This window comes from Marinobacter sp. UBA3607, assembly GCF_002375525.1.
GTDB lineage: Bacteria > Pseudomonadota > Gammaproteobacteria > Pseudomonadales > Oleiphilaceae > Marinobacter > Marinobacter vinifirmus.
The window spans coordinates 1-57,671 of the sequence record NZ_DFLY01000032.1 but is presented as its reverse complement, the minus strand read 5'-3'; the positions used below and the strand labels follow the sequence as shown (position 1 = coordinate 57,671).

45 protein-coding genes, 1 other RNA gene and 1 riboswitch (1 of these 47 running past the window's edge) are annotated in these 57,671 nt (G+C 55.4%); of the genes, 20 read left to right on the top strand and 26 right to left on the bottom strand.

Annotated features, from left to right (window positions below; genetic code table 11):
- The 8 genes from B2589_RS11900 to B2589_RS11865 all read right to left on the bottom strand — a co-directional run.
- Nucleotides 1-452, bottom strand: the start of a protein-coding gene (locus B2589_RS11900) for a ribonuclease D (protein WP_286816714.1). Its footprint begins 700 nt before the window's first position; 452 of the gene's 1,152 nt are visible here — the first part of the coding sequence; its start codon is at nt 450-452; its stop codon lies off the left edge, out of view.
- A 14-nt stretch (nt 453-466) separates the two neighbouring features.
- Nucleotides 467-1,069 carry a recombination mediator RecR gene (gene recR / locus B2589_RS11895; protein ID WP_022989043.1) on the bottom strand — a complete coding sequence of 201 codons (603 nt, stop codon included), beginning with the start codon at nt 1,067-1,069 and terminating at the stop codon, nt 467-469.
- Between the two features lie 32 nt (nt 1,070-1,101).
- Nucleotides 1,102-1,425: a YbaB/EbfC family nucleoid-associated protein gene (locus tag B2589_RS11890; RefSeq protein ID WP_022989044.1), complete on the bottom strand. Its 324-nt coding sequence runs from the start codon at nt 1,423-1,425 to the stop codon at nt 1,102-1,104.
- Nucleotides 1,426-1,429: 4 nt separating this feature from the next.
- Nucleotides 1,430-3,304: a DNA polymerase III subunit gamma/tau gene (dnaX, locus tag B2589_RS11885; protein ID WP_286816713.1), complete on the bottom strand. Its 1,875-nt coding sequence runs from the start codon at nt 3,302-3,304 to the stop codon at nt 1,430-1,432.
- A 71-nt stretch (nt 3,305-3,375) separates the two neighbouring features.
- Nucleotides 3,376-4,227, bottom strand: coding sequence for a lipase secretion chaperone (locus B2589_RS11880; RefSeq protein WP_286816712.1), 852 nt, complete (start codon nt 4,225-4,227; stop codon nt 3,376-3,378).
- Nucleotides 4,228-4,461: 234 nt separating this feature from the next.
- Nucleotides 4,462-5,391, bottom strand: coding sequence for an esterase/lipase family protein (locus tag B2589_RS11875; RefSeq protein WP_414673956.1), 930 nt, complete (start codon nt 5,389-5,391; stop codon nt 4,462-4,464).
- 195 nt (nt 5,392-5,586) lie between these two features.
- Nucleotides 5,587-5,683: signal recognition particle sRNA small type (gene ffs / locus B2589_RS11870), an RNA gene on the bottom strand.
- Nucleotides 5,684-5,763: 80 nt separating this feature from the next.
- Nucleotides 5,764-6,525, bottom strand: coding sequence for a 2OG-Fe(II) oxygenase (locus B2589_RS11865; RefSeq protein WP_414673955.1), 762 nt, complete (start codon nt 6,523-6,525; stop codon nt 5,764-5,766).
- A 109-nt stretch (nt 6,526-6,634) separates the two neighbouring features.
- Between B2589_RS11865 and B2589_RS11860 the strand changes: the two genes are divergently transcribed.
- The 14 genes from B2589_RS11860 to asnB (B2589_RS11795) all read left to right on the top strand — a co-directional run bounded on the left by B2589_RS11860 (nt 6,635) and on the right by asnB (B2589_RS11795) (nt 26,579).
- On the top strand, nt 6,635-7,555 hold the full coding sequence (locus B2589_RS11860) for a D-hexose-6-phosphate mutarotase (RefSeq protein WP_286816710.1): 921 nt from the start codon (nt 6,635-6,637) through the stop codon (nt 7,553-7,555).
- A 34-nt stretch (nt 7,556-7,589) separates the two neighbouring features.
- Nucleotides 7,590-8,405, top strand: coding sequence for a lysophospholipid acyltransferase family protein (locus B2589_RS11855; protein WP_286816709.1), 816 nt, complete (start codon nt 7,590-7,592; stop codon nt 8,403-8,405).
- The gene (locus B2589_RS11850) at nt 8,405-9,352 is read left to right on the top strand and encodes an SDR family oxidoreductase (RefSeq protein ID WP_286816708.1); all 948 of its coding nucleotides are present in this window, start codon (nt 8,405-8,407) and stop codon (nt 9,350-9,352) included. The genes B2589_RS11855 and B2589_RS11850 overlap by 1 nt, the downstream gene beginning before the upstream one ends.
- Nucleotides 9,353-9,461: 109 nt before the next feature.
- Entirely contained in the window at nt 9,462-11,591 is a 2,130-nt protein-coding gene (prsK, locus tag B2589_RS11845) for an XrtA/PEP-CTERM system histidine kinase PrsK (protein ID WP_286816707.1), read from the top strand.
- 97 nt (nt 11,592-11,688) lie between these two features.
- Nucleotides 11,689-13,059, top strand: coding sequence for a PEP-CTERM-box response regulator transcription factor (gene prsR / locus B2589_RS11840; protein ID WP_286816706.1), 1,371 nt, complete (start codon nt 11,689-11,691; stop codon nt 13,057-13,059).
- Between the two features lie 46 nt (nt 13,060-13,105).
- On the top strand, nt 13,106-15,562 hold the full coding sequence (locus tag B2589_RS11835; protein ID WP_286816705.1) for a tetratricopeptide repeat protein: 2,457 nt from the start codon (nt 13,106-13,108) through the stop codon (nt 15,560-15,562).
- Nucleotides 15,563-15,753: 191 nt separating this feature from the next.
- A riboswitch (cyclic di-GMP riboswitch) is annotated at nt 15,754-15,840 on the top strand.
- A 41-nt stretch (nt 15,841-15,881) separates the two neighbouring features.
- A complete protein-coding gene (locus B2589_RS11830) occupies nt 15,882-16,649 on the top strand; it encodes a PEP-CTERM sorting domain-containing protein (protein WP_286816704.1) in 768 nt (255 codons plus the stop codon).
- Between the two features lie 114 nt (nt 16,650-16,763).
- On the top strand, nt 16,764-18,215 hold the full coding sequence (locus tag B2589_RS11825) for an exosortase/archaeosortase family protein (protein WP_286816703.1): 1,452 nt from the start codon (nt 16,764-16,766) through the stop codon (nt 18,213-18,215).
- Nucleotides 18,212-19,141, top strand: coding sequence for a phosphotransferase (locus tag B2589_RS11820; protein WP_286816702.1), 930 nt, complete (start codon nt 18,212-18,214; stop codon nt 19,139-19,141). Before B2589_RS11825 ends, B2589_RS11820 begins: the two co-directional genes overlap by 4 nt.
- A 29-nt stretch (nt 19,142-19,170) precedes the next feature.
- On the top strand, nt 19,171-21,756 hold the full coding sequence (locus B2589_RS11815; RefSeq protein WP_286816701.1) for a hypothetical protein: 2,586 nt from the start codon (nt 19,171-19,173) through the stop codon (nt 21,754-21,756).
- A complete protein-coding gene (locus tag B2589_RS11810; RefSeq protein ID WP_286816700.1) occupies nt 21,753-22,385 on the top strand; it encodes an acyltransferase in 633 nt (210 codons plus the stop codon). Before B2589_RS11815 ends, B2589_RS11810 begins: the two co-directional genes overlap by 4 nt.
- Nucleotides 22,375-23,754 (top strand): hypothetical protein, encoded by a 1,380-nt coding sequence (locus B2589_RS11805; protein WP_286816699.1) that lies wholly within the window; start codon nt 22,375-22,377, stop codon nt 23,752-23,754. Before B2589_RS11810 ends, B2589_RS11805 begins: the two co-directional genes overlap by 11 nt.
- The gene (locus B2589_RS11800; RefSeq protein WP_286816698.1) at nt 23,747-24,703 is read left to right on the top strand and encodes a glycosyltransferase; all 957 of its coding nucleotides are present in this window, start codon (nt 23,747-23,749) and stop codon (nt 24,701-24,703) included. Before B2589_RS11805 ends, B2589_RS11800 begins: the two co-directional genes overlap by 8 nt.
- A 1-nt stretch (nt 24,704) precedes the next feature.
- On the top strand, nt 24,705-26,579 hold the full coding sequence (gene asnB / locus B2589_RS11795) for an asparagine synthase (glutamine-hydrolyzing) (protein ID WP_286816697.1): 1,875 nt from the start codon (nt 24,705-24,707) through the stop codon (nt 26,577-26,579).
- 14 nt (nt 26,580-26,593) lie between these two features.
- On the opposite strand, the gene B2589_RS11790 is transcribed toward asnB (B2589_RS11795), so the two are convergent.
- Nucleotides 26,594-27,733, bottom strand: a complete 1,140-nt coding sequence (locus B2589_RS11790) for a hypothetical protein (protein WP_286816696.1) — start codon at nt 27,731-27,733, stop codon at nt 26,594-26,596.
- 269 nt (nt 27,734-28,002) lie between these two features.
- On the opposite strand from B2589_RS11790, the gene wecB reads away from it, so the two are divergent.
- From wecB to B2589_RS11775, 3 genes are read left to right on the top strand one after another with little or no spacing between them, the layout of a single operon-like run.
- Nucleotides 28,003-29,175 carry a non-hydrolyzing UDP-N-acetylglucosamine 2-epimerase gene (wecB, locus tag B2589_RS11785; RefSeq protein ID WP_286816877.1) on the top strand — a complete coding sequence of 391 codons (1,173 nt, stop codon included), beginning with the start codon at nt 28,003-28,005 and terminating at the stop codon, nt 29,173-29,175.
- Complete coding sequence (gene wecC, locus B2589_RS11780; protein ID WP_286816695.1) at nt 29,172-30,440, top strand: UDP-N-acetyl-D-mannosamine dehydrogenase; 1,269 nt, start codon at nt 29,172-29,174, stop codon at nt 30,438-30,440. Before wecB ends, wecC begins: the two co-directional genes overlap by 4 nt.
- A 31-nt stretch (nt 30,441-30,471) precedes the next feature.
- Nucleotides 30,472-31,905 (top strand): glycosyltransferase, encoded by a 1,434-nt coding sequence (locus B2589_RS11775; RefSeq protein ID WP_286816694.1) that lies wholly within the window; start codon nt 30,472-30,474, stop codon nt 31,903-31,905.
- A gap of 22 nt (nt 31,906-31,927) precedes the next feature.
- Here B2589_RS11775 and B2589_RS11770 read toward each other — a convergent pair whose 3' ends face one another.
- From B2589_RS11770 to B2589_RS11695, 16 genes are all read right to left on the bottom strand, one after another.
- A complete protein-coding gene (locus B2589_RS11770) occupies nt 31,928-33,925 on the bottom strand; it encodes a PA14 domain-containing protein (protein ID WP_286816693.1) in 1,998 nt (665 codons plus the stop codon).
- A 102-nt stretch (nt 33,926-34,027) separates the two neighbouring features.
- Entirely contained in the window at nt 34,028-35,467 is a 1,440-nt protein-coding gene (locus B2589_RS11765) for an oligosaccharide flippase family protein (protein WP_286816692.1), read from the bottom strand.
- A 12-nt stretch (nt 35,468-35,479) separates the two neighbouring features.
- Complete coding sequence (locus B2589_RS11760) at nt 35,480-36,556, bottom strand: glycosyltransferase (protein WP_286816876.1); 1,077 nt, start codon at nt 36,554-36,556, stop codon at nt 35,480-35,482.
- A gap of 56 nt (nt 36,557-36,612) precedes the next feature.
- Entirely contained in the window at nt 36,613-38,526 is a 1,914-nt protein-coding gene (asnB, locus tag B2589_RS11755) for an asparagine synthase (glutamine-hydrolyzing) (RefSeq protein WP_286816691.1), read from the bottom strand.
- Between the two features lie 2 nt (nt 38,527-38,528).
- The gene (locus B2589_RS11750) at nt 38,529-39,692 is read right to left on the bottom strand and encodes a glycosyltransferase family 4 protein (protein WP_286816875.1); all 1,164 of its coding nucleotides are present in this window, start codon (nt 39,690-39,692) and stop codon (nt 38,529-38,531) included.
- Nucleotides 39,689-41,032 (bottom strand): O-antigen ligase family protein, encoded by a 1,344-nt coding sequence (locus B2589_RS11745; protein WP_286816690.1) that lies wholly within the window; start codon nt 41,030-41,032, stop codon nt 39,689-39,691. Before B2589_RS11745 ends, B2589_RS11750 begins: the two co-directional genes overlap by 4 nt.
- The gene (locus B2589_RS11740) at nt 41,032-42,210 is read right to left on the bottom strand and encodes a glycosyltransferase family 2 protein (RefSeq protein ID WP_286816689.1); all 1,179 of its coding nucleotides are present in this window, start codon (nt 42,208-42,210) and stop codon (nt 41,032-41,034) included. The genes B2589_RS11745 and B2589_RS11740 overlap by 1 nt, the downstream gene beginning before the upstream one ends.
- Entirely contained in the window at nt 42,207-43,316 is a 1,110-nt protein-coding gene (locus B2589_RS11735; RefSeq protein ID WP_286816688.1) for a FemAB family XrtA/PEP-CTERM system-associated protein, read from the bottom strand. The genes B2589_RS11740 and B2589_RS11735 overlap by 4 nt, the downstream gene beginning before the upstream one ends.
- An 11-nt stretch (nt 43,317-43,327) precedes the next feature.
- Entirely contained in the window at nt 43,328-44,452 is a 1,125-nt protein-coding gene (locus B2589_RS11730; protein WP_286816687.1) for a GNAT family N-acetyltransferase, read from the bottom strand.
- 26 nt (nt 44,453-44,478) lie between these two features.
- Nucleotides 44,479-46,305, bottom strand: coding sequence for a carbamoyltransferase family protein (locus B2589_RS11725; protein WP_286816686.1), 1,827 nt, complete (start codon nt 46,303-46,305; stop codon nt 44,479-44,481).
- Entirely contained in the window at nt 46,302-47,297 is a 996-nt protein-coding gene (locus B2589_RS11720) for a polysaccharide deacetylase family protein (protein WP_094624116.1), read from the bottom strand. The genes B2589_RS11725 and B2589_RS11720 overlap by 4 nt, the downstream gene beginning before the upstream one ends.
- Before the next feature lie 23 nt (nt 47,298-47,320).
- Nucleotides 47,321-48,667 (bottom strand): hypothetical protein, encoded by a 1,347-nt coding sequence (locus B2589_RS11715; protein ID WP_286816685.1) that lies wholly within the window; start codon nt 48,665-48,667, stop codon nt 47,321-47,323.
- A gap of 4 nt (nt 48,668-48,671) precedes the next feature.
- The gene (locus B2589_RS11710) at nt 48,672-49,547 is read right to left on the bottom strand and encodes a polysaccharide biosynthesis protein (RefSeq protein ID WP_286816684.1); all 876 of its coding nucleotides are present in this window, start codon (nt 49,545-49,547) and stop codon (nt 48,672-48,674) included.
- The gene (locus tag B2589_RS11705) at nt 49,547-51,118 is read right to left on the bottom strand and encodes an XrtA system polysaccharide chain length determinant (RefSeq protein WP_058340771.1); all 1,572 of its coding nucleotides are present in this window, start codon (nt 51,116-51,118) and stop codon (nt 49,547-49,549) included. The genes B2589_RS11710 and B2589_RS11705 overlap by 1 nt, the downstream gene beginning before the upstream one ends.
- The gene (locus tag B2589_RS11700) at nt 51,118-51,756 is read right to left on the bottom strand and encodes an XrtA/PEP-CTERM system exopolysaccharide export protein (protein WP_244177298.1); all 639 of its coding nucleotides are present in this window, start codon (nt 51,754-51,756) and stop codon (nt 51,118-51,120) included. Before B2589_RS11700 ends, B2589_RS11705 begins: the two co-directional genes overlap by 1 nt.
- 36 nt (nt 51,757-51,792) lie before the next feature.
- Nucleotides 51,793-53,193, bottom strand: a complete 1,401-nt coding sequence (locus B2589_RS11695; RefSeq protein ID WP_286816683.1) for a TIGR03013 family XrtA/PEP-CTERM system glycosyltransferase — start codon at nt 53,191-53,193, stop codon at nt 51,793-51,795.
- A 257-nt stretch (nt 53,194-53,450) separates the two neighbouring features.
- Here B2589_RS11695 and B2589_RS11690 point away from each other — a divergent pair, with 257 nt between their 5' ends.
- The 3 genes from B2589_RS11690 (at nt 53,451) to B2589_RS11680 (ending at nt 56,389) form a co-directional block, all read left to right on the top strand.
- The gene (locus B2589_RS11690) at nt 53,451-54,362 is read left to right on the top strand and encodes an XrtA system polysaccharide deacetylase (protein WP_286816682.1); all 912 of its coding nucleotides are present in this window, start codon (nt 53,451-53,453) and stop codon (nt 54,360-54,362) included.
- Between the two features lie 20 nt (nt 54,363-54,382).
- Nucleotides 54,383-55,426 carry an ExeA family protein gene (locus B2589_RS11685; protein WP_286816681.1) on the top strand — a complete coding sequence of 348 codons (1,044 nt, stop codon included), beginning with the start codon at nt 54,383-54,385 and terminating at the stop codon, nt 55,424-55,426.
- Nucleotides 55,427-55,651: 225 nt separating this feature from the next.
- A complete protein-coding gene (locus tag B2589_RS11680; RefSeq protein WP_286816680.1) occupies nt 55,652-56,389 on the top strand; it encodes a THxN family PEP-CTERM protein in 738 nt (245 codons plus the stop codon).
- 59 nt (nt 56,390-56,448) lie between these two features.
- Here the strand turns inward: B2589_RS11680 and prpF are convergent, their stop codons facing one another.
- The gene (gene prpF, locus B2589_RS11675; protein WP_286816679.1) at nt 56,449-57,627 is read right to left on the bottom strand and encodes a 2-methylaconitate cis-trans isomerase PrpF; all 1,179 of its coding nucleotides are present in this window, start codon (nt 57,625-57,627) and stop codon (nt 56,449-56,451) included.
- Between the last annotated feature and the right edge of the window lie 44 nt (nt 57,628-57,671).

Here is a 57,671-nt window from a genome sequence, read left to right as displayed (position 1 = left end):
GAGCGGGTAACGGATTTGTCGAGGACTTCTCCGAACAGGGTTTCCACCAGTTTGGCATAACCGAGCGAGAACCCGGCACCGGCCATGGCGGCGCCAATCTGCAGGTCCAGCAGCCCGGCCGGTGCCACGTTCAGCCAGTGGCGAAACAGTTCCAGGTCTTCGCTCATGGCGTACAACAGCTTCGGGCGAGCCGGATCTGCCAGCATAGTGCGGAACCCTGCCGAGCCTTCGGCTACGTCGGGGTCTATCAGCCAGTACTCCCCTTGCCCGCCCAGTTGCACCAGGCCGGGGATGGGGTAAAAGGTGGAGACCCGTTCAAATTCAGTATCCAGCGCCACCGGCGCGCCGGGCGCCAGCTGCTCCAGCCACTGATCAAGCTCCGCCGGGTTGCTGAGCCAGCGGACAGTCTCGGGGGCCGGGGGAACCGGTGCGGCCAATGGGCTATCTGTCATAGGAAAACCTGGAGTTATTCGGAAAGGGGTTTACGGCCCCGGAAGGCGTGTGTGAGGGTAAAACCGTCAACGTAACCCAGCTCGCCACCCACCGGAATACCGTGGGCCAGCCGGGTAATGAGGATATTCTGGCCATCCAGTCGGTCGGCAATATAGTGGGCTGTGGCTTCACCTTCCACCGTGGGGTTGGTGGCCAGGATCAGCTCGGTAACGCCTTCTTCGCGCACCCGCCGGAGCAAACGTTCAATGCCGATTTCTTCCGGGCCGACGCCGTCGATGGGCGACAAGTGCCCCATCAACACAAAGTAGCTGCCCCGGTAGTCACCGGCCTGCTCGATAGCCAGCAGATCTGACGGGCTCTCGACCACACACAGGGTACCGGTGCGGCGTTCGGGCTTTTCGCAGATCTGGCAGATGTCGGTATCGGAAAAGTTCTGGCAGCTGTCGCAGCGGCGCACACCGTCCATAGCCTGGCTCAGAGCGCCGGCCAGCCGGGTGCCGCCGGAACGACCCCGTTCCAGCAGGTGAAAGGCCATACGCTGGGCGGTTTTCTGGCCTACTCCGGGTAAACACCGGAGTGATTCCACCAATTCATCAACCAGGGGGCTGAATGCCATGAATACTCCTCAATTCCGATGGCACGCTGGCGTCAGAACGGCATCTTGAAGCCGGGCGGCATGCCCATGCCAGACATCATGCCGGACATTTTGTCCTTCTGGTTGGCCTCTACCCGGCGAACGGCATCGTTCACCGCGGCGGCCAGCAGGTCTTCCAGGATTTCCTTGTCTTCGGACAGCAAGGAAGGATCGATCTCTACCTTTTTGACGTCGTGTCGACCGTTCATGGTGACCTTCACCAGCCCGGCGCCGGATTCTCCAGTCACTTCCGCCTTGGCGATTTCTTCCTGGGCCTTCTGCATCTGCTCTTGCATCTGCTGGGCCTTTTTCATCAGGTCGCCCATATTGTTCATCATCTGCTTATCTCCTGCCTGTCTCTGCGGGGCGGATGGATTCTTCTACCACCCGTCCTTCAAATCGTTCAACGATGCTCTGCACCACCGGATCTTGCCGGATGGCAGCTTCTGCGGCTTTCTGCCGGGCGACCCGCTGGCGCTCTTCAAACGCCGCCGGAGTATGGGGCCCGGGAATGCCCTGCTCTATCTTTAACTGTGTGGCGTCGCCAAAGTAGGATCTCAAGGCCGCCACAATTTTTTCTTCGTGTCGGGCGTTCAGCAGCCGGGCATGGCCTTCATCCAGGGTAAGCACCACGGTTTGCCCGTCCATGGCCATGGCGCTGTAGCTGGCCAGGTTGCCGGGCATGCCGGTGATTTCCAGCTGCCGGTAGTCACGTTCCCAGACAAAGCCGTCCGGGTTAACCGGTTCGGCAGGCGCTACGGATTCGGGCTCCGGATCCGGCTCGATTACAGCCTCCGGTGTCTCGACCGGCTGCGGGCTACGGGGTTCCGGTTCGCTGACTGGCTCCTGCGCTACCATTGGATCCGGCGCCACCTCATCATAATACGGGGGTTCCGGCTCATCCTCCCAGGGCGGGGTATCCATAACCGGTGGTTCCGGCATGGATTCTGCCGCTGGCTCCGGTGCGGGCGCAGGCGCCGGTTCAGGCTCCGGAGATGGCGCTACGGGCTGCGGCTCAGGTTGCGGATGTTCCGCTACCGGGGGCGATACCGGGCCAGGGTCAGGCTCCGGTTCGGCGCGGCCGGTGTTTTCCGTGTTACCGGAAGTCACTGCTGGCGGCTCACGACGGTCAGCCCCTGGCCGGAACGCGAGCATACGCAGCATGGTCATTTCAAAACCCATGCGGGCGTCTGGCGTTACCGCGAGGTCTTTGCGGCCGATCAGGGCGGTCTGGTAGAACAGTTGGGCATCTTCGGCACTCAGCTGCCTGGCCAGCGCCTGCACCTGGGCGGCATCACCCAGCGCATTATCGGCACTGCCCGGCACTACCTGCTCCATGGTCACGCGATGGAACAGGGAAAGCAGGTCGGCCAGGATGACCCCGTAATCCGGCGCAAATTCGGAAATCCGACTGATTTCCGCCAGCAACCCGGGGCCGTCCCGCTCTACCAGGGTACTGACTATCCGTTCAATGTCCCGCTGGTCGATGGTACCCAGCATATTACTGACATCGCTGGCACTGAGGTTCTCGTTGCCGAAGGCGATGGCCTGGTCGGTCAGGCTCAGGGCATCCCGCATACTGCCATCGGCTGCCCGGGCCAGCAGCCACAGGGCCGGCTCTTCAAACGGAATGGTTTCTTCTGTCAGCACGTGTTTCAGGTGGCCGACAATGTGTTCCGGCGTCATCCGTTTGAGGTTGAACTGCAAACAGCGGGACAGCACGGTAACCGGCAGTTTCTGGGGATCGGTGGTGGCCAGCAGGAACTTCACGTGCTCCGGCGGCTCTTCCAGGGTTTTCAGAAACGCATTGAAGGACTGGTTGGTGAGCATGTGCACCTCGTCGATGAGGTACACCTTGAACCTGCCACGACTGGGTGCGTACTGAACGTTATCGGTCAGTTCGCGCATGTCATCCACGCCGGTGCGGGATGCGGCGTCGATTTCGATAAGATCGACAAACCGGCCTTCCAGGATCTCCTTGCAGCTGTCACATTCGCCGCAGGGGTTCGGAGTAATGCCGGTTTCACAGTTAAGGCACCGGGCCAGCAGGCGGCCAATGGTGGTTTTACCCACACCCCGGGTACCGGTGAACAGATACGCATGGTGCAGGCGCTGGTGTTCCAGTGCGTGAACAAGTGCCTGCAGCACGTGTTCCTGCCCAACCATGTCTTCAAACGTACGGGGGCGCCATTTCCGGGCTAAAACCTGATAGCTCATGTTCCGTCAACTGCTGTGAAAAATGCGCTTAACTCTAGCATGGACCCGGTTTCAGAAGAAGGATGACGTGGCTATGAATCCAAGCCGGCCGTGCGCTCCAGGGCGCGAATTCGCCGGCGTTCATGCTCTTCGGTGAAGATCCGTTCCCGCAGGGCTTCCACCGCAGCCTGCCGGTCGGCCGGAGCCAGGCCTTCGTTATTGTCGATCAGGGCCTTTTGCTGCCGGTATTCACCCAGCCGGTTCTGCCACTGATTCCGCTGTTGGTCGAGCCGTGCCAGGCGTTCGGTAGCTTCCGCACCATAGGCCTGTAAACGCAACTCCCGCACTTCGGCTTCCGAAGCTCCCTGCTCCCGCAGTTGCTGCACCTGCATGGCCGTTTCGACCACGGTTCGGGACCGGCGACGGAGTTCACGGGAATACTCTGGCAACAGCTGGTCCAGCTGCGCCAGGGCGCGGTCACGCTCGGAAGCTGTCAGGCTTTCGTCGCTGAGAATCTTCTGGCGGTCGAGCATCACCTGCAACCGGCGCTCTTCTTCACCAAAAAAGCCTTCCGCCACATCCGGGCCGAGATGCTCCCGGCGCAGGTCATGAATCTGGCCCAGGGCCTGGCGAACGTCGTCAACGCTGTGGTGTTCGTTACTGGCCATCGCTTCCGCTGCTTTCCGGTACGACAGGTAGTCATCAAGAATGGCGAGCACCTGTCGCTGAATCTCCGGAGGTAAATCCTGTGCCTTGAGCTCAGACGCCAGGCGGGCCTTCAGGGTTTCGTAATGGGAGGCGCCCCCCGTCAGCCCGATAAAGAAATCCAGGTAACGGCGCAGCTGGCGGTCCAGCACCAGGTTGCCATTCATATCAAGGCGCACCTGTCCGTCCACTTCAATGTCAGAAACGCGGTCATCACGGGGTAAGGCAGGATGATTCACATTACCGGGCACCAGCGCGGAACCCGTTGAACCAGCAGTAGCTGCCGGTTTCTGATGCTCCTGCTCTACTACCGATGAGACTGGCTCCGGGGCCGTCTTGACGGGACCCGGCATAAGCCACCAGCCGACTGCTCCGAATATAAGCGGCAGGCCAGCCAATACAGCAAATCGTTTATGGTTCATAAAATCGATCCGTGGCGGGCCGCAGGGGCCCGCCTTCGGTTATCGGCAGTGTCAGAGGCCAAGATTCTTGAGACGGTTTGCCTGTTGCCGGTACAGCTGAACCGGATCTGTCACAAACGGCCCTACCAGCCCCAACACCTGGTTCACTTCGTCCAGGTGGTTGTGGCGGTAATCCACACCCAGCACCTTGCCAAGCTTCATGCTGCAGGACGGCACCATGCCGTCGGAGGGTTCGTCAAAGACGGGAGTCAGGGCACCCAGCAGCAGGTCGCTCGGGTCCAGAACATTGGTGACCGCTTTGTTGCCGCCCCAGGAGTAATAACGGATACCGTTGGCCTCCTGTGCACCATCGTTGCCGCAGTACGAAGAAGGAAGGCCTGCCGGGAATTCGGTGTTGAAGGCCAGGCTGCCCTCGGTGCTCAGTGACTGGATGGCCGCTGCGGTGTCTTGCGGCAGGCCGCCACCGCCTGAGAAGGTATCGATCAAGCCGAAAAACCAGTCTCCCAGTCCGTCCAGGCTGCCGTTATTCAGGGTATCTGCCAGCGGGGTGCCCCAGTTAACGCCACCGACACTGGATACCGAAGCCACCAGGTCTGGCCGCACGCCCGCCACATAGCGAATGGTTGGGCCGCCATGGCTGTGGCCAATCAGGTGCACCTTCTCGGCCCCGGTTACTGCTATATATTCTTCAATCTGGGCCAGCAACTGCTCACCACGGATCTCGGTAGAGTTGGCAGCAGACACCTGGGGAACAAAGACTTCCGCCCCGCTTTCCGCCAGTTCATCCGGCACTCCGTTGAAATAGGAGACCAGGCCAAACAGCTTATTGAAGCCTGACAACCCGTGCACCAGGACAATCGGATGCTCGGTCTGGGTATAGGTATCCTGCTTACTGAACCACCATGCGGAAGCCGGCTGGGCAGTCATTGCTGCCGCCAGTACACCCGCCGTTACAACTGCTTTTGTTTTGGCACTTTTCATGTGTTTCCCTTTTTGTCTTTGTTGTGTTCGGGCAACGGCACAATACCCAATGGGCAGCATGCCAAAAACACTATAGACAGGGATAAGTGCCAACAGGGCCACATAACGCTCAATTGTGAAACGGTTCACAAAGCGATACAGGAAAATAGAGAAAAATCGGAAAGAAAGAACAACGAGGGAAAAATCTGGGGGTGACCCCACCAGCAATCCCCCGGCACACACATCCACCGCTTCGGCTGCTCCCTTCCGGGCCTGACCGGGTTCACGGTTTCATGTTGCGGAGGCACCAATGGGGCCACCATAACGGCGTTTCGGGACATTTCCCCGAAAGCGGCGCGAATAGTATCAGAAGGGTTTCAGGACTACAACGGCCTATAGCGGTAATGGCACTTCATCCTGCCGGAACCAGCAGGCAATGCTGTAACGGGTGCGCCTTGCCGGCAGAACCTCATGGGGCACCTGCTCGCTCAGGAACAGCACCGCCCTGCCTGCTTCCGGACGCACCTGCCCGACCATCTGCCCGGAATCAGCTGCAGAGAACACCCGCAGTTCTCCGCCATCTTCCAGCCCCCAATCCTCGTTCAGGTACAACACCAGGCTGACCACCCGGGAGGCACGGCCACGAAAGCTGTCCAGGTGGCGCTTGTAGAAATCGCCGGGGTGATAGGTGGCGTAATGGGCCTCAAACCGCTTGAGCCCCAGATACAGACGCCGGCTCAGACCTTCCCTTATCTGTTCCAGGCACTCGAACAACAAACGCTGAGGCTCACTGTAACCATCCAGCCAGGCAATCTTGTCGCGGCGCACACTGCGGTCTTTCACCAGGTCCGAGCCCCGGCCGATACCGGCGCGGCTCATGGCCTCGGTTTTATCCAGGATGGCTACTTCGTTGCGCAACGCCGCCAGCAAACCAGCCGGCAACCGGGGGGTAAGGTCCAGCTCCATCCAGGCCGATTCACTCAAACCATCTGCCAGCTCATCCAGCCAGAAGTCATCAATCGCTGGCTGAACATCTGCCCCGGTAACGGTGCTTATCAGTTCGTCACCGGCAACCTGTTCGAGCTGATCGGCAGCACGTTCCAGTACAGGGTCCGGAAACGGAATGATAATGGCCTGGTCGGTGTCTGAATGCATGGTGGGGCCTCGCGGAATTTTCCGGCTATTGTAGGGTCAAACTCGCCGGTAAGCCGTATTTAATTTACTCTGCGGATAAGAAGATACACTTAAGGAAAAACCACCCGCCATGCCTGAAAGCAGCCACACTCCGCCGGTCTCCGTCACCCCGGGCCAATGGTCGTTCACCCGCTGGAAAACCATTGGCCAGCTGGAAGCCCTGGAGGTTCATCATCCGGTATTCAGCGCTACAGTGTTTCTGCAGGGCGCGCACCTCACCCACTTTGCCGTAAACGACGACACCAACTGGCTGTGGCTGAGTGATACCGCCCGATTTGAACCGGGCCGTGCCATCCGCGGAGGCATTCCTGTGTGCTGGCCCTGGTTTGGCGACCCGGCCCGCAACCCGCCGGAGATCCGCAAACGGGTGCATACACCCTCAGCCCACGGCTTCGCCCGCACTGCCCTCTGGCGGCTGGAAGATGTCCGGGAAAGTGCCCACGAAGTGGAAATCAGCCTGTCCCTGAATGCTAATGACGACTTCGCAGACCAATGGGATGGCCATGCGCTGGCGCTGATCACCTTCAGCTTTTCAGTCCGCGGCTGCCAGATTGCCCTGACCACCACCAATCTATCCAAAGACCCGCTGGCCCTGAGCCAGGCCCTGCACACCTATCTGCCAACCTCGGACATCAGCCGCACACGTTTACTGGGGCTGGGCCACAGCCAATATATGGATACCCTGAAAGACTGGGACTACTTTGAACAGGAAGGCCCGGTTTATTTCGACGGTGAAACTGACCGCATCTACGAATCGGCAGAGCCACTGACCCTGGTCACCCCCGCGGGAAAACGCAAACTGACATCTGTTGGCAGTGATTCCACGGTAGTGTGGAACCCCGGCCCCGGGAAAGCCTTAAGACTTTCTGACTTTCCTGGCACTGGCTGGCAAAAAATGGTGTGTGTCGAAACGGCCAATGCAGCCACGGACTACCGGGTATTAAATGAGGGCCAAAGCCACACACTCGGCGTTGTCATTGGTCGCGGCTGACGGCCTGAAGTAATCGTCAACACAGGGAGCGGGCATGGGCCTGGCATCTTATCTGAAATCCCGACTGGTTCCGGCGGAGCTGGAAGCGCAGTTGAACCGAATTCGTAAACCCATCGGCAGCCTTGGCTACGACCCCTGGGGATTCAACAACGATGCCGTTAAGTACGGCTTCACCCTCACCCGGCAAATCTACGAGAAATACTTTCGGGTAGAGGCCTCCGGCGTGGAAAAGGTTCCAGCGGAAGGCCCGGTATTGCTGATCGCCAACCATTCCGGCCAGCTGCCCCTGGACGGCCTGCTGATCGGCTATGCGCTGGCTTCCCGCCCGGACCAGCCTCGCATACCCAGAGCCATGATCGAGCGCTTCTTCCCGACCGTCCCATGGCTGGGCAACCTGCTCAACGATGTGGGCGCCGTGCTGGGCGACCCCATCAACTGCGCCAAGATGCTGGAGAACGATGAAGCCGTCATCGTTTTCCCTGAAGGGGTTCGGGGCTCCGGCAAACTCTACCGGGACCGCTACCAGCTCCAACGTTTTGGCAACGGATTCATGCATCTGGCGATGAAATACAACACCCCAATTGTGCCCGTGGGCGTTGTCGGCTGCGAAGAAACCATTCCGGCCATTGCCAACATCAAACCCCTGGCCAAGGCGCTGGGCGTGCCCTACGTACCGGTGGCGCTACCGGTGATCTTCCCGGTGAAAGTGCGCCTGAACTTTGGCGAACCCATGTACTTCGACAACAGCGAGATTCCGGAAGAACAGGTGACCGAGCGCGTTGAAGCGGTCAAGACAGAAATCCGCAAACTGATCGACAAAGGCCTGAGCGAGCGGGAGGGGCTGTTCTGATGTCTGAGCAACGCAAGCCCAGAATCCTGGTGACCGGTGCAGCCGGCGCCCTCACCCAGCAAGTCATTAACCGCCTGAGCGATAACTGCGACATTGTCGCGGTGGACTTCCGGCAGCAGGTGTACCTGGGCGATGACATTCCCAGCTACTGCATCGACCTGAACAAACGCGGCTTCGAGGACCTGTTCCGGCAATACCGGTTTGACGGCGTTATCCACCTGGGCCGGCTGATGACCAGCGAACTGACCCGGATGCGCCGCTACAACGCCAACGTACTGGGCACCCAGAGGCTACTGGACCTCTCCCACAAATACGGCATCAAACGGGTGATTATCCTCTCCACCTTCCACGTGTATGGCGCCATGGCCTACAACCCGGCGCTGATTGACGAGGCAGCCCCCCTGAAAAGTGCCGGGCTGAGCGCAGACCTGGTGGATTCCGTGGAACTGGAAAACCTGGCCAACATCTACCTGTGGCGGTATCCGGAGCTGAACATCACCATTCTGCGGCCCTGCAACATCGTCGGCCCGGGTGTACGCAACACCATGAGCGCCCTGCTCTCCAGTGAACGGGCGCCGGTGCTGGCAGGTTTTTCGCCGATGATGCAGTTCATCCATATTGACGACATGGCCGATGCCATCGTGCTGGCCTGGCAACAGCCGGTTAAAGGCGTATTCAACGTGGCGCCCCACGATTGGGTAGCCTACCAGCAAGCCCTGAAAATGTGCGGCTGCAAGCGCATTCCGATTCTGTCTGTGCCACCCATTGTGCCGAAAGCCATTGCCCGGCTATTGAACCTGAAAAGCTTCCCACACTACCTGCTGGCTTTCTTCAAGTACCCGGTGGTGATTGACGGGCGAGCCTTTGCCAGGGAGTTCGGCTTCAAGCCCAAGCGCCCCCTGAAAGAAATCTTCCGCTACTACCGCAACAACAAGCGCCCGGTGTAACCTTGACGGTGAACGGGCGCCGATTTTCCGGAATTTGATAGACGGAAAGCGGCGAACAGGGATACTCTGTACAAAATAAGTACAGAACTACGGTTCAAGGATTGACCGGATGCTCAGGGACTTCAGCCTGATCAGCTATGGCTCTGCCGCGGCAGTATTCGCGGTATTGTCTGTATTTGTTGCCACCCGCTACCTGCGCCGGGATATCGACCGCGGGCTGTTCCTGGCTGCCTTCGTGACCACCCTCTGGGCCGGCACACTGGTGGCGCAGGATATCTGGGGCCACCCAGGGTTCCTGATCCGCTATCTGCTGGAATTACTGCGCGACACCGCCTGGATCCTCTTGCTGTTTGCCATGCTTCGAACCGCCTTCCGGCAAGGCCGGCTGGCAGGCCAGATGAAGAAGGTGCTTGGTGCGGCGACCTTTGTGCTTATCGTCACACTGATAACCCTCGGCGCCATCGAATTTGTCTTCAATGTTGATATCGTCAACGGCAAAACCATGCTGCTGGGCCAGATTGCCCTGTCTTTGCTCGGGCTTTCATTGGTTGAACAGATCTGGAGAAACTCCCCCGCTTTTGGCCGCTCCAGCCTTAAATACCTCTGTATTGGCATAGCGACCCTGTTCGCTTTCGACTTTTTCATGTACGCCGATGCCCTTCTGTTCGGCAAGGTATCTGAGGCATTCTGGAATGCCCGGGGCTTTGTGAATGCGGCGCTGATGCCGCTGTTTGCCATCAATGTGATCAACACCCGGAAACAACCGGTCGACTTCCAGCTATCCCGCTCCGCCGTTTTCCATGCCGGCACCCTGATTCTGGCAGCCGGCTACCTGCTCCTGCTGGCCGTCGGCGGTTACTATGTGCGGGCCTTTGGGGGCCAGTGGGGCGAGGCCCTGCAGGTGCTGTTAATTACCGTGTCCATAGCTTTCCTGGTCACCCTGCTGATGTCCCGCCGGGTGCGCGCCCGCCTGATGGTGTTTATCAGCCAGAACTTCTTCGACTACAAATACGATTATCGTGAAGAGTGGCTGAAAATGACCCGGGAACTGGCCAATCTCAGTGACGAACCACCCTTGCCGGAGCGGGTGATTCGAATTCTGGCCGGGCTGGTGGAAAGCAACTCCGGGGCTATCTGGCTGAAAGATGACCAGGCCGGTTATGCAATGAAGGCCAGCGCCAACCTGGCCACTCCCCGATACACCATTATTGACGACGATTCCGACCTGGTGCGCTTTTTCCGGGCACAGGAATGGATTATCGACCTTCAGGAGTATCAGGAAGACCCTATCCGGTATGACCTGATGGAGCTGCCGGACATAATCCGGAACACCCCGGATGCCTGGCTGGTGATACCGCTTTACCTTGGTAACGAACTGTACGGGATCGCCCTGGTTGGCAAGCCCTATGCTCACGTAGAGCTGAACTGGGAAAACTTTGACCTGATCAAAGTGGTGGCCCGGCAAACCTGTAACCTGCTGGCCCAGACTGATGCCCAGAACCGGTTGTCCCGCGCTATGCAGTTCGAGGCTTTAAACAGGGCCTCCGCGTTTATGGTGCATGACTTGAAAACCCTGATCGCCCAGCTCTCCCTGCTGGTGAAAAACGCGCCGAAGCACCGGGACAATCCAGCGTTCATTGACGACATGATTGCAACCACAGACCACGCGGTTCGCAAAATGTCAAACCTGGTAGACCACATCCGGAAGCCACATACCACTCCGGACCAGGCCACCGATACCAGCCTGGACCTGACCGGGCTGCTTGAGGAATTAATCGAACACAACAGCCGACGCAGCCCCGCACCCCGCCTGATGGGCAATCCGGCCCCCATCATGGTTCGGGCCGACAAGGAGCAGCTTCGCAGCGTGCTGGGCCACCTGATCCAGAACGCGCAGGATGCCACCCCGCCCGATGGCGAGATCACCATCAACCTCAAGCCTGCCAGGGGCAACGTTGTGATGTTTATCCAGGACACCGGCTGCGGCATGACCGAAGAGTTTATCAGCACCCAGCTCTTCAAACCCTTTGCCAGCACCAAGGGGCTGACCGGCATGGGAATTGGCGCCTACCAGGCCCGGGAATACATCCGGGAACTCGGGGGCAGTATTGATGTAACCAGTGAGCCGGGCGTGGGCTCCTGCTTCTCTGTCCGCTTACCTGTTGCGGCTTCTACCCAGCAGAACGCCAAGTATTTGCCGGCCACTACGAACCCCACACCCAAACAAGGCGTCAACTAATTGACGTTTTGCAGACTTTCACAAATTCAAACATTGCAAACCGTCAATATTAAGTTAAGAATCGTAACAAGAGACAAACAAAGGATTGATTGTTGTTGTGAAGCGACTACTGATAGTAGAGGACGACCCCGGACTGCAAAGCCAGATGCGCTGGTGCTTCAGTGACCAAATCGAGGTTTCGGTTGCGGCTGACCGCGATTCCGCACTGACTGCGCTGCGCCGCATGGAACCTCAGGTAATCACACTGGACCTTGGCCTGCCGCCCGACGCTGGTGGTGCTTCCGAGGGCTTTGCCCTTCTGGAAGAGATCCTCCGGCTGGCCCCGATGACCAAGGTGATTGTGGTGACAGGCCGGGAAGACAAGGAAAACGCCGTAAAGGCGATCGGTATGGGCGCCTCGGACTTTTACCAGAAGCCCCTGGACGCCGACATACTGACCTTTGTGGTTAACCGGGCCTTCCGGCTGGCAGAGCTGGAACAGGAAAACCGCGAACTCATCGGCCAGACCAACGGCGCCAGCATAAAAGGGATTGTCTCCGCCAGTCCTGAAATGATGGAGATCTGCCGAACCATCGAGAAAGTCGCCCCCACCGACGTAACCACCCTGATTACCGGCGAGACCGGTACCGGCAAGGAACTGCTGGCCCGGGCCCTGCATGATCTGAGCCACCGGACAGACCAGCCCTTCGCCGCCATCAACTGTGCAGCCATCCCTGAAAACCTGCTGGAAAGCGAGCTGTTCGGCTTTGAAAAAGGCTCCTTCACCGGCGCCACCCAGGCCAAGAAGGGAAAAATCGAAAGCGCCAACGGCGGCACCCTGTTCCTGGACGAAATAGGCGATATGCCCATGGCTCTGCAGGCCAAGCTATTGCGCTTCCTGCAAGAACGCGTTGTTGACCGGGTAGGCTCGGTAAAGCCGGTTCCGGTGGACGTACGTGTAGTGTGCGCCACCCACAGGAACGTTCAGGAACTGATTACACAGGGAGAATTCCGGGAAGATCTCTATTACCGCATCAGCGAGATAACGCTCGATGTACCCGCCCTGCGCGAGCGGGACGGAGACGCCCTGGTAATTGCCCAGTCGTTACTGAAAAGCCTGGGCAAGCAACTGGACCGGCCAAACCTGAGCTTTTCGGAAGACGCCGTGCAGGCCATCACCAGCTATGCCTGGCCGGGCAATGTCCGGGAAATGATCAACAAGGTGAAGCGCGCCATCATCATGGCCGATGGAAAACGGGTAAGCGCCGGCGACCTGCAGTTAAGCACTGGCGAGGGTGAATCGGTCAACCAGCTGAACCTGAGACAGGTACGGGAACAAGCCGAGAAACAAGCCATTCTCCAGGCTCTTCATTGCACCTCGTTCAACATGTCCCAGGCGTCCCGGTTACTGGGGGTCACGCGCCCCACCCTGTACAACCTCACCGACAAATACAGGATAGAAACCTCGGCGGAGTCGCCCGCCTCCTGACCCATTTACCCGCTATTTTGCCTATCGTTATCAAGGAGCAGATACCGTGCATACAACAACAAATAATCTAACAAAGCCTCGGCTCACAACACTGCTACTTGCCGGCGCCCTGCTGCTGCCGTTACCGGTTCTGACTGGCTGCAATAACCAGAGCACATCCAACGAGGCAACGTCCCATATTACAAGGGCTGAAACCTACGCAGACCAGGGCCAGTACCGGTCCGCCTTGCTGGAAGTAAGAAACGCGGTACAGGCAGAGCCGGATAACGTTGGCCATATCGTCCACCTGGCTGAACTGTATCTGCAGATAGGCGCGTCCCGGCAGGCCTCCGAACTGCTGGAACCCTGGCTGAAAGACCATGCCTCACAGGTGGCCATTCCACTGGCCGAAGCCTACGTAAACCAGGGCAAACACCTTTCAGCCACCGAGACCCTGGCCCTTCACAATGCTTCCAACCCCCAGGAACAATTACGGGCGTCGCTGGTTCGCGCTGAAACCCTGCGCTTGTCCGGAGACAAGGCTGAAGCGCTGTCCCTGTATCGCAGCCTGATGGACAACAACCCGTCGAACCTGGATGCCGTGACCGGCACCCTGAAAACCCAGATGGACCTGAACCAGACCTCACAAACCATCCGCAGCGCCGATGACTGGATGGCGAGAAACCAGCCCGAGCCAGAGGTGCAATACTGGAAAGGCATGGCCCAATACCGGGAGAACGACCTGGAAAACGCCGCAGCCACACTGACAAACGCCGCAGGCAGCATGCCGACGTCTGATGTTTTCCTGCCGGTGCGCCGGCAAGTACTGACGGCACTGTCCCGGGTGCTGACCGAGCAGGGCAAGATTACCGAAGCCCAGGTTTACAACAAAATTCTGGCCGACAACCAGAATTCCGGTGCCCGGGAGCAAGGCGAAGCTGCGGTAGCGGCGCTACGTGAAGGCAACGTCGACCAGGCCAAAACCATTCTCCGGGACATGCTGAAGCTGGACCCGGAAAACCAGCAGGCGGCCCTGATGCTCGGGGCTCTTGAAACCGGCACCGGCGAGCTGGATGAAGGCGCTCGCTTGCTGACCGAGAACCTTGACCCTGAAACCACACCAACCCCCTTCCTGCGCGCCGCTGCCATGGCACAAATCGACCAGGGCGAACGGGAAGAAGCGCTGAAAACACTTGAACGGGCCATGCAGGCCCGGCCGGACGACAACGAAATCATTGCCATGCACGGCATTCTGGCCCTGAGCCTGCCCGGGAAGGAAAGTGACGGAGTGGCCAGCCTGAGCAAAGCCATCAGCAACGAACCCGAACGCACTCGTTTGCGGTTGGCCCTGGCCCAGCACTACCTGCGCAACAACCAGCCCGAGCAGGCACTGGGCCAACTGCGAATGGCTTTCGCCGCCCAGCCGGAAGACTGGCACACCACCGGCACTTACATGAATGTGTTGCTGGCCCGCGGTGAAGAAACCGAGGCTAAGGAACTGAGGGACTCACTGGTTAATGGCTACGGCGATATGCCCCAGGCAGTGCTACTCGCCAGCCTGGCGGACAGCCGCCTTGGGGATACCGACGCCGCTACCGCGCGGATAGAAAAGCTGGCACAGCAACACCCTGAAATGGCACAACCCAGACTGGCACTGGCCGCCATTCTGGCCCGCACCGGAAACCGCGAGCGGGCCATCGAAGAACTGGTGCAAGTGCGCACCCTGCTGGGAGAAGAGCAAACCTCCGAGACCATTGCCGTAAACCGCCTGCTTGGCCAGCTACTGGTTGCAGAAACCCGCGCAGCAGTTCAGGCAGAAGACTACCCGACCGCCCGGGCCAAAGCGGCAGAAGCCGTTGCCCTGGCACCTGATAACCAGGGTCTGGCCCTGCTGGCCGTGGGGGTTTCGCAGGCTGAGGGCAAGCATCAGCAAGCGCTGGAAGAACTGCAAGCCGTGGAAGACAACCTCGGCGTAACTACGGCAACCGTGCTGGCGAGGACATCCATACTGGAATCCCAAAACGGACCCGAAGCAGCTTGGACGTACCTGAAGGAACAATGGCAGGAACGCAAGGAAACCGCCCTTCTGCCCACCCTGCTCCGCCTGGCAGCCAGCCAGGGCCCGGAAGCCCGAGGCGAAATCACCAGCCAATGGCTGGACCATGAACCACAAAGCATTGCCGCCAACCTGGCCCGAGCCGACTGGCTGATGAACAACAACCAGAATGAGCTGGCCGCCACCCACTATGACTATGTTCTGGAGCAGCAGCCCAACAACATCGCTGCCCTGAACAATCTGGCCTGGCTGCTGAGGGAAAACGATACCGAACGGGCGCTGGAGCTCGCGCGCAGAGCCAGTGAACAGGCCCCCCAAAACTCTGCCGTACTGGACACCTATGGCTGGGTGCTGCACCTGGCCGGTAACCACCAGCAAGCGGTCACCACCCTGGAAAAAGCGCTGGCACTGGCGCCGGGTAACGAAGACATCACCAGCCACCTGGAGAGTGCCAGGAAAGCCTTGTAAGAAATCCTGACAAAACGTCTCTGCCACACGAACCAGAAGGGCCGGATCGCTATAAGCACCGGCCCTGTTTTTTGGGTTGTCGAAAACTTTTACATACGTCTCTTGGCTGCCAAAGAAATTCAACGGAAATTCAGTCAGTTAGCTGGTTGGCACGATAATCGCTTAATACAAGGAGAAGATCGGGTTTTATCCCGGTCAGGAGCCAAACCACCCGCGAGGATGGGACGGAAAGCCAAGGATCTCTGGTCAGTATCCGAAGAGACAGCCTGGTTGCAAAGCGAACTACAGGGATTTAGAGCTTCACAACCGGAGAAGACCCATGAAACTCAAACTTATTACTGTTGCAATAGCGCTAACAGCGTGGACAACCGCGGCCAACGCTGTCTACATTGAGACCAATGAGGCAAATGGGGAGAAGTCTCTACAGACTATCCTCAATGACATTACAGTTGACGGAGACAGCTCAGTAAACGTTCAAACCGATCAGGCAACACCGTCAAGCCTTTGGAAAAATACTGAATCGGGCACTACCCAGTCTCGCTATGTAGCCTCGATCGCAGGTAACACAACCGACGGCTTAACCTCTGTTGGCATTTATGATCCAAATGACCCGTTTAACCTTAACAAGCGGTACACCCTTTTTGACACTGCGACGGACAGTGTAGGAACAGGTCAGGTGTTCGGCGTAGCCGACGATGGCAAAGTGTATGACGGTGAAAACGCCGAGGACTTCACAGGGATCCAGTTCGGTGGCGACACCTTCGGTTTCTTCCTTACGATTGCGGGACAGGGAGGATACACGCTCTATTCACAAAATGCCCTAAACCCAAATGATGAACAGCAGATGGTTGCATTCCAAGGTAAGGGTGATGATGTAGACCTCGGATCTGTCTTCGGTGCTACCAATTGGAAGGATGGTTGGATCTTAGCTTGGGAAGACCAATCCTACGCAAGCAGCGACATGGACTTCAACGACTTTGTACTGTTCCTTGAATCCGCAGTGCCGGTACCTGAACCCGGCACCCTCGCCCTACTTGGCCTCGGACTTGCCGGCCTTGGTGCCGCCCGTCGTCGCCAAAAAGCCTGATATTCTTAGGCTTTCTGAAAAGCCAGCTTCGGCTGGCTTTTTTGTGCGCACATTTGTTTTATGTCGTCACAAACAACGGTATTCTGAAGCTGTAGCAATGCCGGTGGACAGAAGATGTTAAGGAAGACATTAGACAACCTGCCCTATGCCCTGCCGTACCTGATCGTAACTGCAGTCAGCGTAGTTTTGTTCTATCCAACCTGGATAAGGCTGGCATCAGAATGGCTGGAGTTTGAGCAGGTACTGGCCCATGGATTGGCCACCGCGGTTATCTACGTAGCGCTTCTCTTGATCCACCCTCCGTTGCCGACCAATACGCAAGCCCCTTCAGCATCCAGGTTTCAGGTAACCGGCATCCTGATTCTGTTAGTCACCACGCTTGTCTGGGCCTTACTTGAGCTGGTCAGAATAGACACCCTCACCTATCTGATGCTACCCGCCGGCCTGCTTGCCACCAGTTGGACGTTGCTGGGTTTTCACAGAGCGCTGCGCTTGCTTCCCTACGTTATCCTGCTCGCCCTTTCTCTGCCGATCTGGGCGGATGTCATTCCCGCCCTGGTCGCCATTGCCAGCGCCGTGGTGAGCAACTGGGTTCGATTGTTCGGGATGACCGCATTGATTGAAGGCAACAGCATCACCCTGCCCTATGGCCGCCTGGTCATTGCCGATGGCTGCTCCGGTATTCGCTACTTTGCCATTTCCATCTTGCTCGCCGCCATGATGTCTATCCTCAATGACTACCGCTGGCGAGGATGGCTGTGCTTCCTGGCCGCTGCCATGGTTCTCGGGTTGATTGCCAACTGGGTGAGAATCTTCATTCTGGTCGTTATCGGCTATCAGTCCGAGATGCAAAGTGAACTGCTGACCGACCATGAACTGATGGGCTGGGTAATCTACGGTGTTTTTATTCTGCCTGCGCTCTACTTCGCGCCGGTAAAGCGCCGGACAGAAATCAATGCACCCGATGCAAAGCAACTCTCACGCAAAGGTTTATTCGCGGTTCTAGTCGCCCTGATAGCGGGGCCGGTCGCCCTCAACGTGGTTCAACTCTCCGGTGACGAAACCAGCCCCTGGGCGCCACCGAATGCGGCTATGATTCCCGGCCAGCCCTCCGAATTGCCCCTTCAGCTGCGGCTCCCGGATAACCTCGACCACAAAGTTTGGGCAACGCCGGATGGTGCCTGGCTATCAGTGGCACAAAGTGAGCGCTCTGCCGCTACCGATCATAAGCTGGTGCCCTACCTTCGGCCGCCCATTGATTCGGAGGAGTGGTTGGTTCAAGAAACCCAGGGGCAGGTGAAAATCTATCAGAACCGCGTTGGCAGACAGCAGGTGGCTGTTTTGCAGTGGTATCAGGTTGGGGATTACGCAGCCCAAAGCTACCGCGATGCGAAGTTATGGCAGATCCCGGCTACATTAAGTGGAGCAAGCCGGTTTGCGCTGGTTTCAGTGATGGCGGAGTGTGAGCCCAGGCAATGTAACCGGGCGATCGAAAACGTGGGAGCAGCCCAGAACACCATTAGCCTGAGCCCGTTACCACCAGAGAACAAGGCAAGCTCGCAATGAACCAAAGTAATGCTGGCACTGCCAAGATCAACCCGAGAAGCACCGGGTTCATCAATAATGAGGTTTACCGCAAGCATACCCGTGAGCGGAGCCTGGCCGACGAAGCCGGAGAGCTGCAAAGGTGCCTGCAACTAGAGGTTGCCACAGAAAACGTCAGCCCCATACGCCTGGTGGATTTTGATACGGCCACCAACACCCTCACCACCGAACGCGTTCACGGCGATGAACTGTTCCACACGCTCTGGAATGCAACTTACTTGCTAGGCCGGCTGAGAGGCCACCGCCTCAATGATCCGCAGACGATTTTTTCCAGAGTCGGAGAACTTGGACAATGGCTGGCGCTTTACCACAGAACCTCAGCCAGCCACGACGCAGATAACTCGAAAGCCGCCTGGCTCTTGCACGCAACCGAACGCAAGATTCGGGACATCCGGCAGGAAAAGCTTCTGCCCGAGCGGTTACTGGACAAAATCGAGGCCAGGTTTCTGCCTGTTCTGGAGAAACTGAATACCCAGACCTTTCTGGCTGACAATGGAGCTTTCGTTTGCAGGGTTCACGGGGACTTCATTGTCTATAACGTTCTTATTGATCAGAGCCGTCAGCTTCACGTTTTGGATTTCGGTGAGACACGGGTGTCTGGCAACTATGAAGATGTGACCCGCATGTATAGCAGCCTCTATGCGATTGCTGACACCAACCGGACCCGCAGGCGACGCCTTGGCCACTTGCCATCGGTATTCCTTAATGGCTACGGGTTATCAATGCAGGCTACGGAAACCCCATACTTCAAGTGCAACATGGCCTATAATTACCTCACGCATCTTGAAGGTCAGCACTATATGAGAGACCTGTTGTCCTGGAACTCGAACATCGAGATGAGCCAGATAACCAGGGCCGGAATGCGATGGATTAAGCGCCAGCTTTAGCGTGTTGTATAAAAGGAATTAGGTGTGAAATGGCAACATCGGTTGATATTGTCCTCAAGGAAGAATCCGGAATTCACAGGGTAAGCGAGCCGCTCTCTGTAGGGATTCCTTTTGCCAAAGGCCAGTACCCGGCAGGAACAACGTTCCGGGTAAATGATGCCAACGGCAACAGCGTGCCTGCAGCTTTCAAATCGCTATGCCATTGGCCGGACGGCAGTGTTCGCTGGGTGCTTGCCGAGTTTCTTTACAGCCTGCCCCCCCGCCAGATCGAGACCCTGACAGTCTACGAACAGCCCTCACCCAAAGCATCCGCCACGGGCATTACGCAGACATCGCGCGGATGGGCTATTGAAACTGAGGCTGGTGATTTGCTGCTTCATAAGGGCCAGCCGGCCTGGGAGTTTTTCGGGGCAACTTCACCGATAAGAACCGAGGCAAAGCTCACCTCCAAAGACGGGCTACCGTGCCACCCGGCTACTAATGGCGACTGGGAAATACAGCACCAGAACCCCGTCTATGCTGAAGCCTCGCTTAGCGGCCACTGGATTACAGCAGACGAAGCACGCCTTGCAGATTTCAATTGCCGACTGCGCATCTATCTCCAGACTGGACTCACGAACATTGAAATGCAGATCCATAACCCGAAGCGGGCCAGGCACCCCGGTGGCCTATGGGACTTGGGTGACGAGGGCTCTGTGTATTTTCGTAGCCTGGAGCTGATTACCGAAACCGGGTGCTTACAAGAAGCCAGCATTCAGCCCGACTCCTTGAACGCTTCCGAGTCTGCATTTTTTTTGCGAGATTTCGAGCTTTATCAGGAGTCATCTGGTGGCGAAAACTGGAATAGTCTCAACCACATTGACAGTAATGGTGACCAGACAACCCTATATCGTGGATATCAACTAACTTCTGAGAACGCCCTGGAACAGGCAGGAGATCGCTCAAACCCTCTTGTATCAATAACGAGTGACAGACAATCAATTCAGCTGGCCGTGCCAACCTTCTGGCAAAACTTCCCCAGCAGCATTGGGTACCAAAAAGGGAAAATTATTGTCGGCCTTTTCCCTGCACGGTCCGACAACCAAAGCTACGAACTCCAGGGTGGCGAACGAAAAACTCTTCGCCACCTGATGGCCTATGGAAATATCGGCGACCTCACATGGGCTTACGCCCCACTCTGCCCGCGCCTGGCCCCTGAGGTTTACGAGTCAACCGGTGCATTCCCCTGGTTCAAAGCCAATGCAGACAAAGATGCGCTCGATACCCTGATCCAGGAAGGGCTGGACGGCCCTTCCAACTTCTTCCAGAAACGGGAAGTGATTGATGAGTACGGCTGGCGCAACTTCGGTGACATTTTCGCGGACCATGAAACCCTGTACCAGCCGCCTGGCGAAGCGCCACTGATCTCCCACTACAACAACCAGTACGATGCCATCTATGGCTTCGCCCGCCAGTTCGCGCTCACCGGAGACCGGCGGTGGTTCGAACTCATGGATGACCTGGCAAAGCACGTAACGGATATTGATATCTACCATACAAATGAAGACCGGGCCGAGTATAACAACGGGCTGTTTTGGCATACGGACCACTATCTGCCAGCGCATACATCGACACATCGGACTTTTTCGCGGCATAACGATACAAGCAGCACTCCTGGGCAGACAGGAGGTGGACCGGCTGCGGAGCATTGCTACACCACTGGGTTGATGTACCACTACCTGATGACGGGGCAGCCGGATTCACGCACTGCCGTATTGGACCTGACCCAATGGATGGTGAACTTGCACGACGGCAGCCGGGGACTGCTTGCCCAGTTACTGGCAGTCAAGAAGCAGGAAGTGCCCAAAATGAAAGCCCTGGTTCGGGGTGAACAGCCCAATACCCACCGCTATCCATTTACCCGCGGCACCGGAAATTACCTGACCGCGCTGGTGGATGCGGCCATTCTGGAACCCGACAACGGCTGGCTGGAAAAGGCCGGGCAAGTCATACGGGACACAATCCATCCGGGCGATGACATCATGGCTCGCAACCTACTGGACGTGGAGATCGGCTGGTCCTACCTGATTCTCCTATCTGCTATTGCCCGATTCCTTTGGCTCAAACGGCAGTATCAGCAGATTGATGAGAACTACCTGTACACTCACGAGGCCTTCCTGAAGTACGCCACCTGGATACAGGCAAACGAGCGCCCGTTCCTGCAGGAGCGGGAGCAACTGGAGTATGCCAACGACACCTGGGTCGCGCAGGATATCCGCAAAGCAATGCTACTGTTTAACGCTGCCGAGCTGACTCAAGGCATCGAAGCGGAAGGCTATCGCAAGACAGCACGAACCTGGCTGGAACAAGCCTGCCGGACGCTGGATAACAGCCCCGAGAAGAATTTCTCGCGAATATTGATCATCCTGGCCCAGAACTACGGCCCCCAGCATTCAGAATACGAAGATCCAACAGAGCACGTTACAGCATCCAGCGCCGGCGACCACTTTGCAGGCCGACCGCTATTGACCTGGGGGCAACTTGCTGCCCGGATTATCCAGCGTATCGGCCTGGGCATCACCCAGTTTCGGCCCGCCAGAGAAAGGGCTTGGCTGGACGCAAGGATGAACCGATGATGGCTCTGCGATCAACCATAAAACGCACCATCAAGAACCTCTTTCTGGTGCTGGTGCTCCCCTTGTTCTGCGTGTACTGGCTTCTCAGTTGGGGCGGACGAAGTGACGGCACTTTTCAGTCTTTCTCACAGTTTCTGAGCCTGTTCCCCGGGAAAACCGGAAGCTACATTCGGGCTGCCTTTTACAGGCTTGCTTGCGCAGACACTTCGGATGACATTTCGGTCGGCTTTCTCACTATTTTCTCCCACCGCAACACCACGATCCGACGCGGGGTGTACATCGGCCCACAGTGCAACATTGGAATGTGCGAAATTGGTGAAGACACGCTGCTTGGTAGCGGTGTTCACATCCTCAGCGGGAATAAACAGCACCGGTTTAGTGATCCCGACACCCCAATACAAGAACAAGGCGGCGCGTTCCAGAAGGTTCGGATCGGAAGGGACTGCTGGCTAGGAAATAACGCAACCGTATTGACTGATCTTGCGGACAAGACGTTGATTGCAGCGGGTAGCGTAGTGACCCGCCCATCAGCCTGCGGAGATATTTTCGCGGGGAACCCAGCAAAACCTCTGAAAAACAGGTTTAACTTGCAAACTCCTCAGACACCGGTGACTAGCAATGACCAGTAGAGCTGAAGCCCTTTATTTTGCATCTCCCGTGTGGCTCCAGAACGTTCTGGTATCAGCAATGGGCTACAAACTTTACCGGAGACGATACACGGGGATGTATCACGAGCTGAGAGAGCTGGTCCGGGAATCGCGAGAGTGGTCTGAAGCGAAAAAAGCAGATTACCAAAGCGAGCGCCTGCACGAGATGGTGAAACATTGCAGGCAAAACATTCCCTATTATCAGAAATTGTTTTCTGAATACGGAATTCATGAAAACCATATCACTTCACTGAAGGATCTTCAGAAGATCCCCACTCTCGACAAACAAACCGTCCAGCAAAGAGCCGCCGAGTTCCGGGATCCGAGGCAAAAGCCCTACATGATTCAGCACACCAGCGGGAGCACCGGTACGCCATTGGCACTTCAGGTTAACGAAACAACATACAAACTAGCAATGGCGCTATTAGTAGATCACGAGGAATATCACGGGGTAAATTTTGGGGCTCCTCGGGCAACATTCGCCGGTAGAATGATTCAGCGGCCAGATAGTATGAAACCACCATTCTATCGCTTCAACCGTGCCGAAAATCAAAGGATTTACTCTAGTTACCACCTAAATAATAAAACTTTTTCGGACTATAAAAGAGATCTCGAAGTATTTTCACCAGAAGAAATAATAGGTTACCCATCTGCAATATCAGAGATTGCTAGCCATTATTTAAGAGCCGGTATAAAACCAACCTTTAAACCAAAGGCGATCGTCACTAACTCTGAAACCTTAATCGACTGGCAACGCGAAAAAATCGAAACTGCGTTTGACTCAACCGTATTTGACTACTATGGCACTGCAGAGTATGTAATATTCGCCGGTCAGGATAAAACAGGCCAATATCAGGTTAACCCAATAATAGGGTTAGCTGAAAAAAATTTGCCAAGATCATCGGCCGACTCATCGGAAATAATTTCAACAACTCTTACTAATACGACGATGCCATTGCTTAGGTATGAGACCAATGACTTAATAATATCTGAAAATAATAAAAACGTTAGAGATCAGTTTATAAATAGATTCGCTTCAGTTTTAGGGCGCATTGATGACTACATCGAAACCCATGACCAACGCAGAATTGGAAGACTGGATCACATATTAAAAGGAATCTCTAACGTCGTCGAGGCCCAATTGGAACAGCTGCCAACATTCGATCTAGTTGTGCACATCGTTCCCACAGAAAACTATCAGGAATATCAAGAAGATGAAATCAGAGAAAATCTAAAGCAAAGAATTGGAACTGGTCTAAGAATAGACTTCGCCTACACAGACCGCATACCGAGAAGCAAAAATGGAAAGTTCAAATCCGTAATCTCGAGAAGGTCGAACCTGAATGACTAAAAGAATCTCTGTAGTCATACCCTGCCTGAATGAACAGGCCAACCTTGCTAGATGCATAGAATCTATAGAAAACCAAGACTATCCAAGAAAATACTACGAAATAATAGTAGTTGATAACGGTTCCACGGACAATTCCTTGGATATTGCGCAGACCCATGCAGACCGAACAGTCATTGCACCTAACACCACTAAAGTGGGAGGAGCAAGAAATATCGGCGCAAAAGAATCAGAAGCAGCCATACTAGTGTTTATAGATTCAGACTGCACAATAGACAGAGGCTGGTTATCCAGGGCGGATATCGCAATACAACAAGACGAAGATAAAATTTTTGGTGGGGCAGCACTACTTCCGCCAAATGCTAACTGGATTGAACGTCACTGGCTCCTCACAAAGGGCAAACTTCCAGCCCTACCTAAAGAGCTAATTGGCTGTTCAATTATTATCAAAAAATCTCACTTTATCGAACTATCCGGATTCAATGACGAAATGGCTTCCGGTGAGGATTCGGATCTATCCTATCGCGCAAGGTCACTCGGGCTATCGGTCGAAATACGAAGTCAATTCAGTGTAACGCACTGGGGCAACGCAAAAACAGTAAAGGATTTTATTCGCCGACAGATTTGGCACTCTTCGTACTACAAAACCCTGGGGTTCAAGAGCTTCGCTGACCCAGTTTTCATTTTAATTTTAATTTGGATAATGTCGTTCTTGACTGCCCTCATATCCTTAACTCTCCACGAAACCAGACTTTTTCTGACGTCAACAACAATGGTAGTTACAATACCTGCCATCTTTACTATAAAAAGGTTTCTGAGAGCTAAACGACCACCAAAAACACCAAAGGAAGCACTAATCTGTTACAGCTTGGATGTTTTATATATTATCGGGCGCTCTCGCAACGTAGCAACTTCCTTACTCAACAAAAAAAATATTCGGAGTACAATCTAACATGTGCGGAATATACGGAATACTTTGCAATGGCTCAGTCGTTCCAAGCAAGCAAGCCTTGATAACCGGAGCGAAACTGATATCACATCGCGGGCCAGACCATACAGGATTTTTTCTAGATAAAGGTATAGGACTCGCACACACAAGACTTTCTATAATTGATGTAAACAACAGAAGCAATCAGCCCTTTTCTGATAAAACTGGTCGATACATAATCGTTTACAACGGCGAAATATACAACTACTTAGAGTTAAAAGAAAATCTAATCTCGCATGGAGTGGAGTTCCAAACGGACAGTGACACAGAAGTTCTATTGTACTTCATGATAATATTCGGTGAGAAACACCTTGAAAAGCTTAGCGGCATGTTCGCCTTTTGCTTCTATGACATGAAAACAAAAACCGCAATACTTGCTAGGGACCGCCACGGAATAAAACCACTCTACTACTCTAACTCCCCAGAAGAATTAATGTTTAGCTCCGAGCAAATGCCAGTAGTTGAAACAAGATTGTCGAATCCTGATCTCGCCACCTGTTCTGCATACTTATTTGGTTTTGGAGGAACTCACTTTCAGGATACTTTCTTTGATAACATAAAGATACTCCCCCCAGGCCACTACATAAAACACAAAAACGGCCTCTGTCACCAGATAATTCGATATTTTAGCATCACCTCTTACTGGGAGAATGAATACAATCAGGAATTAATCATAACACCAAAATCAGAGCTAATAGATAAATATGATGAACTACTTAATCAAAGTATAAAAAGTCATATGATCTCAGATGTTCCAGTAGGCGCACTCTGCAGCGGAGGCGTAGACTCCTCACTCATAATAAGTATCGCATCCAGATATACCAGTGACTTAAGACTTTTCCACTCCGATGTTGTCGGGCGTCAGAGTGAAAGACAAGCCGCGGAAGAGCTTTCCAAGAGTTTAACTCTTGACCTTGAAGTAGTTGAAGTAACCGATGAGGATTTCATTAAATTCATACCCGATGTAACAAGACACTATAGTCAACCTTTCTCTTACCACCCAAATTGCATACCATTTATTCGGGTTACTGACTTGGTGAAGAAAAATAATATAAAGGTCATTTTAACTGGTGAGGCTGCAGACGAATGCTTCTTAGGGTATTCTCATATTCCAACAGAGGACTATATCCAAGCTCTCCATAAATTCTTTGAGCTGATTTCCAGGCTATCAAGAAAAAGCACTATTTTAAGCAAGGTTTTCTTCAATACCAAAAAAATAGATCCCTCTTCTGGAATTAACTTACTTACACGTTACGAAAATATACAAGAAATACTCGAGATCCGATCAGAACTTGACAAAATTAGCAGCTACTCCATAAGTGAAAGAGATAAAAAAACGTTCTATTATTTAACCTACCATCTTAGAACTCTTTTACACCGAAATGATATGCTTGGTATGGCATCAGGGATAGAAGCTCGCTTCCCATTCCTGGACCCTGCATGCGTTAGATTTGCTTGCAACTTACCTTATCACCATAAAATTAAACCATCGCTGCAAGCTGCAAAAGAATCGAAACACCCATTTCTTATGTCCAAATGGATACTGAGAGAAGTTGCAAAGCGTTATATCCCAAAACACTTAAGCTACAGACCGAAACGCGGGTTTCCAACCGATGCTTTTGAAAGAATGCGTATAAACCCCGAACTTTTTAAAGACTCCTTTATTTCTGAGATTTTTGGCTTGGATAATGCAAAAGTTCGGATTCTTTCTGAAAATTCAAGCCGATCGTTCCTTACGCGATTAATGCTTTTGGAAGCGTGGGGGCAACTTTTTTTCTTGAAAGAAAGCAACGACAATATCAGAAACAAGCTCTTAAAAAACCTTAGTGTTGAACGTTAGCCCCCTTAAGCCTATTAATATACTTCAACATTATCAGGTGGGGAAGGCAGTACACTTGTAGCTCCACCCAGATCAAACGGGATGGTATCATAGACTTTAAAGTCATCAATTGCATACCATTCTTCGTGTCTTAATTCGTTCGGGTACTTATTAAAATAGTCATTTCCGCCAATTCCAATCGCACTCCACTTTACCATATTTAAACCATCCCGAACCCAAGGTATTGACTCATTAACAAAGATTCTTTCGTCATCGATCCATTGCATGAGAACCCCATCCGTGGCACCGGGGCTGCTGTTCATTCTCACGTAGAAGGCAACTTTAGTCCAATGCCGCTCATTCCCAAAAACCTGATCAATGTGAGAAACATCCCCGGAGATAGTTCCGCCCTTTAGCCTATCCAGAAGTACGGGGTCACGGCCATCTTCAGCCATTTCCTTGATATGATCGTAATAGCTATAACTTAGTGATAGATCTCCGTTACCGGTCAAACCATAAGGCATCCCGGGAGCATCCCCATTGGCTAGATCAGCCCCTCTCACTATGAAAGATAATTTATTTCGCATTCCATAAGTCGTTCCTCCCGAAACTCCCCATAAAAAATCGGGAGTTGTCGCCTCCGAGAAATACTTGAACGGATCTTCTCGATCACCGTTGAACGCATAAATCCGGAAAATCTTTGAGGTGCCCAATCCGTGATTGTAGTATGTCTTTATCATCTCATCGGAGAAGGTGATCCAAAATTCCGCATAATACTCGTCCCGCTCGGGCAGATACCTTAGCATCAGGTTCTCAGAGTTCCATCTATTCCAGCCTGGGTCATAGGAATCCCTCCATCCAACCATAGACTTGCCTTGCCGGCCTCTTGCCTTATCGGCGTTTGACTCCAGAATTTCCAGAGATTCATGTCTATCAGGATGACCTTTTGACGGGGCCCACGTGGGGTCTACGCGTAAAGCAGACCAACCCTCCGGAATAATGTCTCCCCTCGAAGGTAGCCTGCTGCTAGGACTGTCCTGATGCATACCTCCAGTCCAATCTGCTTGCGCATCAAAACTTTCCTCGAATACGAGCTCTGCCCCTAATGCCGGAGCCCCTGAAAGCATAGCTCCAGATAAAAACAGAACCGAAAAATAAAGGTAGTTCGAAGTCATAGTCACATCCTATTTTATAGCTTTGATTTAGTTTTGAGGCTGCATCCCTTTTCCCAATCACAACTCATCACCTCAACTTAGCAGAGCACATCCAACAACCTATTTGTAAACTTTTGTATCAAGCATAGCACCACCTTCCAACTTCCGCACAGCCGTTGATAGATCTATTTTTCCGCACAGTTTCTGCTACTAGCCTGTACAGTTATCAGCCAGATTATGGTAACGTTTTGTAACAGGAAGCCAACAATCATAACTCTCCAAGGAAGGCCATCGGCATGAGAGTTCTCACCGTTTTCGGCACACGCCCGGAGGCCATTAAAATGGCACCTCTGGCGCTACGCCTAAAGGCAGACTCAAGGTTCGAGTCCAGGGTCTGCGTTACCGCACAGCATCGCCACATGCTGGACCAGGTACTCGCCCTTTTTGATCTGGAGCCCGACTTCGATCTGAACGTTATGAAACCCGGACAATCCCTAGCTGCGCTTACGGGAAGAGTTCTTTCCGGTGTTGAGGAGGTTTTGCAATCCTTCAAGCCGGATCTCGTACTGGTTCATGGCGATACATCTACAACCTTTGCGGCGAGTCTGGCAGCGTATTATCAGCAGATACCGGTAGCGCATATCGAGGCGGGGTTGCGGACGGGCGACATCTATTCGCCGTGGCCGGAGGAAGGCAATCGTAAGCTCACGGGGGCGCTTACCCAGTTACATTTTGCACCCACGAACACGGCCAGGGATAACTTGCTCAGAGAAGGCATCCCGGAGTCGCACATTTACGTTACCGGCAATACCGTAATTGATGCCCTGCTCTCTACGCGGGAGAAAATTCACGGTAGTGCTGCTCTGCGATCCGAGTTCGAGGAACAATTCAGTTTTCTTGACCCCGGCAAACGGCTGATTCTGGTCACCGGGCACCGCCGGGAAAGCTTTGGCTCCGGTTTTGAGCGCATCTGTCATGCTCTCAACTCAATCGTAGAAACCCATCCCGACACCGAGATTGTTTATCCCGTACACCTGAATCCGCAGGTTCAGGAGCCCGTTCTTCGGCTTCTTGCCGATCGGCCGCGCATCCACCTGATTCAACCACAAGACTACCTTCCTTTCGTCTACCTGATGGACCGCGCCTATTTACTGTTAACGGACTCTGGCGGAATTCAGGAAGAAGCACCCTCTCTGGGCAAACCGGTTCTGGTTATGCGAGACACCACTGAACGGCCTGAAGCTATCGCAGCAGGTACCGTCCGATTGGTGGGTACCGATGTGGAGCGGATTGTTGAGGAGGTTAGCCTGTTACTAACGGACTCAGAGAACTATCAGCGGATGAGTAAAGCCCACAACCCCTACGGTGATGGGCAGGCCTGTTCTCGCATTGTCGATTTTCTCGGTGATTATTTCGTCGACGGTCTTCCCGGCGACAGTCAGCACAAAGGAGTCGTGCTATGAGTATGAGTCGAATCGTGGTTATGGGGCTCGGATATGTCGGCCTGCCGACCGCAGCGGTATTTGCCTCCAGACGGCTTCAGGTTCTTGGTGTAGACGTCAATGAAAAAGCGGTCAATACAATCAATCAGGGTAAGATCCACATTGTTGAACCCTCCCTGGACATTGTGGTGCGCGCGACGGTTACTGAAGGCTACCTGAAGGCCTCTAACGAGCCTGTTGCTTCCGATGCTTTCCTGATTGCGGTCCCCACGCCGTTCAAAGAAGGAAAGGTGCCCGATCTAAGCTATGTCGAATGCGCCACCCGGGCGCTGGCCAAGGTCCTGGAGGCCGGCAACCTTGTGGTGCTCGAATCCACTTCGCCAGTTGGCACTACCGAAAAGGTCTGCGAATGGCTGGCACAGGAGCGCCCCGACCTAACCTTCCCCCACACCCATGGCGAGAACTCTGATATCCGGGTTGCCCACTGTCCCGAGCGGGTTCTTCCCGGTCAGGTTATTCGGGAACTGGTGGAGAACGATCGCGTTATCGGAGGCATCACGCCAAAGTGCGCTGAAGAGGCCGTAACTCTCTATAAGCAAGTTGTGCAAGGCCAATGCGTTGTCACCAACGCACGTACGGCCGAGATGGCGAAGCTGACCGAGAACAGTTTCCGGGACGTAAACATCGCCTTTGCTAACGAGCTTTCGGTGATCTGTGACAAGTTAGATATCAACGTCTGGGAAATGATCAAGCTTGCCAACCGCCATCCCAGAGTCAATATCCTCCAGCCTGGTGCCGGTGTTGGCGGCCACTGCATTGCCGTTGACCCCTGGTTTATTGTTGATAGCGCACCTGAACAGGCAAGGCTGATCCGCACCGCACGAGCAATCAACGACGGCAAGCCGCACTGGGTTCTCACCAAGGTTGAGCAGGCGATCAAGGAACTCGAGGCAGAAAAACAGGGAATCCAGCGAAGTGATATCAAGGTTGCCTGCCTTGGTGTTGCCTTTAAGCCAGACATCGACGATCTGCGGGAGAGCCCCGCTTTACGCATAACGCAGGATATCGCCCGTTTAGGGTGCCAGGTTCTTGTAGTAGAACCGAACGTTCAAGAGCTTCCGCCTTCGCTTCAGGCGCCGAACATTCACCATGCGACCATGCTTCAGGTTCTTCAAACTGCGAATGTTACCTGCGCCTTGGTTAAACATGCGTCGTTTATGGAGGTTCGCAGCCTGCTACAGGAGCTGGACGGACTGATCGATGTTGTGGGGCTCACCCACAGCTAAAGGGATATTTCAGGGATAAGGATAGATACCCATGGCATCAGCAACCCCTACGAGGACGCAATCCGGCGATCTCGGTGGCCGTCGAGTGCTTTTTATTGCCTACTTTTTTCCTCCGACTATCAGTACCGGAGTACCGGGCAGCATGCGTACGGTGAAGTTTCTTCGATACCTTCACAACGGGGAGTGCCATGTATTAACGGGGCCGGCGGAGACACGGGAACAGGACAACGCCCTTGCCCATCTGAGCCTCCCTGTAAATGGCGAGGTTATACACAGGGTGGCTCCATGGGATATCTTCAAAAAGCTTCTGGGCATGAGACAGGCGCTTAAAGGATTGGCTCGACGGGAGCCTGCTTCCAGCAACCATAGTGAAAGTTTGGCGCAGTCCACGCAAACCTCCGTTTTCAAAGCCACCGCCGAAGACACCGATACCCGCAGTCATTTTCAGCGCCTGAAAGATTTCATCTACGATCTCTGCTACTTCCCTGATCAGGCCGGGCCATGGATTTTTCCCGCAGCTCGGGCCGGAAAAAAGCTTGTTCGGGACAGGAACATTGACGTGATCTTCGCAACCGGCTCGCCATGGTCAGGCCTGATAACCGGATACATGATCAGCAAGGCAACCGGCAAGCCTCTCATTGTCGACTTTCGGGACCCCTGGATGGATAACCCTTTCCACCAGTCCAAGGGGCGTTTTCTGGATGGCTGGGCCGGCAAACTTGAACGTAAGGTTGTAGAGCATGCAGCAGCGGTTTCTCTGAATACCGAACCTCTACGTAAAGCCTTCCTCGCCCGTTACCCCGAAATGAATCCGGAACGGTTCTTCGTAATGCCCAACGGGTACGACCTGTCCGATTTCAACCTTGCGGGCTCGCCGGCTCCCCCAGATAAAGAAAGACCGTATGTGGATCTATATCACGCCGGCTTTTTGTACGGCGTGCGCGATCCAGCACCACTACTTGACGCTATCCGCCTGCTCAATCAGAAAGTTACCGAAGAGGGACAGCAGGAAAAGCAATTCCGCTTTACACAGATAGGTGAAGTGCAACTCGCCTACGACATAAAGAAACGCTACAAAGACCTGCTTGAAAGCGGAGCGTTGAAGCTCGAGCCTGCAAGGCCTTACAAGGAGTGCCTCGCGGAGCTGGCAACCGCAGATGCGGTGGTTAACATTCAACCGTTCACAGAGAGCCAGGTTCCATCAAAGCTTTATGACTACCTTGCACTGAACAAACCAATGATCAGCATAACTCCGGACAACGGCGCGTTGAGTGTACTGGTCAGACAGAAGGAGCTCGGGCTCTGCGCTGATCCCTCCCGCCCGGACGAGGTGGTCTCTGTGCTGCGCGAACTCAGGCAGCAACATCGTGCAGAGTTTACCGGATACGCTAACCGGCACGAATTTGATGTTGCAGATATTGCAGCGGGTCTTGCACTAAAAATAAAGAAGCTCAGCCAACGCTGAGCTTCTTTAAGGTGTGAGGCTTTTACTCTACTGAACGACTCACGATCTCGGAATTAGGGCTCCAAAGCCCAGAGTTATCTCTCACCCGCACGGCAAAATACCAGGTTCCTGCTTTAAGCCCCTCAAACGTGTACTCGGTCTCCACAGGCCCTACTTCCACTCGCTCGGTCAAGTTAGTTTCAGATTGGCCATACAGGATTTCGTAGGCCTCAATCTCTGATAGTGAAATCGAACTACCATCCAGCCGTGTACCAGGCGCAGTCCAGCTCAAAGTAACAGTGGTTGTAGATGTTGGAGGAGCTTGCTCGACAGGAGGCTGCTCGGGTGCAGGACTGCTACCCACGGTGCCACCAGACCACTCGTCGTCTGGCTCGAGTGTTCTTGGATCCAGCTGTTCGTTGTAGGCTTGCTGCACTGTCACATTACTGCTGTTCAGCACCTTGGTTGAGTTTTGTTCGTACGGGTTGAGACCAAACCTCAATGCCCAGCTATCCGGAATACCATCCCCACTGGAGTCCTCAGAGACAGGGGCATCTAATGCCGTGGTTAGCAGCACAGATGATTCCGGAAGTCGCTGGCCGGTTTCGCTATCTTGAATTTCCAGGAAAATCCGGGCGCCGCCATAACCCTCTGAGTATTCGATGATTAAAGGTACTGGTTCTCCCGCTTCTACGGATCTCGAGGCTGTGTAATAGTTGGATGTGCTTCCACCACTCCAGCGGTCCATAATCCGCTCTCCACCCAGATAGATTCTGACGCCGTCATCCCGACGCGCCCGGAACGTATAGCTCCGCGCCCCCTCACTATGAGGCGGCTGGAAATAACCTACCCAGCGAACGCTAAAGACATCGTTAGGGATTCCCTCGCCTGGCGACCCACTACCCCAGTCGAACTCAACCTTGTCATCCAGGCGAGCGAAGAAGAACTGATCAAGGTCTCGTCCCGAAAAATACTGACCGACCATACCCGGAACCAATTCCGCTTCTTTCACAGGCACATCCTGGGCATCGGTAAAATCGGTTCCAGCGTTATATTCATCCAGATTGGAAACGCCATCTCCATCCAGGTCTCCGCGGGCATCTCCCGGGTTAAGCGGGTCCAAACCGTAGGCAAACTCCACACCATCAGGTATGCCGTCGCCGTCTGTGTCCGGGCTTCCAGGGTTCGCACCAAAGCGGAACTCATCTGTTGCTGTCAGGAAATCATTGTCCCGGTCAGATGTGGCGTCTGCAGAATCAGAGGCGCTCAGGCCATGAAACTCTTCCCAATTGTCATAGAGGCCGTCCTGATCATCATCAAGTGGCGGATAGGAAGGATTGAAAGCCAAGCCCTGTCCACCATCGAAGTAACCTACCCGATAGCCCAGCGAAAATCCCTCTTTCGATAGCTCGTCTCCTGGATAGATAGCGCTGCTTTCTCCGTAGGAATACAGGTAATCACCTGCAACTATCGATTGCGTGATCCCCGGGCCCTCCCAGGCAACCGAGAAATGGTCCCCGCCATAGCCCTCCCGGTAAATCACCTCAAAGTAATAACGCTTACCGGCTTCCAGGTTGAATATCGGAGAGGCTTGGGAGCTGTATTTGTCGAACTGGTTGCGAGAACTGTAGCGCGGCACGCTGGCAACGACCTGGGCATCTGCTGAACTGGCGGTCGTGCTGAAAATAAACTGCGCTTCGTCATCCGCACTGATAAAGAAACGGTAAGTGCCGCTACTTGGCGGAACAATAAACCCACGAACAAAGCCCCCATACTGATCTGCACGGTTATCAAGCACCTCCAGGCGGGCCAGCTCTGAAACCTCATCCGGGTTATCAGGGAACCGCCCCAAGGCCGTAAGCTCGTCTATCGACGAAGCCGTCACGTTATCAAAATACCGTAACTCTACCTTTCCTTGCTCGCTTGTTGGCGGTAGGGAGGCGGTGGGTGGCAGTGAATCGATGTCACGTACTGACCAGGACTGGCACCCTCCCAACAGGCCAAAGGCCAGACAGGCCGACAGCTTCATTCCATTTGCCATAGCAGACTCCATAGGTTTCAGTGCGTAACATTACGTGAAGTATTGTATCTACACTCAAAAGCTGCCACTCAGGCCATGTACCGATTGGTGATAACACGCTGATCAGACGTGCAAGATTCGTATAACACGAACCAGCTCTGCTCGCAGGGGATGTTTCAAAACAAAAATCAGTCCGAGCCAGACCGGCGGCAATACGCTCGCAACGACTAACAGACCTGCCACCATGCCGAGCCCCTGCGCAAGTATGGCCTCATAACAGCCCCAGGCAGCCAGCCCGCACAAAACCATGATGAGGGCATTCTGGCCCCAGGCCCGAACCATAAGCGCCGGGTTCAGATCAAGATACCGCCAAAGCACCCAACTGGTCACCACAAGGTCGATAGCACCCGCTCCGGCGAACCCTGCCGCTACGGCCTTCAGGCCAAGCGGGAATAAAAGCAGGATCGCCAGAAAATGTGCGAGGAACACAACCGCCTCTTTTATCACCATGACCTTTTCAAAGCCGCGGGCCATCAACAAGTCACTAGAGAACCAATGCACCATCCGGAAGATTGCCCACCAGGCAATCAGCGAAGCATAAGGCGCAGCCTGAAGCCACTGATCACCGAAAAAGAGATAGATCGCTGGAAGGCTAACCACACTTGCCACAGCCAGAACCGGCCAGATCAACCCGCCAAGCATCACGCTGGCCTGCAGATAAGCCTGATTAATATCACCCCCGCTGCGCTTTACGTCTGACAGATAAGGCAGCACCACAGGCTTTACGCCCATGATGAGGGTCTGAGAGACAAATTCGATGAATCCGAGCCCCCGGGAGAATAGGCCGACCTGAAGCGGTGTGCCCAGCTTACCAATGATCATATCCGGCACAGTCACCACACCTTTCCGTAAAAAACCCGCTAACGAGGTGTAGATCCCGAAGCGGGCAATAGTCCCCACACGCTGGAAAGAGGGCCCCCAGGGCATACCCGCCGGCCTGTAATAAATCAAAACCAGCAGTTCGACCAAAACAGCAAGTGTGTACCCCCAAGCCAGGGCGTAATAGCTGAACCCGGCCAGAATCAGGCTGATGGTAATCAGCACATTAGCCAGTGTGGTGTAGAGCTTGACTACAAACAGCTCCTTAAACCGGAAGGACCTCATCAACACGGACGTTGGTATGCTGATGAATGGAGCAACAAAGAAGCTCACCGAGAGTATCCGGAAAATAATCGATAAGGGCTCCAGCTCATAGAACCCTGCCACCCACGGCGCCGCCAGCCAGATCAGCAGACCCAGTCCCCAGGAAATCAGTACCGTGAGCCCGGTGGCTGAACGGATTTTCTCTTCTGTCAGCTCCTGCTCCCGAACCAGATAGGCTCCTGCTCCGAGCAAACGAAACTCACTCATGACCATCACGATAGCGCTGGCAATCGCAAAAGTTCCGATTTCCTCCGGAGACAGCAGCCGGGCAATCACCATCGTCGAAGCAAGTCCAATAAACTGTATGCTATACCTAGTTGCAGATGAGTACAGAACAGCGCGCCGGATACTGCTGGACATAAACCTTTACCTTCAGGAGAGCAGCTGGTGATAAATGCGCAGATAGCTATTAACCATAGCCTCAGCCGAAAACCGGCTTTGAAATCGGTCTCTGGCAGCTTCTGAAATTTTCTCTCGCAATGTGGTTTGCTGCTGGAGCCTTACCATCTCTTTCGCAAACGCCGCCGTGTCGCTATCCGGTGCAATTAATCCGGATAGCTCATGCTCCACAACTTCGACATTTCCACCGACGGCAGTCACAACAGCAGGCAGCCCCAAGCTCATGGCCTCCAGAAGTGTCATCGAAGTGCCTTCCGTATGAGAGGACAGTAAAAATGCATCCATAAGCGCAAGGTGCTGGGCCGGCTCCGTAATAAAGCCGGTGAAGAGAACCTTTTCCGAAACGCCCAGACTCTCAGCCTGGTCTTCGAGTCTCTGCCTTTCAGGCCCGTCGCCAACCATAAGCAAATAACTTTCCGGGTAATCTTTCAGGCAGTGGGCGAAGCTTTCCAGCATCATTACCTGATTCTTAACCGGGTCGAGTCGGGAAACAGTACCGTAGACAAAGCTGTCTGCCGGAATCCCCAATTCACTCCTTAGCTCGGTAATGCGCGCTGGATCCGCCTTCAACGGCTGAATGCCGTTATAGACCACCTGGATTTTGCTTTTGGGCATGAACTCATATTTTGCCAGGGCATCCCGGGTTGCACTGGAGATGGCCACAACTGCCGGAGTCAGAATTGCCAGAAGAGGGTTGATCAAGGCGGCCTTATAACGGTACCTGTCCGGGTAAAATCGTCCGTGTTCGGTGAACACCACTTTTGCGCCTGTCCCCACCGCTGCCAACCGCCCATACAGGAACGGAGTGTATTGATGGCAATGAACAATACTCACATCCCGTGCCCGGATAAGGTCTCGCAGGGCCCGTATGAGTTTCCGGTCAAATCCAGGGGCACGGGAGACCCGGTGCACGGGAATACCGTCCTCCCGCACCTGCTCCCCGATTGCGCCAACCTGCCCATCGATACAGACTATCTCGTGTTCGACCTCCTGCCCCCGGCTACCCAGAACCAGTTGCCTTATAACCTGCTCAGTGCCCCCTATTCCCATGTTAAACGTAACGTGAAGGACTTTCGGTTGGGGGGCGTTGTGTTTGGGGGACCCCATCAAAGCAGCCCTCCTCCCGCTTGGTCTTTCTGGTAACTCTGCCACCAGAGTTCAAAGGCCAGTAAAGACCAAAGCTCCTGGGTTACGTTGTCCCTGCCGGACTGATGTAGCTCCCACAGGCGGCGGATTCCAGCGGGATCAAACAAATTCGACAGCCCACTGTCCGGTGCCAGAAGCAACGATTCAGCCATTTCCCGGAGCTCGCACCGTAACCACTGGGCCAGGGGCACAGAAAATCCCATTTTCTTTCTGTACAGCACATCTTGAGGCAGCATGCCTGAGAACGCTTTTTTAAGAATGTGCTTCTTGTCTTTGCCATGAAGCTTTAATCGCGAAGGGATATTGGCTGCGAATTCGACCACGCGGTAATCCAGTAACGGCGCTCTGGTTTCCAGGGAGTTTGCCATACTCATCCGATCGACCTTCACCAGAATATCCCCCGGCAGGTAGGTTTTGATGTCGGTGTACAGGATTCGCGATAGGTGGTCTTCGGCCTTAGCCTGCCGGTAATGGTGCCGGGTGATCTCACCGGGGTCATAGTCTTTGGTTTCTCTCGCCAGCTCACCGCTTACCAGTGAATTCCAGATTTCCGGCCGAAAGAAGCAGTTTGAGGTATAGAACGCCTGGTCTGGCTCTGTCGCCAGGGTTCCCAGCAAGGAGTTCGCTTTCTTAGCCGGTGTATTATCCATCTGGCCGAGCATTCTTGCCAACAACGGAAACAGCGAACGCCGTATCCCACCGGGCACCAAACTGCGAATCTGGTTTTCAATCTGGTCAGTGCGGTATTTGCTGTAGCCGGCAAAATTCTCATCACCGCCGTCCCCGGCCAGAGCCACGGTCACTTTCTGCCGTGCCAGTTGAGACACAAAATACGTGGGTACAAACGAAGGATCTGCAAAGGGTTCGTCAAAGTATCTGGAAATCTTGCCCAGTGATCCGGCAACGTTTTCCTTAACGGTAAATTCGTGATGATCCGTCCCAAACTGGTTCGCAACTTTCTGCGCCCACACCACCTCATCAAAGTGCCTGGAGTCAAACCCGATGGAACACGTGGTCACCGGCCTTTGACTGTGGCCGGCCATCAAGCCAACAACCGCACTGGAATCAACGCCACCACTGAGAAATGCACCAAGTGGAACATCACTAACCATGCGCAACCGGACCGCATCGTCAATCAAGGCATACAGCTCTTCCGCCAGCGAATCCGCGCTTCGCGATGACGGGTTATCGAACGCCAGATCCCAGTACTGGGCCTGCTGGACCTTTACACCATCGGTTTCCAGCCAATGGCCCGGGGGCAATTTGTAGATATTGCGGTAGATGGTTTTAGGGTCTGGAACATACTGGTAGGCAAAGAAATCCTTGATCGCATCGTGCCGCAGTTCCGTGTTCAAGAAGGGCAGGGGCAACAAGGCTTTGATCTCGGAGGCGAAGGCGAAATGGCCAGCGTTGTGATAGAAGTAAAGCGGCTTTTTACCCAGGCGATCCCTTGCAAGAAACAGGCTGCTGGCAGTCTTGTCCCAGACAGCGATCGCAAACATCCCGTTCAGCTGACCCAGACATTCCGGCCCCATAGTTTCATAAAGTGTCAGCAAGACTTCGGTGTCGGTTCCTGTGCGAAAAACATGGCCTTCGCGACACAGGTGTTCCCTCAATTCCTGAAAGTTGTAAATCTCGCCGTTAAATACAATCACATACCGGCCAGAGGCAGACACCATAGGCTGGTTTCCGGCCTCAGACAGATCAATGATGCTGAGCCGGCGGTGAACAAGCCCGACTTCATCATCAGTCCAGATAGCCCCGGCATCTGGCCCGCGGTGCCTGATGCTTTCGCCCATGCGCGCAAGCCAATCTTTATGGGCAGCTCTGTCGGGTGTAGAAGGCGTTCTTAGAAAACCGGCCAAACCACACATTCTCAGCCTGCCCTCCTGACCGATACTGCCTCTCCGACAGGCCCGTTCAGCAGATTGGAAAACAAAGTTTCATACTCCTGAGCCATGCGAGCGGCGGAGTAACGCTCTTTAACCATCTCACGGGCATTCCGGGTAAGTGATTCGGCTAATTCCTTGTCGCTCAACACTCGGCTGCAACACTCGACCAGTGACTCACGATCTCCCAGGGGAGCGAGTAACCCGGTTTTTTCATGCTCAACCAGCTGATCAACCCCGGGAATATCATAGGCAATCACGGGAATTCCCATAGCCATGGCTTCCATCATGCAGCGGGGAATGCCCTCCAGGGAGGAGGTCATCACGAAAAGGTCAAAACGGGAAAGCAGGTTCAGGCGATCACTGCGAAAGCCTAGAAATTCAACGGCGCTCTCACTCGCCATCTTACTGGCCTGAGCCTCCAGCTCTGCCCTTTGGGCGCCATCGCCCAGCAACTGGAGGCGCAGGCGATTATCTGTCTGGTACAGAGCATCAAACACCGCAAGCAGATCAGGAATTCCCTTGCGGGGAATCATCTGGCCGATAAAGCCAATGGTCCGGTGCGCAGACTCATTGGCTCCCGGACGCCCTGCCTCACCGGCTCTGAACACATCAATCTCGGTCAGATCAACACCATTGCGAATAAAACGGGTTCTGGCGGCAGGCACACCAAACCGTGCCATATCCTGAACCAGCTCTTCCGAAAGCGGCACCACCTGGTCAAAATACCGCAGCATAAAAGTTCCAACCTTTATAAAAGCACTCAGCTTGAACCCCACCTTCCCGGAAAACCCGTGCGGTGTGCTGACGCACTGTATTCCGGTGCGGCGGGCGGCAATCAGGCCGAGGATGTCCGATTTATAACCATGGGTGTGGATGATGTGGATGTTCCTTTCACGAATCACCCGGCATAGCTCTTTAATCACCCTCGCATCGAACCGGCCGTTCATATCCAGGTAGTGAACTTTCTGTCCCTCACTCGTCGGGTACAGGTCGGCCACTGTAAGATCCTGGTCTGCGCTCTCACGGGTGACGGCCAGGTCGCAGTTCACGGCAGTTGTATCAATGTTGTTGGCCAGTGCCAGTACCCAGCGTTCTGCACCGTAGAAGCCGGCAGGGGTTATGAACTGTAAAACGTTAATCCGTGTCATGTGGGCATTTCCGTTGCGTTGGGTGATGGCCGCTTTCCAAGCCTTCTGTGGGCCAGGTGCTCCTGAAATTGCAGGTAGTAGACATTGCCCGCAGCCGCTACGAACAGAATCATCCACCACAGAATTTCAGACCGGAAACGGTCTATAAACGAGGCAGACACCATGTAGGAAAGCAATGCGACTTCCAGGGCGACTACCCGAAAATACTCATCCGTTCGCCCTTCACTGATCAGTCGTTTCTTGGCTTGCCGGTTTACCTTTAAAAGCGACATCAGCAAGAAGAAAAACAAAATCGGACCCGGCCACCCGAGTTCGGACAACAACTGGAACCAGGACGAATGAACCGCCCGTTTCTCTTCCTTACCCCGCACCTCCGGAGGAATGTAAGCTGCGCTGATTTCCTGATAACCCATGATGCCAAGCCCCGCCGGGTGCTCTTTCATCATGGTAAAAGTGGCCCACCAGAACTCCATGCGGCCGGCGCCACTGGATTTGTCTTCGAGGTCTTGCATAGTATTCATGCGGCCCCAGAACTGGTCGTCGGTAAGATAGAGCGCGCCGGAGAGGCCACCAACTACGATGAGAATTGCCATCGCCCGCTGGCCCTTTTTCTGGAAACGGGAAAACAGCATATACAGCAGGTAAATCCCCACGCCCGTGGCTGCCCCCAAAAACGCCCCCCGGCTATTGATCAGAACCAGCCCATTGGCGATCAGGCCGCCACAAAGTACGCACAGCACTCGGGTTTTGAAGTTACCCATCCAGGCCAGGTACATCAGGATGACCGCTGCAGGCACCAGGGTGATAGCGGCATCATTAGCATCGGTACCATCGGCCATACCGATGCCCTCTACCCTGTCTCCGGCGTTTCGGCCAGTGACAGTCGCCAGGTACCCCAGATAGGTAGCACCGGCGATGTAACCCCACATCACGGCGTGCAGTGCTCTTTCCGAGTGAATGAGTTTGTAGGCAACCGCAATAATGATGACCGTTTTGGTGAAGTCGAAGGTGAACTTGTCATGGGCTACCGGGTTGATGGCGTGCAGGTACATGAAGTAATACATCCCGAGAATCAGGATGATCCACTTCGTAGCGGGCTGGGCCAGCCAGGGGCTTTTCGCTGCCTGCTCCCGGTGGCGGGTTACCAGTACAAAAATCATCAAGACAACCGCAATCAAGGAGTACCTGAGACCCGGAATCGACGCCGACCACCACCGATCATCCGGATTCAGAAAATAAACCAGCTGATACAACACGAACGCTGCCGTGCCGCTATACATCAACGCAGCCACAATCCCGCCAAAGAACACCAACAAAAACAGCAGCGCAAACTTGGACATCAACTCTGCTCCCGGCCGTTAACCGGCCTGGCACTGCTCCAGGTAACCTGGGTTTCTCCCTGCATGGCTTTCACAATCCCTCGGACCGCATAGAGATTGACCATCACGAAGTAATAAGGTGTAGAGATCCAGGCCGGCATTGCATTCTTGTCTTTGGCGATGTGGCCGGCACAAGCCAGAATCATCAGCACGGCCGCGCCCAGGGTGATGAGCTGAAAGAGCCTGAAACCCGCCAGCGCCAGCAGCACGCTACCGGCTGTTCCGGTTAGCAAGAACAGCGGTATCAGCCAGCGCAGCAGTTTGTGGGAGATAACCTCCCAGGCAAACACCCCTGCCCTGAACGGATTCATGGTGGACGTCACCCGCATCAGGCCGCGAATGCTGCGATTAACAATGCGTTCTTTACGGGCGATTTCCTTGTCGAATTCACCGGCGGTCTCTTCAAAGCACCGGGCTTGGGCATCAAACACGCCCCGGTAACCCTTGGCTATTATCTGCAGCGGGTTCACAAAGTCGTTGATGTCTTTTGGTTGCAGTGGCTCCCACAGGCGGGTGCGAATGGCATAGATGGCACCATCTCCGCCGACCACCGAGTGCAGGCGAGACTCCATCTGCTTAATCGCCATTTCATAGCGCCAGTACAAATTCTCGTTTCTGGCGCTGGCTCCTGCGTCGCCGTCTGTGTAGAGCGCCGCTCCGACGGCGTAACCCACGTCCAGGTCAGCAAAGTTGCGTGCCAGTTTGGTGATGGCATCGGCGGCGTACATAGCATTGGCGTCGCTGAATACCACCAGGTCGGTGTCCACGCTTTCCATGGCCTGGTTCAGGCCCATGGTTTTACCAAGCCGGCCCTCCTGGCGGATCAGCCGCACGCCCTGCCCCTGATGTTCGCGAACGATGTCATCGGTGCCGTCATCGGAGCCATCAGACACCACCAGAATGGTCAGCTTATTGCGTGGGTAATCCAGCGCCAGTGCGTTATCGAGCTTGGCGCGGATAACCGGCGCTTCGTTGTAACACGATATAATCAGGCTCACGGTCGGTGTGATGTCGCCAATCCGGTGGGTCCGCACCGGGTAGCCCCGGGTGAAAAACCAGAGCATGGCCGGGTATCCGGCATACACATAGACCGGCACCAGCAGGCTCACAACCGTGATCACCAACACTATCGACATCATAGGCTGATATGTTTCCTTAACTTCGGGCCCAGCCGGTTGGCCAGCTGCAGTGGCATCATCCGCCAGCAGGTTTCAATCCAGCTTCGAAGTTTCTTTACCAGCAGCCCCGGTTCAGTAGCCGGGGACTCAAGCACCGAACCATCCGGTTGCCATTTTTGCCAGTCCAGCGCCACAGGCTCTGCACCCCACTGTTTTTTGAAGCGATAGGTGCCTTCGCCGAAAGAGGACCGGCCGAAATCGAACTGTCTGCACCCGGAATCAGTCACGTAACTCAGCAGCGTCCAGTACAACAGCATGTTCGGAGCCAGGTGGTTGTATTCCGCCAGGGTGGAGGCCCATGGGATGCAGGCTGCCTTGCCCTGCACCAGCACGATGCCGGCACCCACCACCTCATTTTCAAGACGAACAATGCCCACCAGCAGGCGGTCGTCGTAGGAAGTTTTCAGGGCATCAAACCACTCCCTGCTGTGAACCGGCGAGCCAAGGCGCCGCATGTTGGCGGCGAACACCGAGTAGAAGGCGTCGATTCCGGAGGCACCGGTAACCACTTCGGCTGTCAGGCCATTTTTTTCCGCTTTGCGAATCTGGCTACGCAGTTTCGGTTTATAGCTGGCGAACAGCCGTTCGGAAGACTCCGGCAAAGAAGCGACCATGCTGACTTTGCGATTGCTTTTCCGCTGCTCCAGTTCGGCGATATCCTCTTCGCTGAGTGCCGGCCCTCTACGCCGGACTTCCAGGGTGCTTGCACCCAACTCGGAGAGCAGGGTTCGGACACCGGTTTTCAGGGCCGATTCGCCTTCAATGGTCTCGTACAGCGGGCCGGCCAGATCACTGAACGGCAAAGACACCAGGGAGCCACCGCCAATACGGCGTAACTGGCAAACCGGTAATACCGCAACCAGACGGTGCCCGCGCCATGCGGTGATTACCCAGCATGGGTGGCCGTATGCCTGCTCCACCGCGTCCAGCCAGGCAATATTGTGATAGGCCGTCGCATGTGGATGGGAAGCCACAAAATTCTGGTAGGCGCTTCGGTCCACATCCACGCAACGCTCCACTTTCACATCAGCGGGTAGCGTCTGTTTATGCCCTGTGACATCAGCCATCGCCATCACCGTCATTTCAGCCTCCCTCCGGCCTCGGGAAGGAGCCGGTTACGGGCTTTGCGCATCACATCTTCCAGCTTCAGCTTGAAGCGGTCCCGCTGCAGCGACACCTGCACCAGCTGCTTATGAAGCGATCCCAACTGAGTTTTATAGCGCTCGTCGCCTCCCATAAAGTCGTAATAATGGAATCCGTGGTGGCGGTAGTCTTCAATGCACAGGCTGTGGCCCAACAAACCGGGCTTGTAGCGGTTGTCGGGCTCGGTCTTCATGCCGCCCAGATAGAAATACACCTTCTGGTCGTAGAGCAGGTTGTAGAAGGAGGCGATCATGTCATCTCCAGCCTTAACCGAAACCAGATCGACACCGCCGCTGGCCCATTGATCCTGAATCAGGCTGCGGTGGAAGCGAACAAAATCCGGGTTTGCGTAGCCGCTCTGGTCCGGGCCTGCACCCCAGCGGTTCAGGTGTAACGGCCCGATGCTGTCAAAGATAGCCACGGCTTCTTCGGCGGAATCGGGCCGCACCAGCTCCACAGCGCCCCACGCTTCATAAAGCCGGTGAGATCGGTTGATCTGGTAACGAGTGTTTCGCGTCAGGGTATCCAGGTAATGCTGACCACTGCGGCGCAGGGCATCCAGGTCTACCCCGTAACAGGGGGCTTCCCATCGCAGATGGGCGAACAGACCGGTAAGCTCTGCGTAGTGGCGGGCCTCTTCGGCATCTATAGCGCCTACAATGAATTCATCCCACTGGGGCATATCGTTACAGAGGTGCTGCAGGCACGCGGCCGCAACTGACGCTTCCATGCCCTGCTCCGCCAGGAACCCGTTATACTCAATCCAGATCTGGTCTTGTTGCCGGTGCCCGGTCTGGTGCAGTCGCAGGCAGTTGGAACGGAGCACACCATGGCGCCGCTCTTCCGTCTGCACCACAATGCCAAGGCCCACTACCCGATCGCCTTGGGTTACTTCGAGAACCTGCGCCTGAGGTTCATAAACCGCCAGCCAATGCCCCAGCCATTGCCAGGACAAAAACACGGTTGGCGAAGCCCGGCCTTCCAGGTCGCGCCAAAGCGCTTCCAGCCGCTCAAGGTCAGCAACCGGGTAGCGAACAACCTGCAACCGTTCAGAGTTCATACAACGCATCCTGCTCCATGGCGCGTTCAGTGCTTCGGGCTCGGATGTTTCACCAGGTACGGCCCCATCACCAGATAATCCAGCGCCCCCTGCAAGAAGGCCCTGACGGCATCTTCCGGGCTACTGACAATCGGCTCTTCGTGCATGTTAAAGCTGGTATTAATCAGGCTCGGAATGCCACTGAGCTTTTCGTACTCTTTCAGGATGTCGTAGTAACCCGGGTTAACTTCACGACGGATCAGTTGCGGCCTGGCCGTGCCGTCTACATGCACTGCTGCCGGACAGTTTTCCCGCATAAACTCGGTGCAGTCGAAAGTGATGGTCATGAATTCAGCCGCGTGTTCTGCACCTTTGATGTTGTGATAACAGCGCTCCCTGGCCTCGTACAAGGTCACCGGCGCAAAGGGCATAAACTCGGTGCGGCCCAGGCGTTTGTTCAGCCACTGGTTCACTTCCGGCTCCCGGGCGTGATACATGATGGAGCGGTTGCCCAGCGCCCTCGGGCCGTATTCCATGCGGCCATCAAAGCGGGCCACCACCTGTCCGCTGTGGATCAGCGCAGCCACTTCTGCCGCCAGGTGTTCTGGCCGGGAGAAGCTCAGGCCCTCGGCCTGCAATGCCTTTTCAAGCTGTGCCTCCGGGAAGTCCGGGCCAAAATAGGCGCTGGAAATTGAAGGCTTAATACCGCCAGGCCAGCTGTGATAAAGCGCAGCACCGGTGCCGCAGCCGCCATCACCCATATTCGGGTACACGAAGATGTGATTGACCCCTTCAATCTCAAACAACCGCTGGTTCAGCTTGACGTTTGCAGTCACACCACCAGACAACACCAACGTGTCGATACCGGTTTTCTGAACCCAGTGGCGAACGTAGTTGCAGGCCACTTGCTCAAGCACATACTGGTAGGCCGCCGCCACGTCGATCTTCGGGAACCGGCTCGCCAGATAACGGGAGAAATACACGTTATTGGCCTCGTAGATGCGGAAGTCCCCGGGCGTTTGCTCAATCCGGCCCAGAAGGATGTCCCCCAGAATGGACGGATCACCGTATGACGCCAGCCCCACGATCTTGCCTTCATGGCGGCTCGGCTTGAAGCCGAGGCTTGAGGTGACATGCTCGTACAGTGTGCCGAGGGAATTCGGGAACGGCAGGCCATGGAGGCGTTTGATCTTGCCGTTACTGGCCTCGCTGACGGAACCGGCCAATCCTGAGCCGTAGCCATCCAGGGTCACGCACAGGGCACGGTCAAACCCGCTGCACAGAAAACTGTTGGCGGCATGGGAAAGGTGGTGATCCATGCGTTTGACTGGTTTGGTCCAGCCATTTTCGGCCAGTCCATTATTAAGATCCTGCTCCCAGCGTTTGAAGCTCTCGGTTGCAGCCTCACCCCACTGGCGCGATGCCTTGAACGCGGCGTTGTTGGAAGCCAGTTTCTGGGCCCCCGCCATGCTGTAAAACGAGCTGTGTAAAAAGCTCTTTTCCATGATGGCATTGGGGTGTTCCAGGCCATGAATGGGCTGATTGCGATCCGGCACCTTCTCCAGCGCTTCCTTCACCTGCCTGCTCAGGTCCCCGGGCTGAAAGCCTTTGATAAAGGTTTTCTCGTCTTCCAGGTTCTTGTGGAAGAGCTTCTGTTCGTTTTCCCAGGTGAGAAATGGATAGCACACCAGGTCAAAATCCTGCATTTGCAGGCCGGTGTAATCCAGTGCCGCCTCCAGAGCCAGCTGGGGAAAGCCGTCCTGCTGCTTGGTGCGGGAAAAACGTTCTTCCCCTGCAGCGAACAGAATTTCGCCATCTTCAACAATGGCAACGGTTGAATCCTTGTCCAGGGGGGAAATCCCGAGAACTTTCATACCATGCTCTCCATAAGGGTACGCAGACGAGTTGGCGTGGTCGCCTTGCCGCCCAGATCATTAAAGAAAAAATCGAAATACTGCCGGAAGCTCGCCAGGAACTGCTCCAGCTGCTGTTCATCCTGAACGTAGGTGGTGTTGCCGGGCACGACACTCGGGCTGTGAAAACTCCAGGTGAAGGTTCGCACCCCTTGCCGGTAGAGGGCTTTCGTCAGTTTCACGTGCTCGTCCGGCGTAAAGCCTTCAGGTGACAGCATCAGGCGGTCGACCGCACCGGCCCGAGAAAGAATGCCCGGCGCCTTGAAGCGGATCATTCGGGTTGCCAGCTCATACAGCGGCACGGCGGCGGGTCTGGCCCAGCCGATAAAACCACCGGTACAGGGAATTTCCAGCAGCGGTTGTCCTGCCGGCCCGAACCAGAAAGGCCGCGCATCAAAGCGGCGATAGTCCGGGCCGCCATCTGCCCGGGAATCCAGCGGCGGGCATACGGAAAGATCGATACTGAATCCCAGATCCCGAAGAATCTGCCCGGTGTTGGGGCCGAAACCGTATCGCCCCGCCTTGTAGGCTACGGGCGCTACGCCCAGGTTCTGGCGAATGGTTTCCTTCAGAACCGTCAGCTTTTCCCGTTCCAGGGGTTCCGGCAGGTTACCCGGGTAGGTATTCGGGCGCGTAAGTTCCTCTGTCTGGGGCGGGTTCACCCAGGGGTGCAGATGGGCGCCAATCTCACACAGGCCCTGCTCCGCATAGTCCCGCAGTTTCCGATAACCCTGAACCTTGCTGGCGATGGGATAATCGATCACGTAGCAGGGCTGAATGCCGTAGTCGTTGAAAATATCCTGCACCCGGTCGATACAGTCCATGGCAGTGACCCGGTCTTCGAATGCATCCGGCTCGGCCTTCCAGTCGAACTCTTCCTCGGTATCGATCACCACCAGCAATTGCGGCGGCGTTTCCTTTGCAAGTTCGATGTAGCGTTTGTTGTCGAACATGATTCCCTTCTGTCCGTGGTGGTTCAACGTGTTGACGTCAGGCTGAAATCTTTGGCGATAAACAGTCGGACGGCATACTGTTCCTGGTCAGCATTTTCCGCTTTGCGCCGGACCCAGCTTTGTCGCAGCTGCAACCCCATGCGCACGTCTTCCGCCAGCCGGCGGCTAACGCCAAGAATCAACTGATGCCTCTGCTCGTCAATACGCCCGGTTTCAATTCCGGAATCCGCCTGCCAGCTGTAGGAGGCCGTCAGCTGGTGCAGGTTTGTAATATCCACGCCCAGATTCAGGGCCGCGCCGTAGTTGTAGGTGGTTGCGCCCGAAAGCTCGGATTCCAGCTGCTCGACCTGGGCGGTGGCCCCCAAGCTGCACACATCACACAGCTTGCTGGTGTTATGGGAAACCAAAACCGCATCACTCACCACCAGTTCCCGGAGCTCTATGGTGTCTGGCAGAAAGGCAAACTGAGGCGGAAGGTTCAAGGACAGATCCGTTGTACTGTCTGATAACCGCCGGTTGTACTCCACAGAGGTGCTGGTTTCCGGGCCTGCCCAGGTTCGGGTCAGGAAACCAGTCATGGCGTCACTTTCCTGGGTAGACTGCCCCGGGTAGTCGGCTTCAGACCAGCTCTTACCCGCGCCGAAGCTGAAAAAACCGTTCTCAAGGTACAGGCTGTAATTCAGCTCTGCGTTGTCGATGGTGGTATCAACACCCGCATCATCAGCCCAACTACGACGGGCACTCAGGCCCGCCGTAGATCGCTCGGTCAACCGGCGCGAGAAATCGGCGCTGACCGTCTGGGACTCGGAATCATTGAGGTCGCCACTGCCGTAGCTTTTTCCCGCTTGGCCAGCCAGTCTCAGGGAAGACACTTCGCCGGGCTGGAAAGTAAGCCCGGCACCACTGGTCAGGGTATTACGGGTATCGTAGTCGCCGGCGTTCAGCAGGAAACCGGTGTTGTTACGAACAGACTGGATGCTGTGGCCAAGATTGAAATCCAGGGGGTTCGCAGTCGTTGCGTAGTCGTAGCGGGCCGCACCGTTTACCGAGCTGGAATCGGTCTGGTCTCCGGACGGCAGATCTCTGCTGGTAGACAGGCTGCCACCGTAATTCAACGATAAATGATTGGCGCCACTTCTGAGAGCGCCCCCCACCTGGCCGGACACACCTGCCCCGGGCTTGGTGTTGTTGCGTCGGCCATCGGCGGTATCCATTCGGGTATGCACGGCTTCGCCAAAGGCCGAGGCCGAACCGGACACACTCTCTACCGTGTCCGACAATGACTGGGCCACAACCGGGGCACTGAGAACCACCGCTGCGCATGAAAGCGGGGCAACTAACCATCTGAACCTTTCTTCCCTGAACTTCATGGCTTCACTCCTGGAAAACCAGACCGGCGAATTTCTGCGGATCAACCGCATCCACGCATTCCGCTGCTGTTTCAGCTGTCACATCGCCAAAAGGCACGCCAAACACGATTTGGTCGGCAAACCGCTCCAGAATGCGGGCCTCGGTACTGCGCCGGATAGGCGGCGTGTTAAGGATAATGCAGCGGTCCGGGTAACGGTATTTGAGCTCTTGCATCAGGTCACGCATACGCGCCGCTGCGAACAGCTCCACCGCATGGGACACCCGTGTACCGGCCGGTACTACGGTTAACCGGTCTACACCGCTGGGGTACAGAATGGACTTGATATCCACCTTTGCATCCGCGACATAATCCGTCACACCACTGCCCATTTTCGATGAGACCAACGCCGGCAGCGCATTGTCGTGAGGATCGCAGTCTACCAACAGAGCCGAGGTGTGGGCGTCCATGGCAAACGCTGCCGCCAGGTTGTAGGCGGTCAGCACCGAGCCGGAATCATTGCCAAGGCTGCTGTACATCACAGTAAAGCCCTTGTCGCCAGCCCGGTTTCTGAGCTGGATACGCAGCTCCCGGTAAGCATCCATCACCCGCTTGTCGGGCATACCCGGATAGATGATTTTCTTTTCCCGGAGCTGCTGCTGGGTCCAGGGTTTGGGATTGGCAATCATCCCCAGCGACAAGGCAGGGTCGTAAACCGTTGGGCGGTGGTCTGCTGCGTCGGTAACAATGGGGCCCAGGTCCGGAATCCGGCGCTGGGTACCGGCAAACGGCCTCTCCTTCCGGAATTGCTCTTCGGAACGGGCCTCCCCGGGTTGAGCCTTGTGCTGGCGCCGCTCTTCCTGGCTTTTCAACAGCGCTTTGTAGAGTTTGTTGTCGTCCATCAAGCGCCCCCACTGCCAAGCAACTCGCTGACTTTACGCACCAGCTGTTCCGGCGTTACGCCCATTACACTGAACAGAAGAAACGCAAGGTAGCCGGCCATAAAGATCCCCAGAATAAACAGCAGACCAATCACGTCTTTGCGAAGCAAACGGTCTTTCCATGAACTGCTGTAGTGTGGAATGGTAGCCAGCACCGGTATCGCAGGCGGCAGCGCCAACTGGAGTGTCCGGGGCGAGCGTACCCGCTGATCGAACATCACCAGCATCACCAGCAAGCCAAGTACCGTTGCACTGCCCAGGAATGGCCCGGCGATCCCAACCTGGTAGAGTTGCAGGCCATCCCAGGACACCGGATAGGATGCGGGCTCCTGGATCTTGTAGCTGACCCCCTCTCCCTGTACGTCCAGGGTCATGGTCAACCTTGCCTTCTCACGGCGCTGCAACATATCTTCATAGACTTCCCGGGTAACGTCGTAATCCCGGGTCAGTTCACTCAGTTCGGCCTGGTTCGCCGCAACCCTTTCACCACGCTGGAAGGCTTCATCCAGCAGGGCCTGCAAAGATGTCAGCCGGTTTTTCTGCCCCGCCAGCCGTGTAGTGCTTTCAGCCAGCTGCAACTTCAGGCTTTCGTAAACCGGGTTTTCCATTACTTCGGTCAGGGCACCCTCCCGTTCCTGGGCGGGCTGGGTGGCTATCTGGCGCTGAAGGTCTTCAATCTGGCCAAGGACCGAGACTACATCCGGGTGCTTCTCGTGATATTGCAGCAACAGGCTGTCCCGCTCCTGCCGCAACGCTGCCAGCCGGCGCTCGGCTGAGGATTGACCGGCATTGAGCGTAATGCGTCGTACCGGCTGCTCTTCGGCCAGCTGGGCACGAGTCAGTTCCACCTGGGATTCGGTCTGTTCAATCTCCAGTTTCAGGGTTTCGATATCACCGCGCAGGCGCTCGATCCGAGCCGTGACATTGCCCTCGGTTCCATCCTGGTTACGAACCCGGAACTCCTTCAGCCGCTGCTCGGCTTCTTCGAGCTGGCGCTGGTAGGCCTTCACCTGTGAATCAATAAACTCGAACGCGCCCTGGCTTTCTGAACGCTTCTTGCGCGCCGTGCGTTCAAGGAAACGGTTCAGTACTGCACTCAGCACCTGGAACGACTGGTCCGGCTCCCCGCTGCTGTAGGTCAGCTCCAGAAAACTCCGGTTGGTTACCCTGAGATTCACCTGCTTGCGCAACGTTGCAATCGCGGCATTGCGCTGCTGGTCCGGCTCCATGCCGGTGATCAGGCCGGTGTCTGCCGCCACCTGTTCCAGGAAAGTCCGGCTCTGGATCAGCTCCCGGGCCTCGTTGATACGGTCCAGTTGCGATACTTCCGCCTGGCCCCGCAAAAGCGGCTGCAGCACGCTGCTCTGGTCGGCATAGAGCACGGCATGGGAGGTATAGGTTTTAGGTGTCACAAAGGCCACGGCCAACACGCCGGCCGTCACCAGCATAAAGATCACCGCCGCCATAACCCGCTTGCGGTACAGCTCCAGCTTTACCGCACGCAGCGTATCAAGAAGGAGCTGGAGATCCATCAGAGTTCACCGCGGAACAGCTGCTTTCTGGGAACGCTGATCACATCCCCTGGCTGCAGGGCGTGATTGGCACTCATATCGCCATCTTTCAGCATGGCGCCCAGGTCCAGGCTGTAGCTCTGGTACTGGCCGTCAATCATGCGGGTCAGCGTTGCCCGGCCATCGGCGGCGAAGTCTGTCAGCCCACCCGCCAGCAGAACCAGGTCAAGCACGGTCATGCCCGGCTGGAACGCCACCGACTGGGGCGACATCACTTGCCCGGTAATACGAATGCGGTTGCGGAATTCCTTGCTCACCGGATTGGTCACCATCACGGTCACTTCCGGTGTACGGATGTAGTCTGCCAGGCCCAGGGTAATTTCTGAGGCCAGCTCTTCCGGCCGCTTGCCCTCGGCCTTTACGTCTCCCATGAGAGGCAACGAGATATAGCCATCGGGGCGCACCGTAATGGACTGCCCGAGCTCAGGGTTACGCCACACATGCACGGTTACGGTATCGCCAACGCCGATTTCGTATGCTTCCGGCTCCAGCTCCGAAGCTGGTGGCATGGTTTCCGAGGGTGGCAAAGCCGAGCAGGCGGCCAGCATCACCGCAAACAGGGCCAGCACTCCGTTTCTGATTACAACCAAGGCATTCATGTAGAACCTCCCGTTCCTTTTTTTATTGCGGCTGTGTCAGCGCACACCTTTTCCAAGCAGTACTACTTCTGCCGTCTGGATCATAATCAGGAAATCCATCAGCAGGCTGCGGTTTTTCGAGTAATACAGGTCGTATTCCAGCTTCCCCCTGGCATCCTCTACCGAGGCCCCATAAGGATATTTAAGTTGAGCCCACCCCATCAGGCCAGGCCGAACATAGTGACGGGTGTCGTAATACGGGATCTTTTCCCGCAACTCCGAGACAAACTCGGGGCGCTCGGGCCGCGGGCCGACAATGCTCATATCGCCGCGAATCACGTTGTAAATCTGTGGCAGTTCATCAAGCCGGGTGTTGCGGATGAATGCGCCAACCCGGGTAACCCGGCTGTCGTTGGCGGAAGCCCACTGGGCCTTACCATCTTTTTCGGCGTCCTGGCGCATACTGCGGAACTTGAAAATGCGGAACTCCCGGCCCAGCAGGCCGACCCGGGTCTGGCTGTAGATAACGGGGCGACCGGTTTCCAGCAGGATCGCGATGGCGGTAAATACCATGAACGGCAGGGTGATAATCAGCAGGAATAAACCAAGGGTGAGATCCACAATCCGCTTGGTCCATTGCTGGCGCCGTGACGCCTGAAAACCCTCGGAGAAAACAATCCAGGACGGGTGCACCAGGTCCAGCTTGACCTTTTTCAGCTCCCGCTCGTAAAAATCGATCCCGTTGGTGACCGCAATACCCCGCAACTTGCATTCCATCAGCTCCGGAACCGGTAACCAGCCGCCTTCAGCTTTCCGACGTTCTTGCTGCAGCACGACAATCTCCGAGATACGGTTTTGCCGGCAATACTGGTAGATATCTGCGGGCGCGGTAATCAAGCGGTCAGCCGAAACCACGGGCGAGTCGGAATCCGAGACGCACCCAAGGATACGAACGCCCAGCGCCCGCATGTTGCGGTCGTATTCCGCCAGCATCCGGGCTGCGTAGCCTCCGGAACCAAAGATAACAACACGGCGCACCAGCTTTTCAGAATCCACCAGCGCCGAGAAGCTGCGGCGAAGCATGATCACGGCAAAGGAACACAAGAGGATGGCCCAGAACAGATTGGTGCTGCCCGGGTCGAGGTCCGGAAGGAAGGCATAGACAAGCATCAGGCCGATGCCGCCAAGGAAGCAGTAGGCAACGAGGGTGCGGAAATACAGCTGGGCGACGGTTTCCTGGACAATACCGGTGTAGCCACCCATGGCCAGGGTGCCCAGGCTCAGAATGCCGGCAAACAGTACTGACGAGTACACATCCTCAGGCGCAGCCTGACCTCCCGCGAACGGGTAGGCTACCGCCAGCACCACGAATATGCCAAGCAGAACTGCAAATTCAAGCACCGCCAATACCAGGTACGGTATGTGGAGGTAATGTTTTCGGAAACGTATATAGGACACGTTAAACTTCCTTGTCGGCTGCCGGAAACTGCCAACGACAACGCAACCTGTTTACAGCATCGCCATCGCGAAACTGTTCCCTTTTTGTACAATTTTCATTCTGCGCCTGGCTCCTGCCAAGCTCAAGCCGATTGTATCTTTTTGTAACATCTTTTTACATTGTTTTAACTTTTGTCTTTAATATTTATCAGGGATTGATTGTTTTCAAGCCAGCTGTAGGTGAAAATCGGTGCAAGCCATACAGGGAAGGAACTCCTATGCCAGACCGGATGCCGTCTGACCAGCCGCTACACGCCATGAGCATAGATGTGGAAGATTATTTCCACGTCGCAGCGCTATCCGGTGTAATAAAACCGGAACAGTGGCCAACCTTGCCTTCACGTGTGGAACAGAACACCCGCAAGCTTCTTGATCTGTTTGAACGGCACCAGGTCAAGGCAACTTTCTTTGTGCTGGGCTGGGTGGCGGAACACTACCCGGAACTGGTTCGGGAGATTGATCGCGCAGGCCATGAGATTGCCTCCCACGGCTATAGTCACCAGCTGATTTACCGGCAATCTCCGGAAACCTTCCGGCAGGAAACCCGGCGTTCCAAAGCCCTTCTTGAAGACCTTACCGGCAAAGCGGTGCACGGCTACCGGGCCGCCAGCTATTCCATCACCAAGGATTCGCTGTGGGCCCTCGACATCCTTGCTGAATACGGTTTTCGCTGGGACTCCAGCATCTTTCCGGTCAGGCACGACAACTACGGTATCCCCGGCTCACCCCGGGCGCCTTACACCATCCGTACGGAAAACGGGGCCTTGTTACAGGAATTTCCTCTAACCACAGCTCGGGTACTCGGCTTACCGGTTCCGGCAGCGGGTGGCGGCTATTTCCGCCAGTTCCCATACCCGCTGTTCCGCTATCTGTTCAACAACGCCTCCGGCAACGGCCATCGCCCCCAGATGTTCTATCTCCACCCCTGGGAGGTCGACCCGGAGCAACCCAGGTTTAATAACGCCAGCTGGTTCTCCCGGTTCCGCCACTACACCAATCTGGACAAGTGCGAGCAGCGGCTGGAGCAACTGCTGCAGGATTTCCGCTTCAGCACCGTCAGCGAGAGCTTCCGCGCCTACAGCCCGGAGCGGCAAACCCTCAGCACCCGGCAGATTCTCGGCATAGCCTGAGTATTCCACAGGAATTGACTATGTACCTGGACTTCTTCGGACTACATCGACACCCCTTCCGCATCACCCCGGAAGACGATTTTATCTACATGAGCCAGCAGCATTCGCGGGCCTACGTGTACATGTCTTCTGCCATCTGGAGTTCGGAAGGTTTTGTGGTGATCAGTGGAGAGATTGGCTCGGGCAAGACCACTCTGCTGAAGAAAACCATCCGGAACCTGGAAGGCAACCTCAAGCTGCTGAACATTTCCTACACCAACCTGGAATCCAGGGACCTGTTTGCGCTGATCCTGCGCAAGGCCGGGCTGGAAGTGAAAGACGACACCAAGGTGGCCATGCTGTTCCAGATTACCGAATACCTGGAAACCATGGCGCGGGAAGGCACTCCGGTGGTGCTGACCATCGACGAAGCCCAGAACCTGACCCGGGAGAACCTGGAAGATATCCGCATGCTCACCGGCATGGAGAGCATGGGCGGGCCGTCCATGCGGGTCATCCTGCTCGGCCAGCCGGAACTGAGACAGGCCATAACATCGATTCCGCAATTGGCCCAGCGGGTAAAACTGTTTTTCCACCTCGAGGGACTCACTCCGGCAGAAACCGCCGAGTATATTGATTACCGGCTACTGGTTTCCGGCCATGGCGGCAACAAACTGTTCGATGAAGAAACCGTGCGGGAGATTCACAAGATCAGCGGCGGCATTCCCAGGCTGATCAACAAACTGTGCGACGGCATGCTGATGTGCGCCTACTCCGAAGACCGGCCGTTTATTGACCCGCACGACCTGAACTCTATTCGTACCGAGATACTGGGCGAAGAGCCGGTGCGCAAGAAACCCCGCTCCGGGTACCGCCCACAAACAACCCCCGCCTACCCCACCCCGCCACCTGCGACCACCGGCCCGGAGGTTGCACCATCAAACTCTGAGCGTAGTCTGGACCGCATCGCCAACGCGCTGGAAAAAATCGAGGCCCAATTAACCAGGTTATTCCCTGACGGGCACACAGATGACAGCTTCAAAAAATCCCTGGACAACCTGACCAGCCTAATCCGAAAGAAATAGCCACCCCCTGAGGCGCTCGCTCCCTTGCCAGTCCCGCCCGCAACTGTCCGCTTTCTTTACAACTTACAAGCAGTATTCGCGGGTATACGAGGCTATCGCTGCCTCAGGAGCCTGATTAAATTCGGAAAATTTCCCCTTGGTACGGGCGATGCTGGAAATGTGTGGGCGTCCAGTTATTCGTGGACCAAGGAGTAGAAACAAGGCTTTTGCCAGTGAGGGAACATTATGAACAGGAAAATTCTGATGGCAGGCATGGCTGCCGCAGCATTAACAACAGGGGCCGCATCAGCAGCTACGATTGACATCAACAACGTGCTCGGCACCTGGACAGCAACCAACCCAGGGTCACCTCCTATTAATATCGTTGGATCGGGTGAAGAAATTCGTTGGGGGTCAGGTTCTAGTGGTCCAAGCGGTTATCGCTTTGACTCTGTCACCCCTCCCCCTGTCTTGGGCATTGCTGAGGAGGTGGCTTTTGACCTGGGTACGTTTACCCATTTCAACAACCCGATTTCTGCAAATTCCGCATCGCTGCTTTCAGCAACACTTAAGGTGGTGACGGACTTGGAGATAGACAGCAACCCGTATTCGATAACCTCTTACTTCGATTTTCTGCATGATGAAACACCGAACGGGGCGAACCCTTGTGCAGACGGTGGGCCAAATGGCGTTGGCGTGAATGTCAACGGCTGTGCAGACCAGGTCACCTTTAGCCTGAATGTGGGAGCCTCCGACAGCATTTCGATCGGAGGAGTCGACTACTTCATAGACATCCTTGGCTTCTTCTACAATGGAGGATTGGCAGAGGAGTTCTGGACCGTGGAAGACGCAACCAACGTGGCAACCCTCAGGGGCGTGTTCACCTCCGACGTTGCGGACGTCCCGGAACCCGGCACTCTGGCTTTGCTGGGTCTGGGCCTCGCGGGCCTCGGCCTGAGAAGGAAGTTCCGCCAGGCCGCCTGACACGTTCGGTGTAGGCAAATCCAGTACCGCCCCGGGGCTCCGGGGCGGTACTGCGTTGCTCAGAAGGTATCGCCGGGCACCCTCACCCAACCTTCCATGATAACCCGCGCACTGCGGCTCATGATGGCCTTGGTGGCAGTCCATTCGCCGTTCACTTCTTTCGCTTCAGCACCCACGCCCAGAGTTCCGGACGGGTGGCCGAACGTCACTTCGGTACGGTCACCGCCGCCGGCCGCCAGGTTCACCAGTGTTCCGGGAATCGCGGAAGCCGTTGCAATAGCGACGGCTGCGGTGCCCATCATGGCGTGGTGCAGCTTGCCCATAGACAAGGCGCGGACCAGCACGTCGATATCCGCCGCATTGATCGGCTTGCCGCTGGACGACACGTAATCCGCCGGCCTGGCCACAAACGCCACCTTCGGAGTGTGTTGACGGTTAGCCGCCTCGGCAACATCCTTGATCAAGCCCATTTTCACTGCGCCATGGGCACGGATGGTCTCGAACATGGCCAGCGCTTTCGGGTCGCTGTTGATGTCGTTCTGCAGCTCCGTGCCTTTATAACCGATGTCTTCCGCATTCAGGAAGATGGTCGGTATTCCGGCGTTGATCATGGTCGCTTTCAGGGTTCCGATACCCGGCACGTCCAGGTCATCCACCAGGTTGCCGGTGGGGAACATGGAACCTTCACCATCGGCCGGATCCATGAATTCGATCTTCACTTCCGCGGCCGGGAAGGTCACGCCATCCAGTTCGAAATCACCGGTTTCCTGCACTTCACCATTGGTGATGGGTACATGGGCCACGATGGTTTTCTTGATGTTGGCCTGCCAGATCCGGACCACGCAGGTGCCGTTTTCCGGGATGCGGTCTTTAGAGACAAAGCCACCGTTGATAGCAAAGGCACCGACGGCTGCGGTCAGGTTGCCGCAGTTACCGCTCCAGTCCACAAACGGCTTGTCGATCGCCACCTGACCGAACAGGTAGTCCACATCGTGGTCCGGCTGCGTCGGTGCGGCCAGAATCACCGTTTTACTGGTACTGGAGGTGGCGTTACCCAGGCCGTCGATCTGCTTTTCGTAGGGATCGGGACTGCCGATCACCCGAAGCAGCAGCTTGTCGCGGGCTTCGCCGGGCACCTGGCACGCTTCCGGCAGGTCTTGTAGCCGGAAAAACGCGCCTTTACTGGTACCGCCACGCATGTAGGTGGCTGGAACCTTGATCTGTGGAGGAAAACTCATGGTATCGCCTCTTGTAGAAAAAGACTTTTTGGCCACGGAATCCA

Excerpts from the sequence above, each read along its gene's own strand:
- B2589_RS11790 (WP_286816696.1), bottom strand. The coding sequence starts at position 27,733 with ATGACTTCGAACTACCTTTATTTTTCGGTTCTGTTTTTATCTGGAGCT.
- B2589_RS11750 (WP_286816875.1), bottom strand. The coding sequence starts at position 39,692 with ATGACACGGATTAACGTTTTACAGTTCATAACCCCTGCCGGCTTCTAC.
- prpF (WP_286816679.1), bottom strand. The coding sequence starts at position 57,627 with ATGAGTTTTCCTCCACAGATCAAGGTTCCAGCCACCTACATGCGTGGC.
- B2589_RS11715 (WP_286816685.1), bottom strand. The coding sequence starts at position 48,667 with ATGAAGTTCAGGGAAGAAAGGTTCAGATGGTTAGTTGCCCCGCTTTCA.
- B2589_RS11745 (WP_286816690.1), bottom strand. The coding sequence starts at position 41,032 with ATGTCCAAGTTTGCGCTGCTGTTTTTGTTGGTGTTCTTTGGCGGGATT.
- B2589_RS11865 (WP_414673955.1), bottom strand. The coding sequence starts at position 6,525 with ATGCATTCAGACACCGACCAGGCCATTATCATTCCGTTTCCGGACCCT.
- B2589_RS11830 (WP_286816704.1), top strand. The coding sequence starts at position 15,882 with ATGAAACTCAAACTTATTACTGTTGCAATAGCGCTAACAGCGTGGACA.
- B2589_RS11825 (WP_286816703.1), top strand. The coding sequence starts at position 16,764 with ATGTTAAGGAAGACATTAGACAACCTGCCCTATGCCCTGCCGTACCTG.
- B2589_RS11720 (WP_094624116.1), bottom strand. The coding sequence starts at position 47,297 with ATGTTCGACAACAAACGCTACATCGAACTTGCAAAGGAAACGCCGCCG.
- recR (WP_022989043.1), bottom strand. The coding sequence starts at position 1,069 with ATGGCATTCAGCCCCCTGGTTGATGAATTGGTGGAATCACTCCGGTGT.
- B2589_RS11855 (WP_286816709.1), top strand. The coding sequence starts at position 7,590 with ATGGGCCTGGCATCTTATCTGAAATCCCGACTGGTTCCGGCGGAGCTG.
- B2589_RS11765 (WP_286816692.1), bottom strand. The coding sequence starts at position 35,467 with ATGTCCAGCAGTATCCGGCGCGCTGTTCTGTACTCATCTGCAACTAGG.
- B2589_RS11725 (WP_286816686.1), bottom strand. The coding sequence starts at position 46,305 with ATGAAAGTTCTCGGGATTTCCCCCCTGGACAAGGATTCAACCGTTGCC.
- B2589_RS11800 (WP_286816698.1), top strand. The coding sequence starts at position 23,747 with ATGACTAAAAGAATCTCTGTAGTCATACCCTGCCTGAATGAACAGGCC.
- B2589_RS11735 (WP_286816688.1), bottom strand. The coding sequence starts at position 43,316 with ATGGCTGATGTCACAGGGCATAAACAGACGCTACCCGCTGATGTGAAA.
- B2589_RS11860 (WP_286816710.1), top strand. The coding sequence starts at position 6,635 with ATGCCTGAAAGCAGCCACACTCCGCCGGTCTCCGTCACCCCGGGCCAA.
- B2589_RS11805 (WP_286816699.1), top strand. The coding sequence starts at position 22,375 with ATGACCAGTAGAGCTGAAGCCCTTTATTTTGCATCTCCCGTGTGGCTC.
- B2589_RS11705 (WP_058340771.1), bottom strand. The coding sequence starts at position 51,118 with ATGGATCTCCAGCTCCTTCTTGATACGCTGCGTGCGGTAAAGCTGGAG.
- B2589_RS11760 (WP_286816876.1), bottom strand. The coding sequence starts at position 36,556 with ATGGGAATAGGGGGCACTGAGCAGGTTATAAGGCAACTGGTTCTGGGT.
- B2589_RS11775 (WP_286816694.1), top strand. The coding sequence starts at position 30,472 with ATGGCATCAGCAACCCCTACGAGGACGCAATCCGGCGATCTCGGTGGC.
- B2589_RS11710 (WP_286816684.1), bottom strand. The coding sequence starts at position 49,547 with ATGGACGACAACAAACTCTACAAAGCGCTGTTGAAAAGCCAGGAAGAG.
- wecC (WP_286816695.1), top strand. The coding sequence starts at position 29,172 with ATGAGTATGAGTCGAATCGTGGTTATGGGGCTCGGATATGTCGGCCTG.
- B2589_RS11770 (WP_286816693.1), bottom strand. The coding sequence starts at position 33,925 with ATGGCAAATGGAATGAAGCTGTCGGCCTGTCTGGCCTTTGGCCTGTTG.
- B2589_RS11850 (WP_286816708.1), top strand. The coding sequence starts at position 8,405 with ATGTCTGAGCAACGCAAGCCCAGAATCCTGGTGACCGGTGCAGCCGGC.
- B2589_RS11875 (WP_414673956.1), bottom strand. The coding sequence starts at position 5,391 with ATGAAAAGTGCCAAAACAAAAGCAGTTGTAACGGCGGGTGTACTGGCG.
- B2589_RS11890 (WP_022989044.1), bottom strand. The coding sequence starts at position 1,425 with ATGATGAACAATATGGGCGACCTGATGAAAAAGGCCCAGCAGATGCAA.
- B2589_RS11700 (WP_244177298.1), bottom strand. The coding sequence starts at position 51,756 with ATGAATGCCTTGGTTGTAATCAGAAACGGAGTGCTGGCCCTGTTTGCG.
- asnB (WP_286816697.1), top strand. The coding sequence starts at position 24,705 with ATGTGCGGAATATACGGAATACTTTGCAATGGCTCAGTCGTTCCAAGC.
- B2589_RS11740 (WP_286816689.1), bottom strand. The coding sequence starts at position 42,210 with ATGATGTCGATAGTGTTGGTGATCACGGTTGTGAGCCTGCTGGTGCCG.
- B2589_RS11685 (WP_286816681.1), top strand. The coding sequence starts at position 54,383 with ATGTACCTGGACTTCTTCGGACTACATCGACACCCCTTCCGCATCACC.
- B2589_RS11690 (WP_286816682.1), top strand. The coding sequence starts at position 53,451 with ATGCCAGACCGGATGCCGTCTGACCAGCCGCTACACGCCATGAGCATA.
- B2589_RS11730 (WP_286816687.1), bottom strand. The coding sequence starts at position 44,452 with ATGAACTCTGAACGGTTGCAGGTTGTTCGCTACCCGGTTGCTGACCTT.
- dnaX (WP_286816713.1), bottom strand. The coding sequence starts at position 3,304 with ATGAGCTATCAGGTTTTAGCCCGGAAATGGCGCCCCCGTACGTTTGAA.
- B2589_RS11680 (WP_286816680.1), top strand. The coding sequence starts at position 55,652 with ATGAACAGGAAAATTCTGATGGCAGGCATGGCTGCCGCAGCATTAACA.
- B2589_RS11815 (WP_286816701.1), top strand. The coding sequence starts at position 19,171 with ATGGCAACATCGGTTGATATTGTCCTCAAGGAAGAATCCGGAATTCAC.
- B2589_RS11820 (WP_286816702.1), top strand. The coding sequence starts at position 18,212 with ATGAACCAAAGTAATGCTGGCACTGCCAAGATCAACCCGAGAAGCACC.
- B2589_RS11810 (WP_286816700.1), top strand. The coding sequence starts at position 21,753 with ATGATGGCTCTGCGATCAACCATAAAACGCACCATCAAGAACCTCTTT.
- prsK (WP_286816707.1), top strand. The coding sequence starts at position 9,462 with ATGCTCAGGGACTTCAGCCTGATCAGCTATGGCTCTGCCGCGGCAGTA.
- asnB (WP_286816691.1), bottom strand. The coding sequence starts at position 38,526 with ATGTGTGGTTTGGCCGGTTTTCTAAGAACGCCTTCTACACCCGACAGA.